Below are 56526 nucleotides of genomic sequence, written 5' to 3' on the forward strand. Positions count from 1 at the left end.
GGCTGATCGAATGGCGCGCCGGATCCGTGGTTGAGAGGCGCGACTTCTTCATTTCGGATCCCGACACCACCAACAACCGGATGGCGCTGGCTGGGGCGCTCTCGGCGCTCGACCTGCTCGGAGCGATGGACGTGCGGCCGCGGGCGCTCTTCGTGTCCGACTCGGAGTATCTGGTGAAGGGCATCCGCGAGTGGGCGCCCGGTTGGGCGGCGCGCGGCTGGCGGCGGAAGGGCGGCGCGATCGAGAATCTGGCGCTCTGGCAAGAGCTGGCTGCAGCGGCCGCGCGGCATGACGTGCAGTGGACCTGGGTGCGCGGCCACACGGGTCATCCCAAGAACGAGTATGCCAACGATCTCGCGGTGGATGCGGCGCGGCGGGGTGCGGCGAGCGGCGGGGCGGTGGCGTCGGGGTTCGCGGCGTGGCTCGCGCGGGAGCGGGAGCGCGGGCGGTACGTGGGGTACGATGCGGACGGGGCGTTTGCGGAGATAGAAGCGAGACTGGCGTCGGGCGAGCGGTGGCGGCTGGCGGAGCGGCGCTGAGCGCGCGCTTTTTCGAGCTTGCGGCTGACGTCTAGACGTCTATATTCGCGTGGTCTCCGCCCGAGCCGCCGCGATGACATCCAAGTACCGCCCGGGACAAGTTCGCGACGCGATCGTCGCCGCCCTCGCGCAGCGACCGACTGGCGCGTCGGTGCAAGAGATCGAATCTGCCATTCACCGGCGACTCGGACCGGTTCCCGCTTCATCCATTCGGTCGTATCTAAGGCTCAATACCCCCGAAGTGTTCCATCGAGCCGGTCGGGCCCAATACGTCCTGAAGGAGCATGCGATCGCGCTGAAGGAGCATGCGATCGCGCCGTACACACTCGATCTCGATTCATACCAGGACGCCCACACCTCGTTTGAGCACGGCCGAGCGACGCTCATCCGCGGCGACTGCCTCGCGTGGCTCGAGCAGCGAGAGGCGCACAGCGTTCACGCAGTCGTGACCGATCCGCCGTATGGACTCGTCGAGTATTCGTCGAAGGAGCAGGCGAAGCTGCGGGCCGGCAAAGGCGGGATCTGGCGTATCCCGCCGTCGTTCGATGGCACTAAGCGCTCCCCCCTGCCCCGATTCACCGTGCTTACGCCCGACGATTTGGCACTGCTAGCCGAGTTCTTCTATGCGTGGGCGCGGCTGCTGTCTCCGGCGCTGGTACCCGGAGCCAACGTGGTCGTTGCGAGCAATCCGCTGGTCTCGTATGTGGTCGCCGCGGCGCTCACGCGTGCCGGCCTGGAGCGCCGCGGTGAGATCGTGCGGCTGGTGATGACGATGCGTGGCGGCGACCGGCCCAAGGCGGCGCACGAGCAGTTCAGCGGCGTAAGCGTCATGCCGCGTTCGATGTGGGAGCCCTGGCTGCTCTTCCGGAAGCCCGTGCAGGGTCGGGTGCAAGACAATCTGCGGGCATGGAAGACAGGTGGATTCCGCCGCCCTTCCAAGGACCGGCCTTTCGGCGATGTGATCCGATCCGCTCCAACGCGCAAGGCGGAACGGGCCTTGGCCCCGCACCCAAGCCTCAAGCCGCAGGCATTCTTGCGTCCATTGGTGCGCGGCGTGCTGCCCCTTGCGGAAGGCGTAGTGCTTGACCCATTCGCGGGGTCCGGGTCGACGCTGGCCGCAGCGGAGGCCGTGGGTTACGAAAGTATTGGGATCGAGAAAGACCCGGTGTACTACGAGGCGGCTCGCCGGGGGATACCGAAGCTGGTGGCGCTTTGACGCGGTGGATCTACGCACGGTAGATCCAATTCCTGCGCAGGATCTCCATTCCCTCGCGATGCAATGTTGCAGTCCGGGTCCCCAGCTCGCCACGGGCATTCTTCCGAAAGTCGGCGACAGACACACGCCCGAGGTAAAGCTCGGTGAAGGCCATCGGGGCGCGAGCCCGCGCGGGCTCCGTGTTCGTATCGACCGCGTACACGAACACGCACATCCATTGATCCCTTGCACCGTGCGTGTCAACCTGGCCGCCGGACTTCCGCGTGGTCTTGACTTCTATGCCTTCGGTTCCGGCTTTCACGCGGTTGTCCGCATGCACGCCGTTGACGATCAGGTCAGGATGACCGTTGAAGTATCGGTTCTCGGTGAGCACCCGCGAATGCTTGGCGAGACTCGCCGTGAGCATGTCAGACAGCAGCGGCGTGCAGGGAGACAAGCTGAATCGTGGCGGTGACAGGACGATACCGGCGGCATTTGCGGCTGTCCACCCGGCGCCCTCCGCTTGACTCCCGGCGACGCCATCTCTAACCTGCCCTGACCCGCACCAGCGAACCACCTTTCCCGAGGGCGAGTGACCGACCTCGAGCGCTTCTTCCGGCACCTCGTGGCCACGCTGGCCGCGGCCGATCCAGCGCGGCTCGAGGCCCCGCTCTCGATCGCTGAGCTGCAGCAGAGTATCCTGCCATACCGGACTCATCGCCGCGCGCTCGGCGTCGCAAGCAGCGAAGACTACGAGGTGCTCGTGCTCCGGCTTTCCGCCGGTGAAGGGGGGTTTGCGCGCACCGAACCCGCGGAGATCCAGGCGCGCTTCAAGCTCGAGTTGACCGGCTCCAATCCCGACCTCGCGCTGCTCGAGCGGCATGGCGACGCGCTCGTATCGCTCTCCGTTGCGGCGATTCGCGGCGCGCTCTCGGCGGACCCGCACGCGGCGTACGCGCCGCCCGCACCGGTGCAGGAGCGCACGCATGCACCGGCGCACGCGCACGCTCCCCCGGTACACATCCCATCGCCCGTCGATCCCGGCCTCGAGGACGAGCGGGAGCCGGAGCTCGACATCGCCGAGCCGCTGCCGCTTGACGCCGTGCTGACCCCGGCCGCCGCGGCTCCGGCTCCGGAAACCCCGGACTCAGACGCCCCGATGTGTCTCTACTGCGGCGCCACCCTCCCGGGCGGACGTCAGGTAAATTTCTGTCCCCAGTGCGGGCAGAATCAGGCCGGCCTGCACTGCCCGTCGTGCCAGGGCGAGATCGAGCTCGGCTGGCGGCATTGCATCGTCTGCGGCGCGGCCGTGGGTGAAGGAGGGACGTCGAAATGAGCAGCATCCAATGACCAGCACCGGCGACGGTGCGCGACAGGTCGTCTTCCTCTCCGGCGTACGCACCGGATTCGGCGCGTTCGGCGGCGCGCTCCGCGACCTTACCGCCACCGACCTGGGCGCCGCCGCGGCGCGTGCGGCGATCGCCCGCTCCGGGCTCGGGGCCGAAGATGTAGACCACGTCGTGCTCGGCAACGTGCAACAGACTTCGGCGGACGCCTCCTACCTCGCGCGGCATGTGGGAATCCGGGCCGGGGTGCCGATCGAGCGCCCCGCCATCACCCTCAACCGCCTCTGCGGCTCCGGGTTCGAAGCCGTGATCGAGGGCGCGCGGCAGATTCTGCTCGGCGAGTCATCGGTGGTGCTCGCGGGCGGCACCGAGTCGATGAGCCAGGCGCCGCACGTGCTGCGCGGCGCGCGCTGGGGACTCAAGCTCGGCGCCGCCGGCGCGCTCGAGGACTCGCTCTGGGCGGGGCTCACCGACGCCGGTTGCGGTCTTCCAATGGGCGAAACCGCCGAGCGGCTGGCCGACTGCTACGGTATCACGCGCGCCGATGCCGACGCATACGCGCTCCGGAGCCAGCAGGCCGCGCACGCCGCGTGGGAAGGCGGCATGTTCGCCGGCGAGGTGACGGCCGTGCCCGTGCCCCACCCGAAGAGCCGCCGCGCCGAGGACTGGGCCGCCGACGAACACATGCGCCCCAATACGACCGCGGAGGCGCTCGCGCGGCTGGCGCCGGTCTTCCGCAAGGACGGCGTGGTGACGGCGGGCAACGCCTCCGGCATCGCGGACGGCGCGGCCGCGCTCGTGCTGGCCGACCGGGCCGCCGCCGAGGAGCGCGGCCTGGCAGCGCTCGGCCGGCTCGTCGCGTGGGCGGTGGTAGGCGTCGATCCCACAATCATGGGCATCGGACCCGCGCCCGCCGCGCGAGAGGCGCTCGCGCGCGCGGGCCTCACGCTCAATGCGATGGACCTGATCGAAGTGAACGAGGCGTTCGCCGCCCAGTACCTGGCCGTCGAGCGCGAGCTCGGTCTGCCTCGCGAGCGCACCAACGTCGACGGCGGCGCGATCGCCCTCGGCCATCCCCTCGGCGCGAGCGGCGCCCGTATCACCGCGCACCTGCTGCACGCGCTTCGGCGCCGCGGCGGGCGCTACGGCCTGGGCAGCGCCTGCATCGGCGGCGGCCAGGGCGTCGCGATCGTGGTCGAAGCCCTGTAGCACGCACCTGGAGGTTTCGTGGATCTTCTCGGCATCGGTATCGCAGTCGCGGTGGGCTATGTGTTTCTGAGCCTTCGCGTCATCCGGCAGTACGAGCGCAGCGTCGTCTTCTTCCTCGGCCGCGTCTGGGGCACGAAGGGGCCGGGGATGGTATTTCTCCCCGCCGGCTTTGTGCAGCAGAAGCGGATTTCGCTTCGGGTCATGGCGCTGGACATCCCGCCGCAGGACGTGATCACCCGCGACAACGTCTCCGTCAAGGTGACCGCCGTCCTTTACATGAAGGTCGCCGAGCCAGCCAAGGCGGTGATCGAGATCGAGGACTATCTCTACGCCACGAGCCAGTTGGCGCAGACGACGCTTCGCTCGGTCCTGGGCGAGGTGGAGCTGGACGAGCTCTTGAGCGACCGCGAGAAGATCAACGCCGTACTCAAGCGGATCATCGACACCCGCACTGAGGCATGGGGCATCGAGGCGTCCGCGGTCGAGGTGAAGGACGTAGACCTCCCCGACCAGATGAAGCGCGCGATGGCGCGACAGGCGGAAGCGGAGCGCGAGCGCCGGGCCAAGGTGATCGCCGCGCAGGGCGAGCTGCAAGCGTCCCAGACCCTCGCCGAGGCCGCGCGCACGCTGGGCGCCGAGCCAAACGCGATCCAGTTGCGCTATCTCCAGACGGTCACCGAGATCGCGACCGAGAACAATTCCACCACACTCTTCCCCATTCCGATCGAAATGTTTCGGCCGTTCATCAACGCCGCTGCCTCGGCCGCGGGCACCGGGCACCCATCGGCCGCGCAAACTCCGATGCCGGCGCCGCTGCCGCAGATCTCCGCACCCGGCGCAAGCGCGCCCGGCGCAAGCGACCTTCCGCCCGAAATCCAGAAGGTCCTCGGCCATGCGGCAACCGAGCCTGGCGGCATGCCGTCGGACCAGATCAACGACATCATCCAGCAGCTCAGGGTCGATGCGGCCAAGCGGTCGGGCCAGGGGCAGGATGGGTGAGGAGCCACCCGGCCGGCTCGACCGGGCGGCGCTCGAGCGGATCATCCGCCGGGCCGCCGAGCTGCAGACGAGCGGACGGGAGATCGGCGAGAGCCTGACGCCGGATGAAGTGATGGCGCTGGGCCGCGACGTGGGCATTCCGCGCCGCTACCTGCAACAGGCGCTGCTCGAGGAGAACGCGCGGCTGCCGGACCAGCCGGAGGCCGATGCGTGGACCAGGCTCGCGGGCCCCGGCGTCGTGCGGACCCACCGCGTGGTGCGCGGTGACCAGGCAGCGCTCGAGCAGACGCTGCTCCGCTGGATGGAACAGCAGGAGCTGTTCTGCGTGCAGCGGCAGCAGCCCGGGTGGATCACCTGGGAGCCGATCGGCGGTTTCCAAGCGGCCATCCGGCGGTCCACCGGCGCGATCGGCGGGCGGCGGCCGCTCATGCTCTCGAAGGCGAGCACGGTGAGCGCGACGTTCACCCCGCTCGAGGACGACTACCAGCACGTGGCGCTCGAGGCCGACGTGCGCCCGGTGCGCACCGCGCATCTGGGCGGCGCCGCCACCGCGGTGGGGGCGGGCGCGGCGGCGAGTGCCACGCTCGTCGCGCTGAGCGCACTGCTGCCCGTGGCATTGGTGCCGCTCCCGATCGGCGTGGCGATCGGCTGGTCGGCGGTCCGACAGTACCGGCCGGTGCCGCGGCGAGTGCTGCTCGGACTCGAGCGCGCGCTCGACCAGCTCGAGCAGGGTGGCGTGAAGCCGAGCCACCGCATTCCCCCGCGCACGGCGGGGATCATCGAGCTTCTGGCGGACGAGATCCGGCGATCGCTCAGTCGATGACGTTCTGACGGAAGGCGGCGCGCATGGCGGCTGACGCGGTCGGCGTGAAGCGGGTCGGCGTGCTCGGCTCCGGGCTCATGGGGAGCGGCATCGGTCAGGCGAGCGCGGCGGCGGGATATCCGACCGTCGTGCGCGACGTAGTGCCGGCCGCGCTCGAGCGCGGCCGCGCGGCCATCGCATCCTCGCTCACGAAGCTCTCGGAGAAGGGAAAGCTCCCGCCCGCCGGCCGGGACGCCGCGCTTGCCCGCCTTACGTTCACCACCGATCTCGCGGCACTCGCCGACTGCGACCTCGTCATCGAAGCCGTCACCGAAGACCTCGAGCTCAAGCGGGCGCTCCTCGCCGAGCTCGACCCGCGCTGCCCGCCCGCGACGATCTTCGCCTCCAACACGTCGAGCCTCACGATCGGCGCGCTCGCGGCCGGCACCTCGCGCCCTGACCGCTTCCTCGGGCTGCACTTCTTCAATCCGGTGCCGATCATGCCGCTCGTGGAGGTGGTCCGCGCCATCACCACGAGCGCGGAAACGTTCGAGCGCGGCATGGCGTTCGTGCGGAGCCTGGGCAAGGAGCCCGTCGCGGCGCGGGACACATCCGGTTTCCTGGTGAATCTGCTGCTCGTGCCCTATCTGCTCGACGCGGTGCGCGCGCTCGAGCGCCGCGTCGGCAGCGTCGCCGATCTCGATCTCGCCATGCGGCTCGGCGCCGGACACCCGATGGGACCGTTCACGCTCCTCGACTTCGTCGGCATCGATACCACGGTGCGCATCGCCGAAATCATGTTCGACGAATACAGAGAGACCCGCTACGCCGCGCCCCCGCTGCTCCGCCGCATGGCCCTGGCGGGCCTTCACGGCCGGAAGACGGGCCGCGGCTTCTACGATTACACCTCCGACCCGCCGGTGCCCGTCCCCTTCGACTGAGTGCCCGGAACGGTGTTACCGTTCACGGGTCGCGCAGGTCCCGCGGCACACGTCATCGCCCTCTTTTCCGGAGACCCGATGCTCGGCTACGACTGGCCCCGCGTGCACGGCATGCTCACCGCGCTCCCGGTCGCCCTGCTCTCGCTCGCGGTGGCACTGGAGCTCGCGGCGATCGTCTTGAAGCGCGAGCGGTTGCACGGCACCAGTCTGCTCATCCTCGTGCTCGGTGCCATCGGTGCCGGGGTGACCGTGCTCGCCGGGCTCGAAGCGGAGGACCACATAGACCACGGGCCGGCCATCCACGAAATCATGGAAGAGCACAAGGAGCTCGCGCTCATCACGCTCGGCATCTTTGCGGTGCTGCTGATCTGGCGCCTGATCCGCGAGCGGCGCATGGGAATGGCGGAGCGGTATGCCGCGCTCTTTCTCGGCTTCGTCGGCTTCGGCTTTCTCGCGGCGACAGGTCACCACGGCGGCGAGCTCGTCTTCGAGCACGCGGCCGGCGTGCCCAACGCGATGCTCAGGGCCGAGCTCGGCAACCGGGCCGAGGGGCACCATCACCACGGCGAGGACGCCGAGGGCGCCGACCACATTCACGCAGCCGAGGGCGACTCGGCACACGAGCGCGGGGCGCCGGGCACCCCGGCAGCCGACTCCGCCGCCTTGGAGCCGCCCGGACACGAGCATCCGCCGGGCACCCCGCCGCACGAGCACTGACGCGATGCGCGGGCACCGGCGCACGGCCACGCGACGAGCCGTTGCCGGCGTGCTCGGCGGCGCTCTTGCGGCCGCGTGCGTGATGTCCACCGCTCGTCCCGACATCACGCCGCTCCCCGAGGCGGTCCATGCGAGCGTTGACCTCCCAGTCCGCGACGCGACACAGCGACTCGCCGAAGGACTGCGGAGCGACTCGATTCCGGTCACGAAGATCGAGCCGCGCGACGGCTACCTCGAGACGCCATGGTTCGACGCCGAATCCGGCACGCCGACCGACCGCTCGCCGCTCGGCCCGGATGTGGTGAAGGTGCGCGCGTTCATCGATCCGGCGCGCGTGGGCCAGAGCGACCTGGACGTGGAAACGGTATTCCGGGGAGTTTCAAATCCGGCGGTGCCGAGCCGGGAGCTCGAGCAGATCGTGCCGTCGGACCACGTGGTGGTGAAGCGGGTACAGGCGGCGCTCGACGAGCTGGTCCGCCGCTACGGTGAGCCGGCGCCCGCTGCCGCCGTTGCTCCGGCGACCGGGGACACCACTCGGCCCGACTCGGTCCGCGTGGATTCGTTCCAGATCGCTCCGCCCGCCGCCGATTCCATCCGAGCCGATTCGAGCCGGATCAGACCACGTAGGCCCTGACCCACTCCTCCAGCCGGCCGAGGTCGAGCCCCGCATCCTTGCAGGGTCCCCAGGGCAGCGTCATCGTGAGCCCGAGCACCGGAACCTTGCCGGCGACGTCGTGCAGGCCGCTCACCATGTCGCGCTCGCATGCCACCGCCACCACCGCGCGCGGGCGGCGCTCGCGGATCACTCGGCGCGCGAGCTGGCCGCGGGTCGCCACGAACACCGGAACGCCGTACTTGCCGGCGATGCCGAGCACGCCGTCGAGCGTTTCCTTGGAGAGGCAGCGGGGGATGAGGAGGAGCAGCTCGCCGGTGCCGACCTTGCGGGATCGGGTGAGCGCCAGCGCGTTGTAAACCTTGACCGCCGCGTTCTCCACCCAGTCGCGCCGGCCGAAGCGATTGGCCACGCGCGACGTGAGGCGCATGAGACGGAGGAAGAGCCCCCGCTCGGCGAGCCGCTCCGGCAGGATGGCCTTGCCCCTCGCGAAGGCGATCGCAAGCAACGCCCACCAGAGGATGAGCAGCGCGCCGGCCGCCGCCCATGCAGCCCAGAGCACACGCGGGATGAGGCGATGGACGAGGGCGAGCCGGGGCCCGAGCAGATAGAGGGCGAAGGCGGAGAGAAGGCCGGCCACAGCGAGCGCCGCCGCCGACCAGGCGAAGAAGAGCACCGGCGCGGAATCGTAATTTCCGCGGTTGGGCAGCGGGGCGCCGTCCCACTCGTCCCACTCGTGCCCGAGCCGCCGGTCGACATCGATGTGGATGAGCTGCGCCCGCTGTGCGTCGGCCATGGCAAGAGATATTCTCACGGGTCGCCCGGCGCTTGGCAAGGCCGGCGGGCCACGATGCCGCAGGCGCAATGCAGGCGGCCGAGGGCCCGGCCCGGGCGGTTTAGCTTTCCGCGATGCGGCGCACTCCTCCTGTCCGAGGCCCCTTCCGAACCGACCGCCGGGCGCGGGCCGCGTACGCGGAGGGCGCCGGCATCTATCGCATCGTGCCGCGCGCCGTCTGCCTTCCCGCCGACATCGATGATCTCGTCTCGCTCGTGCGCTGGGCGGCCGACAAGCGGGTGCCGCTCGTGCCGCGCGGCGCGGGCAGCGGCATGCCGGGTGGCAACGTGGGCGACGGCATCGTGGTCGACGTTACTGGGATGGCGGGGCCGGCGCTCCGCGTGGACGCCGCCGCACGGCGCGCCGTGATGCGCGCCGGCGAATCGCTCGGTGCGCTCGAGGCCGCCGCCGCGCCGCTCGGCCTGCGCCTGCCACCGGACCCGTCGAGCTGGCGCTGGGCCACCGCGGGCGGTGTCGTGTCGACCAACGCCGCCGGCGCGCGGTCGGTGCGCTACGGCAGCATGCGTGCGTGGGTGGAGAGCGTCGAGCTCGTCACCGCCGACGGTGACATTGCGTCGCTCCGGCGCCGCGGCGAAACTCGGTCCGGGCCCGCGGCGCTCGCGCGCTTCGAGCACGACGCGGCGCCCGCCATCCGCGCCGCGGCACCGCTCATCTCGAGCCGCTTTCCCCGCGTTCGGAAGAACTCCTCCGGCTACGCGCTCGACGCCTGGCTTCGAAGCGGCGACGCGCTCGACCTCGTGGTGGGCGCCGAGGGTACCCTCGGCATCATCGCCGCGGTCGAATGGCGGCTCGATCCGGTGCCGCCCCATCGCGCAGGGCTCCGCGTGATCCTGGCGGAATACGCGGCGCTCCCCGAGGTGGTGGCCCGACTCCTCGCACTCGAGCCTTCGGCCATCGAGCTGCTCGACCGGACGTTTCTCGAGCTGGTGGCCGCCCCCGGCACCGACGCGTTCACCGGGAATCGCGGCGCCGAGGCCGTGCTGCTGGTCGAATTCGAGAATGAGGACGCGGCACGCCTCCGCGAGACCGTCGGGAGGGCGGTGGCGGCGGCGCGCCCGCTCGCCTTCGGTGTGGACGCGGCGCTCTCGCCCGCGGGCGCCGAGCGCCTCTGGCAACTCCGCCACGCGGCGAGCCCCATCCTCGCGAGTCTCCCGCCCGATCGCCGCTCGCTCCAGGTGATCGAGGATGCCTGCGTGCCGGTGCCCAAGCTTGGCGAGTACGTCGCTGCGGTGCGGCGCGCGGCGGAGGCGCGCGGGCTCCAGGTCGTCGTCTTCGGCCACGCGGGCGACGGCAACGTCCACGTCAACGTGCTGCCCGAGCTGGCACGGAGCGGTTGGGAGCAGGCGATCGCCGGTCTGCTCGACGAGGTGAGCGACGCAGTCGTGCGCATGGGCGGCGTACCCTCGGGCGAGCACGGCACCGGTCGCCTTCGCGCGAGCCTCCTCGAGCGGATCTACGGCGAGGAGATCGTCGCGCTCTTCCGCCGGGTAAAGGCGAGCTTCGATCCCCTGGGAATCCTGAATCCCGGCGTTATCCTTCCGTCCGGCGAGCCGCCGATCGGCCGGCTCAAGGCGGGGAGCTCGGCGGCGGCGCTGCCGGCGGACATCGCCGGCGCGCTGCGCGAGATCGAGCAGCATGCGGGCTACGCAACACCCCGGCTTCCACTCGCGGATCGCCGCCGTCGCCGGTAAACTCAGCAGTCCAACCCGAGACACGCCCATGGAAATCTTCCGCGAGCCCCGCGTCACCCTCGTCGCGCGCCCCGAGTTCATCGAGCCCGCGCACCTCGCGGTCGAATGGAGGGGCGCGGCTTCGGGCGGCGAGCGTCTCGCCGAGTTCGCCGGACGGCTCTGCTACATGAGCCAGCACAACCCGGCCGGCCGCACCACGGCCGAGTACCTGGAGAACATCCTGAAGCAGGGGCACGGCTCGGTCTTCGAGCACGCCGTGTACGTCCTTCTGATCGAAGGGATTTCGCGCTCGTGCAGCCACGAGCTGGTCCGGCACCGCGCTGGCTTCGGCTACTCTCAGCTCTCACAACGGTACGTCGACGAGTCTCAGGCCGCGTTCGTGATGCCGCCGGCGGTTCAAGGTGACGCCGCGCTCGAGGCGGCGTGGACGGAGCAGGTGACTTCGGCGCAGGCGGCCTACGTGACTGCCGTGGCCGACCTCATGGCGCGCTACGCGTCGGAGAGCGACCGCGTGCACCGCAGGAAGATGGCGCGCGAGGCCGCGCGGAGCGTGCTGCCCAACGCGACCGAGACGAAGATCGTCGCGAGCGCCAACGTCCGCGCCTGGCGCACCATGCTCGAACTGCGACTCGCGGAAGGCGCGGAGCTCGAGATCCGCCGCATGGCGGTGGCCTGTCTCAACGTGCTCGCGGCGGAAGCGCCCGCGCTCTTCCGTGATTTCGAGATCTACCGCGCCGCGGACGGCGCAGACGCCGGCCGAGTCGCCTATCACAAGGTGTGAGCGAGAAAAAAGTCGCGACCAATCCTGAAAAAACTATTGTGCGTCGCTCCGGCAGTTCTTAGTTTATTGGTGTGAGGTAACTCAACCCGACTCGGCTCGTCTCGTGCGGACGGCCTTTTTTGTAGAGGGTGCCTCTGCCAGTTCGAATCGGACTCGCCTTCAACGTCAAGCCAAAGGCTCCGGCCACCACCGCCGGGGCGACCGCCGAGTCTCCCGCATCACACGAGCCCATCAGCCGGGCGCTCCGCTCCGATCTCCAGCAGCCCGACCTCTACATCGAGTGGGACGAGCCCGCTACGATCGACGCGGTCGAGCGCGCGCTCGCCACGGTGGGCGACGTGATCCGCCTCGAGGCCGATCAGGATTTTCCGCAGCGGCTGCTCGACTATCGTCCGGATTTCGTCTTCAACATCGCCGAAGGCCTCGTGGGTCAGAACCGCGAGAGCCACGTCCCGGCCATCTGCGAGTTCCTCGGCGTGCCGTGCCACGCGTCTGACCCGCTCGCCCTGGCACTCGCGCTTCACAAGGGCCGCGCCAAGGAAATCTTCGAGCAGCACGGCGTGCCCACCGCGCCCTTCCGCCTCGCCCGCAGCGTGGCCGACGCGCGGAGCACGCGGCTCCCGTTTCCGCTCTTCGTGAAGCCGGCGTTCGAGGGCTCCGGCAAGGGCGTCAGCGTGCGAAGCCTCTGCCGTGATCGCGCCGAGTTGGTGGCGCAGGTGGGCGCGTTGCTCGAGACGTACCGCGAGCCGGTGCTCATCGAGACCTACCTGCCCGGCCGCGAGTTCACCGTTGCCATTCTCGGCAACGGTGAGGAGGCGCGCTGCCTCCCGATCGTGGGCATGTGCTTCGACAGTCTGCCGGCCGGCGCGCCGCCCATCTACGGCTATGAGGCCAAGTGGGTGTGGGACACGCCGGAGCGGCCGCTCGCCATCTTCGAGTGCCCCGCGCAGGTCCCCGAGGCGCTCGCCGCAGAGTTGAGATCCGTGGCGCTCGCCGCGTACGCCGCGCTCGACTGCCGCGACTGGTGCCGCGTCGATCTCCGCTGCGATGTCGCGGGCCGGCCGATGGTGGTCGAGCTGAATCCGCTCCCCGGCGTCCTCCCCGACCCGCGGGAGAACTCCTGCTTCCCCAAGGCCGCCGCCGCGGCCGGGATGTCATATGAGGAGCTGATCTGCACCGTGGCGGACATCGCCTGGCGCCGGATCAGTGGCCGTTCGCTCCTGGCGGAGGTTGCCTCGTGAGAGCCGCGGTCATCTACGACGCGGGCAGCGAGGACTGGTCGCCGCAGGACGTGGCCGCGGTGCTGAGCAACGTGCACGAAGTCCGCGCCTCGCTCCGGCGGCGGGACGTCGAGGTGGGCCTTGTGCCGGTGCGGCTCGGCGGGTTCCACTGGCTCTCGCGCGCCCGCCGGGCCGATGTGATCGTGAACCTCTGCGAGGGCATCAACGGGCACGCGCGGTTCGAGGACTACGTCGTCAACACCCTCGAGCTTACCGGGCTGCCGTTCACCGGCTGCCGCGCGTGGCCGGTGAGCGTGTGCCACCGGAAGCACGTGGCCAACACGCTGCTCGCCAACGCCGGCGTGCCGGTGCCCGCGTTCGTGCTGGCGCAGGGCGCCAATCGCATCCCGGCCGACTTCCCCCTGCCCGCCATCGTGAAGCCCGCGGCCGAAGATGCGAGCGTCGGCATCGACGCGAGCGCCGTCTGCACCAGCCGCAAGGCGCTGCGCAAGCGGGTGGCGCAGATGACGGAGCAGTTCGACGAGGTATTGGTCCAGGCGTACGTGGCGGGCCGCGAATTCAACGCCGGATTCATCGGCAAGCAGGCGCTGCCGCTCGCCGAGATCCGGTTCGACGCCATGCCGGCGGGGAGCTGGCCGATCGTCACCTATGCCGCCAAGTGGTCCAGCGGCAGCCTCGACGATCTCGGCACCATGCCCGTCTGCCCGGCTGAGGTGCCCGCCGAGCTCGGCCGCCGGATCGTGCAGACGGCGTGGCGCGCGTGGGAGCTCCTCTGCGATGCGCAGGGTTACGGACGGGTGGACCTCCGGCTCAGCGCCGACGGCGAGCCGTATGTGCTCGAGGTGAATCCCTGCCCCGACCTTTCGAGCGGCGCCGGGCTCGCCCGCATGGCCCACGCCGCCGGCTGGACCTACGACGACCTGGTGCACGCGATCGTGGACGAAGCGCTCGAGCGTTCCCGGAGCGCGCGCTTTGCCGCGGCGCTTGCGAGTGGGGTGCCCGCCGCCTGATACACACCCTGGCTGCCGCTCCGCCCCGGCTTCGTGGCCTCACGGCCGCCGATCGCGACCGCGTGGCCGCGATCACTCGCGCGGTTCGCCTCTTCCGCGAGGACGAAGTGCCGGTGGCCCTCGAGGTCTTCGACGGCGCGGTCGCGGGATCTCCGGACTATCTCGCCTTCGGTGCCGATGTGAGCGACACGCTCGCCGGCTGGATCTGCTGGGGGCCCACGCCCTGCACCCTCGGCACCTACGATCTCTACTGGATGGCGGTGGATCCGCCCTGGCAGCGCGCCGGCATCGGCAGCGCGCTTCTGGGTGAGATGGAGCGGCGGCTCCGGGGCCATGCACGGCTGGTCGTGGTCGAGACCGCCGGCCGCGCGGATTACGGCCCCACCCGGCGCTTTTACGAATCCCGCGGCTACGCACGCGCGGGGCGGATTCCGGAGTTCTATGCCCCGGGCGACGATCTCGTCGTCTACACCAAGGTTCTCACGAACGGGTGACGTCAATGGAGAGCTGGCAAGAGGTCCTGCGAAAGAACTCGATACACTCGCTCGACGCGCTCGCGGAGCGGTTCGGGCCCGAGCACTTTCCCGAGCTGGATCGGCTGCGTCAGGCCGCCGAGAACTTCGAGTTCCGGATTTCGCCGGCGATGCTGGAGCTCATCCAGTCGCCCGACGACCCGATCTGGCGGCAGTACGTGCCCACGGTCGAGGAGCTCGAGGTGGTGGACGGCATCGTCGATTCGCTGAGCGAAGATCGCGACAGCCCGGTGCCCAACATCACGCACCGCTACCCCGACCGCGCGCTCTTTCTCGTCTCCCCCGTCTGCGCCAGCTATTGCCGCTTCTGCACCCGCCGGCGCAAGGTGGGCGATCCGCAGAAGATCCCGATGTCGCAGTTCGAGAGCGCCTTCCGATATCTCGAGGAGCACAGCGAGATCCGCGACGTGATCATGAGCGGTGGCGACCCGCTCCTGCTCAACGACCGGCGGCTCGAGGCCATCCTCACCCGGCTCCGGGCCATCCCACACATTGAGATCATCCGGATCGGGAGCCGCGTTCCCTGCCATCTTCCCGAGCGGATCACGCCGGAGCTCTGCGCCATGCTGCGGCGGTTCCATCCGCTCTTCATCAACACGCACTTCAACCACCCCGACGAGCTGACACCCGCGGCCGTGCACGGGCTTGGCATGCTGGCGGACGCCGGCATTCCACTCGGCTGCCAGACGGTGCTGCTCCGCGGCGTCAACGACGATCCGCTCGTCATGCGGCGCCTCATGCAGCGGCTGCTCATGGCGCGGGTGCGGCCCTACTACATCTACCAGGCCGACCAGGTGGCCGGCGCCGAGCATTTCCGGGTGCCGATCGAGCGTGGCCTCGAGATTATGCAGGCCCTCCGCGGCTGGACCAGCGGCCTCGCGGTGCCGTACTACGTGATCGACGCGCCCGGCGGTGGCGGCAAGATCCCGCTGCTGCCGGAGTACGTCGAGCGGATCACCGAGGACGAGGTGGTGCTGCGCAACTTCCAGGGCAGGCGCTTCGTCTACAAGCAACCGCAGGAGCCGGTCGAGGTGGGCGCGGACCCGGAGTTCTTCGTGCCGCCCAAGTTTTCGCTTGAGGCGCCGCGTCGCAAGCGACAGTCGAAGATTCGGCGGAAGTCGGCGTAGCGCCGGCCCGATACCCCCGGGGGCGTGATGCTCAGTGCACTGTCCAGCGCGGGAGCGCGCTGAGCCAACTATACGGATCGATGGCCACGTCCCCCAGGCGGCGGCTCACCGCCGCCGAGTTGTCAGGCGAATAGAGAAAGATCGCGGGCGCGTCCGCATTGAGTGTGTCCATCGCCTCGCGGTAGAGGCGCGCTGCGGCTTCCGGCGCCCCCTCGCGGGTGGCCCGCGTGAAGATCGAATCGAATCGCGGGTTGGCATAGTGCCCGTAGTTGAGCGCGCCCCACCCCACCCGGGTCCACTGATCGGCCAAGCCGCGCGGACTCGGCTCGTCGAGCCAGGCGCCGATGTAGCTGTCGAACTTTCCCTGCCCCAAACGCTCCTGGAACACCGGAAAGTCCACCGCCGTCACCGTCAGCCGCGCGCCGACGGCGCGCCAGGCCTCCTGCAGCGCGATGGCGAGCTGCCGGCGCGAGGTGCTCGTGGCGGGCACCAGCACGTCAAAGGCGAGCGCGGCGCCGCCGCGGTGCCGGACGCCGTCGGAGCGCAGGCGCCAACCTGCGGCATCGAGCGCGCGCCGGGCCGCGGCGGTGTCGTACGGAATCGTCCGGATGCTGTCGCTCCAGATCCAGAGCAGGCGCGACATCGGACCCGGCGGTGCCACGGCGCGCGGCCCGAGCACCGCATGCGCCAGTGACGCCCGATCGATGGCCATCGCGAGCGCGCGCCGGGTCGCGCGATCGGTGAGCGCCAGCCGGGTTCTACCTCCGGCACCCGGCGCGGCGAGATTGAAGCCGAGGAAGCCATACGCGGCCGAGGGGTAGGAGACCACGCGAAAGGCCGTGTCGCGCTCCACGCGCGCCACGCCGGTGGGCGTCGCGGCCAACTCCATGAGATCGGCGGCGTGGCTCAGGATGAGGTTGAGCGTGGCTTCCGGATCGGGGGCAAAGCGCCAGACCAGCTCGCGGATGTTGGTCCGGGCCTCGTCGCGGGCGCCGAGCTTGAGATACTGGCCGCGCTTCCACTCGGTCACCCGATACGGGCCGCTGCCCACGAGATGCGCGAGTGCGGTGTCCGCCGCCCACTCCTTGCGCGGAATTTCCGCCCAGATGTGGGCCGGCATGATTCGGACGTGGTACGTCGCGTCGTAGAGCTGCTCGGGATACGCCTCGGTGAACGCGATCCGCACCGTGGCCGAATCCTCCGCGGTCACCGTCATGCGCCCCGCGATGTTCGGGCGCGCGGGCGAGTCGAGCACCGAGTCGGCGTACGCATCGAATGAAAACCGCACATCTTGGGCGGTAATCGGAGCGCCATCGGCCCAGCGCGCCGTCGGTGAGAGGTGGAAGCGCCACGTGCGCGCGTCGACCCGCTCCCAACCCTCGGCAAGGCGCGGGCGATACGCGGTGGAGTCGATGGTCGGCCGGCCGGGCTCGAGGTCGGCGAGTCGCTCGTAGACCATGTCGCCGATGTCGCGGGCCACCGTTTCGTCAGCGAGCGGGGGCAAAATGGTGACCGGCTCGCCCGTCGCCGCGACCACGACGGCCGCGCGACCGCGGTCCGCGCCATCGGCCCGTTCCCGGCAGCCGCTCGCCGCCACCGCCGCGCCCGCCGCCATACATATCGCCACCATCTCGCGCCACCCGTGCGGCATGACTCCCCCTGAGGCCGAGCGCGAGCGCGCGCTTATATAGCGCGCGCTTATATAATGAAAAGAACGGCACGGCCGCTGTAACGCGGCGTTACAGTCTGTATTATTGTGTGCGTGAGCCGGCAGCGCCGCGAGTCTGGCGCGTTCGGCTAAGCCAATCTACCTCAAGAGCTTACTGCGAGACAACCGGGCGGTCCCCGGTTTGCCATGGGCGGGTGCGGCAGTACTTCCACCTTCTCACGGAGCATGACCATGCAGACCTCTCGCTCGCTCGCGGCCGCCTTGCTCGCGGGCGCCCTCGTCCTCGCGGCGTGCAGCGGCGATACGACCGCGCCGGGCCCGCAGGGGCGGATGACCATGAGCCTGGCCTCTCGCGCGAGCGGCGCGCCGAGCGCGCGCCTCGCGTCTTTCGATATCACGTCGCCGACGCCGGGGACATTTTCCGATGGCACCAATACGCTGGTGCTGACCAGGGTCCAGGTTGTGCTTCGAAAGATCGAGCTCAAGCGTACCGGCGTGTCGGTGTGTGCCGACCTGCCCATGCCCGTCGAGATCAACACCGATGAGGGAAGCGGCGGGGGCAACGGGAGCGGCGAGGCCGAGCCTGGTGACGATCACGGCCACGACGGCGTGGAAGACGACTGCGAGGAAGCCGAGCTCGGCCCCATGCTGCTCGACGTGCCGGTCGCGACGGCGGGCGCCGAGCAGTCGATCTCGGTGCCGCTCGACGCGGGCACTTACGACAGGGTCGAGTTCCAGATTCACAAGCCCACCGGGTCGAACGACGCCGCGTTCCTTCAGACCGATCCCGGATTCGACGGCGTGAGCATCCACGTCGAGGGCACCTGGAATGGCGCGCCGTTCACGTTCAACAGCGCGATCACGGCCGTCGAAGAGCTGGAGCTCGAGCCCCCGGTGACGCTCGCCGCCAACGGCACTACCGACCTTACGGTGCTGGTGGACGTGAGCCAGTGGTTCTCCGACGGCGCCGGGGCGCTGATCGATCCGTCGTCGGCCAACGACGGCCAGCCCAACGAGAGCCGCGTGCAACAGAACATCCAGGCATCGTTCCATGCCTTCGAGGATGCGAACGAGGACGGGAGGGACGACCACGGGACCAACGGCTGATTCGATCTGGATCGCGCTCGTGCGCCTCTCCGAAAGCTTTCGGTCGGCCTTAACGGGACTGGCGGCCGAGATCGGGGTGGACTTGCTCGAGTGGGCGCCGGCAGGGGGCGATTCGCCTCCGGCCGGCGCCGCGCTGGTTCTCGTGCTCGCGGGCGGCGAGGAAGCTGCGGCGCTCGAGACCGTCGCCGAGCTGGCAGCCTCACCGGGCCCGGTATATCTGGTCGGCGGCGCGCCAGATCATCGCATCGCCGCATCGGCCTTGCAGCGCGGCGCGCGCGATTACTTCGCGCTGCCGGACGATCTCGACCTGCTGCGCCGCTCGCTCGAGCGCGAGCTGCGCGAGGCCCGGGGGCATCGCGATGCGGTGCGCTTTGCCGACGCCGAGCGGAGGGTCGCCGGCTTCGAGGCCATCCTGGGGCGGAGCCCGGCGCTGCACCGGACCCTCGCGCAGGCGGCGCGGGTGGCGCCGCACCCGGACGTGACCGTGTTGGTGGGCGGCGAGACGGGGACCGGCAAGGAGTTGCTGGCCCGGGCCATCCACTACAACAGCCCGCGCTCGGCGGCCCCGTTCGTCGAGATCAACTGCGCCGCGATTCCGGGGACGCTGCTCGAGAGCGAGCTCTTCGGGCACGAGAAGGGTGCGTTCACCGGGGCCATCGCCGCCAAGCCGGGGCTCTTCGAGATGGCGCACGGCGGCACGCTCTTTCTGGATGAGGTGGGCAACCTGCCCATCGAGCTGCAGCCCAAGCTGCTCCGCGCCCTCGAAGGCCGCGAGATCCGGCGGGTGGGTGGCCAGGCGGTGCGGACGGTGGACGTCCGCGTGATCGGTGCGACTCACGTGGATCTCGCGGCCGCGGTACGCAGGGGAGAGTTCCGCGAAGATCTCTTCTACCGGCTCAATGTCGTGGCACTGACGCTCCCGCCGCTGCGCGAGCGCGACGGCGACATCGAGCTCCTCGCGGAGACGTTCCTCGCGCGCCTTGCCACGAGCTACGGTCTGCCGGTGCCGCCACTCACGCCGGAGGGCCGCACGCTGCTCCGGATGCACCCCTGGCCCGGCAACGTGCGCGAGCTTCGCAACGCGATCGAGCGGGCGCTCGTGCTCTCGCCGCCGGGCACGCTGCGATCCGAAGAGTTGCAGCCGCCCTCCGCCGATCAGCGCCCCGGGCCGCGCGCGCCGGATGCGCTGCCGTTTCCGTCCGATCTCGCCGCCCTCGCGCGCGCGGCGGCGGCCCGGATGCTCGAGCTCACCGGCGGCAATAAGAGCGAGGCCGCGCGCCGGCTCGCGATTTCGCGCCCGCGGCTCCAGCGGCTGCTCGACGGCCTGAGCGACGACGCCTGACCCGAGACTTGGAGAGAATCACCAATGCGTTCGTTCCCGTTCCGATCGATTCGCCCTTTTTTCGCCAGCCTGCTCGCGGCCGCGGCCGTGGCGGCGTGCTCCGATTCGACGGCGCCGCCCACACCGCGCCCGCAGAACGAACTCCGGATCGTGACCCTCGCGCCGGACGCGCCGCCGCTGCTCGCCAACAGCGTCACGTTCAACGCCTGCAAGGGAACGAACGCCGAAGGACGGCTCTTCTTTGCCGGCATCGGCGGGACGGAGGGCGAGGAGTTCGCCCGGCTCAAGCTCGACAACGAAACGCTGCTCGCTCGGCCCGACGGAACTCCGATCGCCGACGGCGAGTGCGTCGCCGTCACGATGGGGCTCGCCGACCCGCTGTCAAAACAGCTGCTGCTCCAGCTCGAGCCGAGCGGGCTCAAGTTCGATCCGGCCCACCCGGCCGAGCTGCGGCTCGATTACGGCGAGGCCGATCTGGATTTGAACGACGATGGCAACGTCAATGCTTCGGATGCCCAGATCGAGCAGCAGCTCTCGATCTGGCGACAGGAGACGCCGGGCGATCCCTTCGTACAGTTGCCCACCACCCGCAGCGTGAGCGGGCGCACGGGCACGTCGCTGATCACCGGCTTCACCCGTTACGCGTACGCGTTCTGACACCGGAGCCCGCGCGTGCCCGACGGTTCCTCTCCCTCACCTGACCCGGCGCGCGAGCTTCGCGCGCTGATGGCCGAGGGTCGCTTTCAGGATGCGCTGGCCGCGTTCGAGCGCGCCGAGGATCCGGGCGTGCGCCGACGCCCCGAGCTGCTGCTGCTCGCCGCATCGGCGGCAACGCGGGTGGGCAACTGGCGGGCGGGGGCATCGCACGCCGAGGCGGCGCTCGACGGCTTCGAGGCGCGCGCCGACGCGGATGGCCAGATGCGCGCGCTCAACCTGCTCGGCATCCTGGCCCTGGAGCAGGGCCATCTGACCGGCGGCGTGCGCCAGCTCGATCGCGCACTGCACCTTGCACGGCAGCTCGGCGACAGCCTGATGACCGCCCGCGTCTCCAACAATCTCGCGAGCGCGGTGCACCAGCAGGGCAAGCTGGCGGCGGCGCTCAGTCTCTTCCGCGCATCGCTTCTGAGCTACCAGCGCCTGGGCGACCGCCGCGGCACCGCGGAGACCTACCACAACCTGGGCGTCGTGTTCCGGCAGCAGGAGGAGTGGTCGGAGGCGGAGGAGGCATCGTCGCAGGCGGTGCGCCACGCGGAGTTAGTGCAGGAGCGCGCGCTCGTCGCGCAGGCGATGATGGGGCGGGCCGAGATCCACCTTGACCGGCGCGAGCTGGCGGTGGCCCGGCGCGAGCTGGCGCGCGCCGCCCAGATCGCGGCGGAGGCGCACGACGAGATCGGGCTCGCCGAAGCCGCGCGCCTGCGTGCGCTCATGGCGCTCAACGAAGGCGATGCAGCGCTCGCCCTCAGCGAAGCGGAGGCGGCGCACGCGGCGGCGCTCGCCCACGGCAGCGCGCTGCAGCAGGCCGAGTGCGTGGCCGTCGCCGCGCGCGCGCTCAGGGCCGCGGGCCGCGGCCAGGAGGCGGAGGCGCGCCGCGTCGAAGCTGTCCGCCTCTTCGGCGTCCTCGGCGCCGTCAAGTGGCTGGCCGACTTTGCGGAGAAGTGGGAGGGGGACGCCTCGAGCGAGCGGTGACGACGCTGTAGATCGCGAGATTGAGCCCGACCACGAACATGCCGAGCGCCACCTGCACGCCGTGCGTGAGTCCCGCCGGATACAGCACCGGCAGGATGTAGTGACCCACGAAGTCTCCCGCGTACGCCGGCTGGCCGGACGCAAGCCGGAGCGAGTTCTCCAGCGGAGTGAGCGGACAGACGCGCCCGCTGAACTCGATCCATGCCCCCCAGGCGGCGGCTGGGAGGTGGGCCCACGCGACCCACCCCCACCGAAGCACCAGCAGCCCACCCAATACCACGAACAGCACGAACGCGACGTGAAACAGCACGACGAGATCGGCGATCACGACGCGGCCGCGTGCTCCTTCTGATTCTCCTCGGCGACTTTGGCCGCCACCTCCGGTGGCGCCTCGGCGTACCCGCGGAACGCCTGCCGATAGGTGCCGCGCCCGTGCGTGATCGAGTGCAGCGTGGTGGAGTATCGGTAGAGCTCCGCCTCGGGCAGGATCGCCCGCACCTTGGTGAGCCGCCCATCCTGCTCGGTGCCGAGGATCTGCCCGCGGCGTGAGCTCAGGTCGCCCATCACGTCGCCCAGCACGTCTTCCGGCGCCCACACCTCGACGTCGGAAAGCGGCTCGAGCAGCACGGGGCGCGCCTTCGGCGCCACCATCCGGAACGCGAGGATGCCGGCCATCTTGAACGACATCTCGTTGGAGTCGACGTCGTGGTACGATCCGTCGAAGCACTCGGCGGTGAAATCCACCAGCGGATAGCCGGCGATGACGCCGCGCTCGGCCGCTTCCTGGATGCCGCGGTCCACCGCCGGGATGTACTTGCTGGGAATGACGCCGCCCACGATGCTGTCGACGAACTCGTAACCCGAGCCGCGCGCCTGCGGCGCGAGCCGGATCCAGCAGTCGCCGTACTGCCCGCGGCCGCCGGTTTGCTTTTTGTGCTTGCCCTGGCCCTCCGCGCGCCCCTTGAGCGTTTCGCGGTAGGCCACCTTGGGCCGCACCAGGTCCGCGTGCACGCCGAACTTGCGCGCCAGCCGGCCGAGAATGGTCTCGAAGTGACGCTCGCCCATCCCGTGAATCAGCGTCTGGCCCAGCTCCGAGCTGTACTCGAAATGGAAGGTGGGGTCCTCCTCGTGCAGCTTGTGCAGACCCGCCGCGAGCTTGTCCTCCTCGCCGCGCTGCTTCACGATCACGGCCGACGTCGCCACCGCCGCGGGGAACGGGATCGGCGGGAGCCGCACCGGGTGATCGCGGCGGCAGAAGGTGTCGCCGGTATGCGTGTTCTTGAGTTTGGCGACCGATCCGATGTCGCCGGCCGAGAGCCGTTCCACCTCGATGCGCTCCTTGCCCTGCTGCACCGACAGGTGATTCAGCTTTTCCGACACCTCGTGCTCCGCATTCCAGACCTCGTCGCCGTTCTTGAGCTCGCCGGCGTAGAGCCGGAAGAAGCTCACGTCGCCCACGTGCGGCTCGGAGACGGTCTTGAACACGCGGCCCAGGAGCGGCGCGTCCTTGGGCGCGCCCTCGGGCAGCGGCGCCTCGAGCGGCGAGGGGAACAGCTCCACCATCTTCTTGAGCAGCGCGCGCACGCCGTAGGTCAGCTCGGCGCTCCCGCAGAAGAGCGGGACGATGGCGCCCTCGCGCATGCCGCGGTGCATTGCCTGGATCACCTCGTCGCGCGCGATCGGCTCGCCGCCCAGATAGCGCTCGATCAGCGTGTCGTCGGTCGAGGCGACCGTCTCCGTGAGCTGCTCGGTGTACTGGTCGAAGCGCGCCTGGTACTCCGGCGGCACCGGCACCACGTCGTACTCGCCCGTCTTGGTGCCGTGCTTGTAGAAGTGGCAGTGCCCGGAGAAGAGATTGATGATGCCGTGAAAGTCGTGCCCGTCGCCGATGGGAATCTCGACCGGGACGACCTTGGGCGTGAGGTGCGTCTTCACGTCCTGGAAGACGCGCTCGAAGTCGGCGTGCTCCTTGTCCATCGCGGAGACGAACAGGATGCGGGCCAGGTGCAGCTGATCGCACACCTCGTACGCCTTCTCGGTGCCGACCTCGACGCCGGCGGTGCCGTTCACGACCACGACCGCCGCATCCGCCGCGTGAAGGCCGGTGACCACTTCGCCGAAATAGTCGAGATAGCCCGGGGTGTCGATCAGGTTGATCTTCGTATCCAGCCACTCGGCGTACGCGAGACTCAGGCTGATGGAGTGCTGGCGTTCGATTTCGTCGGGGGAGTAGTCGGTGAGCGCGGTGCCGTCCTTGACCGAGCCGTGTCTGCGGCTCGCACCGGAGACGAAGGCCAGGGCATCCACCAGCGAGCTCTTGCCGCTGCCTCCATGGCCGACCAGCGCGACGTTCCTGATGGCGTTCGAGCCATAGACCTTCATGGCCGCCACCTCCTCGGGTATGGTGAATTTCCATTTTGCGGTGCGGGCCCGCCGATGTCAAATCAGGCGCAGCGTGATGGCGGTCACGTTGCCGGCGCCGCGCGGCGAGCACCTTGCTGTGACACGCGTGAGGGAGTCGTGCCATGGAATCAGCCGGCGATGCGGGTGCCTTGCTGCACCTGAGCGACACCGATCTTGCCCTGGAGAACCCGGTCTGGGACGTCCGGGGCCGTAAGGTCCTCGATGCGGACGGCGAGGAGATCGGCGAGGTGGACGATCTGTTGATCGACGCCGCCGAGCGGCGGGTGCGGTTTCTTCAAGTGTCGTCGGGTGGATTTCTTGGGCTGGGTGAGACCCGGTTCCTGATCCCGAGCGGAGCGGTGGACGAGGTAACGCCGGAGCACGTGCGGGTCGGACGGCACCGCGAGCACGTGGCCGCCGCACCGCGGTACGACCCGACGGTGGTGGACGAGCATTACCTGGCGGATCTCCACGGCTACTACCAGATGCCGCCCTACTGGGGGCCGGCGTATATGCGGGGGCCGTATTTCTAGGCGCGACATCGCGCCGGAGCCGCCCCGGACGCGGCGCTATCGATACCCCGCCGCCTGCAGCGAAAACAGCTCCGCGTAGAGGCCACCCTCCGCCACCAGCGCCTCGTGCGTCCCCTGCTCGACGATTTCCCCGTCCCGGAGCACCAGAATCCGGTCCGCCATGCGCACGGTCGAAAACCGGTGCGAGATGAGCACCGCCATCTTCCCCGCCGTGAGCTCCGAGAACCTGAGAAACACTTCGTATTCCGCCCGTGCATCGAGCGCCGCGGTGGGCTCGTCGAGAATGAGCAGTTGCGCTTCGCGCAGGTACGCCCGCGCAAGCGCCACCTTCTGCCATTCGCCCCCCGAGAGATCGACCCCGCCCTCGAACCGCCGCCCCAGCATCTGGTCGTAGCGATCGGCCAGGCGCCGCGCCACCGAGTCGGCGAGGCTACGCTCGGCCGCGCCTTCGATCGCGGGCTCGTCCTCGCGGCGTTCTATGTTGCCGACCGCGATGTTCTCCCGCAGGATGAGATCGTAGCGCACGAAGTCCTGAAAGATCACTCCGACGTTGCGCCGGAGGCTGTCCACGTCGTACTCCCGCAGGTCCACGCCGTCGAGCAGGATACGCCCTTCGGTCGGGTCGTAGAGCCGGGCGAGGAGCTTCACCAGCGTGGTCTTGCCGGCGCCGTTCTCCCCCACCAGCGCGAGCCGCTCGCCCGGGGCCAGCGAAAAGTCGAGCCCGCGCACCGCCCAGTGCTCGGAGCCCGGATAGGCAAAACCCACCCGCTCGAAGACGAAGCCCTGCCGGATCGGCACCGGGACCTTGCGCGCTCCCGGATTCGCACGGATGCGGGGCTCGACCGCGAAGAAGCTGAACAGGTCGTCGAGGTAAAGGCTCTGCTCGTACACCTGCGAGAGCGAGAGCAGCACGCGTTGAATGAGATCTCGGCTCTGGCGGAACGAGCCGGCGAGAAAGGTGAGCACGCCGATGGTGAAGAGCCCGGCGGGTCCGCGATGGCCGATCACGGTGAGATAGATGATGACGACATATGCCGCGTAGTAGCCGAGCGTACCGACCACCGCGAGCGCGGACGACACGACGCTCCGGCGCACGGCGAGCGCCTTGTTCGCATCGTAGAACTCCTGGCTCAGCCGGTCGTAGCGCCCCACGAGAAAATCCGAGAGCCCGAAGAGCTTCACCTCCTTGGCCGAGATGTCGCTCGCGCCGACGTAGCGGAGGTAGTCGAGCTGGCGCCGCTCCGGCGTCCACGAATAGAGGAGCGAGTAGCCAAGCGAGGCAAAGTGGGTTTCGCCGAGGAGCGACGGCAGCACCGCGAGCACGAGCAGCACGAGCAGCCACGGCACGTAGGCCACGAGCGCCGCGGCGAGTGAGAACAGCGTGATTGCGTCCTGCAGCGAGCTCAGCAGCAGCGTGAAGAGCCCGATGCGCCCCACCGTCTGCCGCCGTGCGCGCTCCAGCCGGTCGTACAGCTCGGCGTCCTCGAACTGCTCCAGGTCGAGTATCGCGGCGTGGCGCATCAAATCCACGCTCGTGCGGTTGGCGAAGAGGTCGCCGAGCAGGCTCTCGAGCAGCGCGGAGAGGCGGCTCAGCCCTTCGCCCGTCACCGCGATGGCGAACTCGGTCCCGAGCAGCATGCCAAGCCGGCGCCAGTCGGCGTGGCCCCCGTTCCGGGTCACCGCGTCCACCACCTCGTCCACGATGAGCTTCCCGATCCAGAGCACGCCGAGCGGCACCGCCGCGCGCACGATCCGGAGCACGAGGATGCCGGCGACGTAGCGCGGCTCGGTGTGCCACACGAGGCGCAGCAGGCGCGGGAGGTGCCGCATGGCGCGCAGGCGTTCGCGCCAGGTGGGGGGCGCGGCGGCCGGCTTACGCGGACCGTGATTCCGGCGTACGATCGGGGGCACCGCGGGGAAGGTCATGGCGGAATTTAGGCGCACGGGCGGACAGGCGGACGGACGGACAGATGGACAGGAGCTCCGAGTACCACCGATGTTTCTGACGGCCTGTCCCGCCGTCCGCCTGTCCGCCTGAGAGGAGCTCTCGATGATCAACGCGTTCTGGCCGACCCTGTGGCACAACCTGGTCCACTTCGGCGCGCCGAGCACGCCGGTCTCGCTAGTCGAGAAGGTGGTTCGGCCCGTGGTGGTGTACGTGGCGCTGGTGGTCTGGCTCAAGCGGTGGGGCAAGCGCATCCTCGCCCAGCTCAATCCGTTCGATTTCGTGCTGCTGCTCATGCTGTCGAACACGGTGCAGAACGCGATCATCGGCAACGACACCTCGCTCACCGGCGGGCTGCTGGGCGCGGCCGCGCTGCTCACCGTGAACTGGGTACTGGTGTGGTACTACTATCGCGGCCCGTCGATCGATCGGCTCTTTCGCGAGGACGGTGACATGTGCCTCATCGACGGCGGCCGGGTCGAGGAATCGGATCTGGCGCGCCTCCACATCAGCCGCGGCGAGCTCATCGCGAAGGCGCACGAGCGCGGCTTCGATGACCTGGATGAAATCGATCACGCGGTCCTCTATCCCAATGGCACCATCTATTTCCGCGGCCGCCGTCCCGACGAGGCCGAGCGCCGCCACCGCGAGCTGATGGAGGGGATCGAGCACATCCAGCGGGAGCTGGCGGGGAGGAGATAGGCGGCCCGCCGCCAGTCCGCCCGACTATCTTCCCGCATGCCCATCTGTCTCGTCACCGGTGCCACCGAAGGCATTGGTCGCGCCACCGCATTCGCCCTTGGTTACGGCGGCTGGCAGGTGGGCGTGTGCGCCCGCACGCGGGCCAAGATGGATGCACTCGTCGAGGAGCTGGGCGCCGCCGGCATCCGCGCGGCCGGACACGCGGGCGATGTGGCCTGCGAGGCCGATGCGCACGCGATCGTCTCCACCGTCACCACGGCACTCGGTTGCGTCGATGCGCTCATCAACAACGCCGGCGTCGCCATCGTCAAGCGGTTCGAGGAGTTGACGCTCGCCGACTGGGACGCCACGATGGCCACCAACCTGCGCGGGCTCTATCTCATGACGCGTGAGGTGCTGCCCGGCATGCGGGAGCGCCGCCACGGTGCCATCGTGAACGTGGCCAGCCTCGCGGGGCGCCATGGTTTCGTCGGCGGCTCGGCCTATGCCGCGTCCAAGCACGGCGTGCTCGGCTTCAGTCGGGCCCTCATGCTCGAGGTGCGGAAGGAGAACGTGCGCGTGATCGCCGTCTGCCCGGGCTCGGTCGACACCGCAATGATTCGCGGGCATCCCCTTCTCAAGTCCGACCCCAGCCGGATTCTCCAACCCGAGGACGTCGCCGCCACGATCGCCCACGCGCTGGCGCTCCCCGAGCGCGCGCTGGTGAGCGAGCTGGACATCCGGCCGACCAATCCATAGCTCCACTGCACGTGTCCATCACCGTCTCGAAGTGCATCTGCCGGGATATGCCGTTCGCGCGGCTGCTCCCGCTCGCGCGGCGCGCCGGGTGGGATCTCGAGGCGCTGATGCGGGAGACCGGCTGCGGCGCACAGTGCGGGCTCTGCCGCCCCTACCTGCGCCGCATGTTCGAGACCGGCGAAACCGCATTCCACGAACTACTGTGACCGCTTTACCTTGTATCTCCAGAATCGTTGCGCTGGCGCTCGGCGCCGGCCTGGCGGTGGCTGCCGCCGGCTGCAAGCCGGAGGATCCACGTCTTTCCCCCGGCGGCCTCTACGGCACCGAGCTGATCCCACCGCGGGTGAAGCCCGACTTCACTCTGACCGCTACCGACGGCATCCGATTTCCTTTTCGCGCCCGCACCGACGGCTATCTCACGCTGCTCTTTTTCGGCTACACCAACTGCCCCGACATCTGTCCGGTGCACATGGCCAATATCGCGGCCGTGATGAAGAAGCTCCCGGCGCGGGTGACCGAGCGCATGCGCGTCGTCTTCGTGACCACCGATCCCGCGCGCGACACGCCGGAGCACCTGCGCCGCTGGCTCGACGGGTTCGACCCCACGTTCATCGGGCTCACCGGCACCGACGACGATATCCGGCGCGCCGAGGATGCCGCGGGCGTGCCGCCGGCCGCGCGCGAGGTGCCGGGCGCCGACTCCGCGGATGCCGCGCCGGCGAGCACGGTCGCGGCCACCGGCACCGCCGGTACCGGTGACTCCGCCGAATACACCGTCGGGCATGCGGCGTACGTGATCGCTTACGCCCCTGACAATCGCGCGCACGCCATGTATCCCTTCGGCACCCGACAATCGGACTGGGCGCACGACCTGCCCAAGCTGGCCAACGTGACCGCATCCGCCTCATCGAGCGCCGCGTCTCCCGCCGGACCTCTGGTGGACGTGACCGGCGCGCGCGTGCTGGCCACCCCGGGCGCCGACGTCGCGGCCGGGTACTTCCGGGTACGGAACGCCGGCACCGTGCCGCTTACGCTCGTCTCGGTGTCGGCCGTCGGCGCGCGACAGGTCTCGTTGCACCAGGAGCGCCGCGCCGGCAACGTCATGCGCATGGTGCCCGCGGGGCCGTTCACGATCGAGCCGGGGAAATCGCTGGTGCTTTCACCGGGCGCGGCGCATCTCATGTTGAGTGGCCTCGCTCGGCCGCTCGCGCCGGGCGACACGGTGCAGCTCACGCTCACGTTCGAGGGGGCGGGCTCGCTCACCGTCGAGGCCCCGGTGCACCCATACGGAGAGGACGACTGACGCGATGAAGTGGTGGTGCTCGGCGAGTGCGACGCCATGGGAGTGGATCTGGCGACCCTACCCCGGCGTGTGGCTCCTCATCGCGGTCGTGCTCTGGCGCTACGTCCGGCTACGCCGGGCGGACGCGCGGGCCGGCGCGGCCGGCGGCGAACGCAATGCCGAGCCGGGCGCGGCCAACGGCTGGAACACTGTGGCGTTTGCGCTGGGTCTCGCGACGCTCTGGGCCGCGCTCGACTGGCCCCTGGGTCCGCTCGGCGCCGGATACCTGGTGAGCGTGCACACCGTGCAGTACCTGCTGCTCAACTTCGTCGCCGCGCCGCTGCTTCTACTCGGCGTGCCGCCCGCGTCGTGGCGCCGGCTTGCCCGGAGCGGCGCCATCGGCGCCGTGCTCCGATTCGCCGTGCGGCCTCTCGTGGCGCTCATCGGCTACGACGTCATCATCGTCGTCACCCACGTTCCGAGCCTGGTGGACGGGCTCATGGCTCAGCAATTGGGCAACATGGTGATCGACCTCGCCTGGCTCGCGTCGGGGCTTCTCCTCTGGTGGCCCGTCGTAGCACCCGACGACGTGAGCCGGCTCGCCCCGCTCCTCAAGATGGGCTACCTGTTCGCGACCACGATCATTCCGACCGCGCCGGCCGCGTTCCTCACCTTCTCGGACTATCCCGCGTACTCGATCTTCGAGCTGGCGCCAAGGGTCTATGGCATCGGCGCGCTGCAAGACCAGCAGACCGCGGGCATCCTGATGAAGCTCGCGGCCGACCCATTCATCTGGCTGGCGATGGGGATAGTGTTTTTCCGGTGGAGCGGCGAAGCGGAACGGGAGGAGGAGGCGCGCCGACTGGCCGTCAGCCGACCCGCTTCCACCCGGGTATGAACGGCGCCGGCAGCATCGCCGTCCGCCGCATCAGCTCGACGTAGGGTGCCACGAGATCGGCGACCTGCTGGGCGTGCGGCACATCCCCGCGGCCGATCGCGCCCCGTCCCCGCGCGGCGAGCACGAGGGCGCCGAGCACGCGCCCCGCCGCGCGCATGGGCACCATCACGACAGTTTCCGTGCTGCTCTCCGTCATGGCGTCCGCAAGGTCGCCCCTAAGTAGTTCTCCGAGTGGTGTTCCCGCAATCGGCACGAGCGGCAGGTCCGCGAGATGCCTCGTCTCCCCCGGCGGCACCATCACCACCCGATCTCCCTCGCTCAAGCGGATCGCGAACGCGAGTCCATCGCAGGGAAACATCGCCCGCACCTCCTCGGAGAGCCGCTGCGTCGCCTCCGCGAAGCGAGGTGTGGTCGCGAGCATGTCCGCGATGCGGGCGAGGTGCTCCGGCGCGCTTCGAAGCGCCCCGAGCTGCTTGCGCAGCGTGTAGAGCTGGGAGCTCAGCACGTACCCTTCGAGCCGAGGCGCCACCAGCCGCGCCACCTCGGAGAGAGCCACGAGATCCTCCGCCTGGTACAGCCCCGGAGCGGCGCCGCCGGCCAGGAGATGCGCTATTAGCCGCCCGCCCGACCACACGCGCACCACGAGCAGCGATCGGATCGTCTGCCCTTCGGGCAACTCCTCGGCGAGAAATCCCTCGGGCCACCGCGCGGCGCCATCGGACACCGCGGGACGGGGTACCGCGAGGTCGGCGACGACCGCCTGCCCTTCGGGGCCCGCCAGCACCGCCAAGTCGAGCGTCTCCCGCGGCACGATGAGCGACGGCTCCGCCCAGGGCGGCCCGCCTGCATGTGAGCCGAGCCGATACTGCTGCCCGGGCGCCGGGCCGGGGATCAACACCTCGAGCCGGTCGTGCAGCACGATGCGCTGCACCGCGCGCGAGAGCAGCGAAACGAAGTCCTTCGGCGAGCGCGCCTCGGTCCATCCCGCCGTCACGTCGCCCACCACCTCGTCCAGCAACGCGGGCTCAGCCTCCGCCTGTACGGCGCCCGGCGGCGTCCACTGAAACGCCGCGCGGCTCAAGGTCGGCGCGATCGCCTCGGCGAGCCGTCCCACGAGCGCATGTTCCGCGTCGCCGAAGCGCCCCGGCTGGAGCGCGGCCACGAGCAACAGCCCCACGTCGGCCGAGCTGAACGACACCGGCACGCACACGACCGAGGGATACGCGCGCCGCACGACATCGGCCAGCTCGTCGGCAGCAGCCTGCGTGAGCCGCGGCCGGGGCAGCGGGACGTCGAGATGATCCTGCGCCAGCGCCTCGGGACCCAGCAGCACCACGCCGCCGGACGCGGGGTAGAGCCAGAGGGCCAGAAGGTCGTGCGGGAGTTCCTGGGAGACCGAATCCGCGAGCGCCTCGTGCCAGGTCGCGAGCACGACCGGGTCGGCCACGGCTTCGCCGGGCCGGAGCAGCGGAATGAGTGGGATCGACTCGGCGGGTTGTGCGTCGCGGGGCATGTCTCGCGGTCGAGCAGGAGGCATGCCGAGGCGGAGCCGGCTCTAACCCACTGGCTGAAAGAGCTTTCGGACGAGGAGGGCGAATCGCGCCGTGCGGTTCGCGGGGTCTGCTGTGCGTACTGCCGGCATGTCAGGCCGGCTCGACCGGACCGGCCTGGGATCGCTCTTCCGATCTGTTGACATACCCCTACCCCCTATGCTAGACTCGGGACCGGTGAATGCTAACCCCAGCGATCGAGGCACACGATGACCAGTCTCACACTCCATCCCGAAGGCATGAGCTGCGGCCACTGTGTGGAGGCCGTCCGACGCACGCTTTCCGCGCTCCCCGGAGTCGAGGTCGATTCAGTCGACATCGGGCGCGCCAAGCTCCGCTACGACGAGTCGGTGATCCAGGAAGGTCGGATCGAGGTCGCACTCGCGGAAGCCGGTTATCCCCCGGCCGCAGAATGAGCGCACTCGGAGGACAGCATGACGACAGCAGAGCTCGTAGTCACCTTCGCCGGCCTCGCCGCCATTCTCTGGGTCAACTGGTATTTTCTCCTCGCAGGTGAAGCTGCTGCAGCGGGTTCCGCAGCCGGTCCGCAGCGCTTCCGGATCGAGGTGAACAACTCGTACTCGCCTTCGGCCATCCGGGTCCGCGCGGGCGAGCCGGTGCAGCTCGATTTCCATCGAACTGACCGATCCTCCTGCACCGAAGAAGTGGTGCTGCCCGAGTTCGGGATCCGGCGCTTTCTCCCCACCGGCCAGACCACGAGCGTCGAGTTCACCCCGCGCGCGCCCGGGAGCTACGGCTTCGAGTGCGGCATGGGGATGGTGCGAGGAAAGATCATCGCGGAGGAGGCGGAGAGCTGAGCATGGCGGAAACGTGCGAGATCCCCGTCGGCGGGATGACGTGCGCGGCGTGCAGCGCCCGGGTGCAGCGCACCCTCGAAAAGACGCCGGGCGTCGAGCGCGCGGCCGTCAACCTGATGACGGGCACGGCGCGGGTGGACTACGACCCCAGGGCGGTGTCGCCCGAGCGGTTGGTCGAGACGATTCGGGGCACCGGCTACGGCGCCGAGCTGCCCCGCCCCGAGGCGAGCATCGAGTCGCTCATGGAAGCGCAGGATGCGGAGCGCGCCGGGGAGACGGCCGACCTCAGACTCAAGTTCTGGGTCACGATCGCCATCGCCGTGCTGGCGGCCGGCATGGGCATGCCCCTCATGGAAAACCAGAGCGGGCCCTCGGCCGAGCTGGGCCGCTGGTTCCTCCTGGCGCTCACGCTGCCCGTGGTGTTCTGGAGCGGCCGGCACTTCTACACCCGTGCGTGGGCGGCGTTCCGGCACCACAGCGCGGACATGAACACGCTCATTGCGGTCGGGACCGGAGCCGCGTTCGTCTTCAGCGTCTTCATGACGGTGGGGGCGGAGTGGGTGCGCGCCCGCGGGCTCGTGCCTCACGTGTACTTCGAGGTCGTGATGTGGGTGGTGGCGCTCATTCTCCTGGGCAACCTGCTCGAGGCGCGCGCCAAGGGCCGCACCTCGGATGCGATCCGGCGGCTCATCGGACTCCGGCCCGATACCGCGCGGGTGGTGCGCGGCGGCGCCGAGCTGGAGGTGCCGCTGGCCGACGTGCGGGTTGGAGATGAGCTCCTGGTCCGGCCCGGCGAGCGGATCCCGACGGACGGCGTCGTGCTCGACGGCACCAGCACGGTGGATGAATCGATGCTCACCGGCGAGCCGCTGCCGGTGGCGAAGTCCGCCGGGAGCGAGGTCACCGGGGCCACGATCAACCGGAACGGGGCGCTCCGCATCCGCGCATCTCGCGTGGGCGCCGACACGGTGCTGTCGCGCATCATCCGCCTCGTGCGCGAGGCGCAGGGCTCCAAGGCCCCCATCCAGCGCCTCGCCGACCGGATCTCGGCGGTGTTCGTCCCCGTGGTGATCTCGATCGCGATTGCCACGTTCGTCATCTGGTTCGACTTGGGCCCGGCACCTCGGCACCTGCACGCGCTCGTTGCGGCGGTCACGGTGCTCATCATCGCCTGCCCATGCGCCATGGGGCTCGCGACACCGACCGCGGTGATGGTCTCCACCGGCCGAGGCGCCGAGCTCGGCGTGCTCATCCGCGGCGGCGAAGCGCTGCAGCGCACTGGGGACGTCGACCTGGTGGTGCTGGACAAGACCGGCACGATTACGGAAGGCGGGCCGGCGGTGACCCGAATCGAGCTGGACGACGAAGGGCTCCGGCTCGCGGCGTCGCTGGAGCAATTGAGCGAGCACCCGCTGGCTGAAGCAATCGTCGCCGCGGCGCGCAAACGCGGGCTCGCCCTGGAGGACCCGGAGCGGTTTGCGGCCGAGCCGGGGCGAGGGGTTGTGGGACGGGTTGCGGGGCACGATGTGGTGCTGGGCAACCGGTCGCTTGCGGAGGAGCACGCGAAGGCCGCGCGGTCGATCGAGGAGACGGCCGCGGAGCTGACCCCGCTCGACGTGCACGCCGCCGCGATGGCGGAGGATGGAGCGACACCGGTCTACGTCGCGGTGGATGGCCGGCTGGCGGGAGTCGTGGCGATCGCGGACCCGATCCGGCCCACGAGCCGCGATGCCGTGGCGCGGCTTCGCGGCATGGGGCTCGCCGTGGTCATGCTCACCGGCGACGACCGCCGCACTGCCGACGCCGTCGCCCGCCAGGTCGGTATCGACCGGGTCGTGGCCGAGGTGCTGCCGGACCGGAAGCTGGCGGAGGTGGAGCGGCTCCGCGCCAAAGGCAACGTCGTGGCGATGGTGGGCGACGGGCTCAACGACGCCCCGGCACTCGCGGGCGCGGACGTGGGCATCGCCATCGGCACGGGGACCGATGTCGCGATGGAGACCAGCGCCGTCACGCTCATGCGCGGCGATCTGGGCGGCGTGGCGGATGCGGTGGCGCTCTCGCGCCGGACTCTGCGGGTGATGAAGCAGAATCTTTTCTGGGCGTTCATCTACAACGTGATCGGCATTCCGATCGCGGCGGGCGTGCTATACCCGGCCTTCGGCGTACAGCTCACGCCGGCGTTCGCGGCCGCGGCGATGGCGGTGAGCAGCGTGAGTGTCGTGACCAACAGCCTGAGACTGAGGAGCTGAGCGATGTCGGACTCGACGATCCCGGCGTGTCCCTGCGCGGCGGACCTCCGCCCGGGCGATGGCACGCACGCCGTGGCACTCGATCCGGACGTGAAGCAGTCGGTGCTCACTCGGCTGCGCCGGATCGAGGGGCAGGTGCGTGGGCTCCAGCGGATGGTGGAGGAGGAGCGCTACTGCGCCGACGTGTTGACCCAGGTGTCGAGCGTGCAGGAGGCGCTCCGCGGCGCCGGCCGCGCGCTCCTGCACAATCACCTGCGCCACTGCGCGAGCACGGCCATCCGCTCGGGCGAGCCGGAACGCGCGGAGGCAATGTACGAGGAGTTGCTGGATCTGGTGTATCGGAACGCGCGGTAGGGCGGCTGCACGTGTAGACCGGCGGACAGCACAGCGCTGGCGCCGCTTCCGGTGCGTCTTGGATGGGGTCGAATAGCGGCGGAGCAGGCCGGCCCGGAAAGCTACAGGCCTGTGAGGTGAGACGCGAGGGCGTGGTCGAGCTCGAGCGCGACGGCCAGAGCCGTAGCACCTATCGCCAGATCGTGCAGATCTCTGCATAGAGCGGCGCCAAGCACTGGGCCGAGCAGACCTTCGAGCGTCTCGCGCGTGACCACGTATCCGTAGCGGCGCACGCGCGAGATCGCGACCCGAGAGGTCACGAGTTATCTGCAAGGTCTCTGACAATGAGTTGCAAGCGGACGGCCGGACGATCACGTCCCCGGCCTCACGCTGCAGAACTGGACGGCGGACTCGGCCTGAGCACCCGGCCGCTCGTCGCTTCCTCCTGCGCCCGCGCGCGCCGCATGTCCGATCCCACCGTACGCGCGGCGGCGAGCATCAGGATCCCGCCCACCACCGCCACCGCCGGCAGCAGGAACACCGCCCGCTCGATCCCGAATCGATCCGAGAGCGCGCCAATGAGCGGAAACGAAATCGTGTCGCCCGCGAGGTGAATGAACAGAAGATACGCCCCCACAACGGTCGCGCTGATCCGCGCCGGCACCACGTCGAAAATGACGGCGGTGATCGGCCCGTTGAACCACGTGAGGAAGAAGAACGCCGCGCAGAAGACCGGCACGAACACGTCGAGGTCGCGGATCCCGAGCAGCCAGAGTGCGAGCGGTCCGCCGATCAGCAAGCCTATCGACACGGTGAGCGCGCGGCCCCGGTCGGTGTATCGCCGCATCCAGTCGGCCAGCAGGCCGCCGGCGATCGAGCCCAGAATGCCCGCCGCGAGTCCGGGCACGCCCAGCAGGTCGGCAAAGGCGCCGGCCGTGAGCCCGAACACGCGCGCCACGAGCGAGGGTGCCCAGGCGAGCAGTCCGTTGAGCCCGAACGAGACCAGCGCGCCCGCGATGAACACGTAGACCAGCGTCGGCGTGCGGAGCACCGCCTGCGCGGCGCGCATGAGGTCGCCCAGCGGGCCGGGGCCGCCGGCCGCGGTGCCCAACATCGCCGGGACATATGATTCGCCCGATTGCACCGGCACGAGCTTGCCCGCGCGCGCCGCGGCCCGGCTCTGCTTCACCCACGAGCGGATGTTGAGCGCGAGCCCGATTCCCACTGCGGCGCCGAGTGCCGCGACGTCCGCCTTGGACGTGGCGCCGTAGACCCGATCGAGGACCACGGCGGCCACGGTGCCGATCGCAACGCCGACCGCGAGCGGGATGCACTGGCTGAGCACGGCCGACGCGCCGACGCCCAGGCTCCGCAGGTACTCGCGCAGCGGCATTGCGGCCGGAGGCCGCACCGGCTCCGCAAGCCGCGCCGCCAGCACCGCGCCGGCGAACCCCGGCAGCCCGACCGCCATCAGCGCGGCGCGCCAGCCATAGATCACCTCGAGATGGCCGCCGAGCCAATACGCCAGGCCGCCGCCAAGTGCAAGGCCCGCGGCCAGCACGCCCATGGCGAGCGCGCGGCCCTTGCCGGGGAAGTAGTCGGCCGCGAGTGAGGTAGCGGCTGTAAGAAAAGCGGCCCCGCCGATGCCCACCGCAGCGCGGCAAACGAAGAGCTGGCCGAATCCCTCCACCAACCCGCTCAGCACCGTCGCGGTGCTCCAGAGCGCCACGCCGCCTACCACCACCGCGCGGCGCGACCGGAGGTCGCTTACCACGCCGAACGGCAACACCGCTATCGAGAACACCAGCACGTACGCCGACGCGAGCCAGCCGAGTTGTGTATCGGTGAGCGCCAAGTCGCGCTTGATCGGCTCGAAGAGCGCGAAGAGGATGTTGCGGCTTACGTAATTGAGGATGTTGAGGACGGAGAGGAGCCCGAGCGCGTACCACCGGTACCAGGTCACGGGTGTTCCCCCGCTGCTGCCTCCGCATCCGCCATCGACTCGTCGGCGCGCCGGTCACGAAACGCGAGCGCCGCCCGATATTCCTCGATCAACCGCGCGAGCATCGCGTCCCGCCGGCCGTAGAGCCGTTTGAGCTGTCTCGGCTCGTGCCGGTTGAGCGCGTACGCGGTGAGAAGCGGGAGCGCGACCGAGTTGTCGACATAGACCACCACCGTGCCCGGAAGTTGATCGGGATCGATCTTCCCCCAGCTCACCGCCTCGGCCGGCGTGGCGCCGGAAAGTCCGCCCGTATCGGGGCGCGCATCGGTCATCTGCAGGAAGTAGTCGTGGCCCCGCTCGTCAATGCCGAGCACTTCCTGGATTTGCGGCTCAGTCTGGAGCATGAAGTTCTTGGGGCTGCCGCCACCTACGATGAGGCAGCCGCTCTTGCCGCCGCTCCGCTTGGCCTCGAGCACGATGGCCGCCGTCTCGTTCACGTCGGCGCTCACGTCGAACCGGAGCTTGCTGCCCGCCAGCGCCTGCTCGGCCACGTTCATGCCGATGGAGCTGTCGCCGGGGGAGCTGGTGTAGATCGGAACGCCCAGATCATGCGCGGCGGCGAGCACCGAGCGGCGCGCCGCGGCCACCGCGCGCTCGCGCTCCAGCAGGTAGCCGCCGAGCATCCAGTGATATTCGGCCGTGCCCATCGGACGCTGGAACTCCTCGCGCGCTGATACCTCGCGCACGAACTTGTCGGTCGAGAGCAGCACCGAGTAGTCGAAGAAGATGTCGTAGATCCGCACCACGCCGTGGTCGCGCAGCTCCACGTCGTCCGCGTGGGGCGTGCCGCGGTGCATCGCGAGGCCCAGCGCGAAGTGGGCGTCGTGATACAGATTGGCGCCAGTCGAGATGATCCAATCGACGAACCCCGCCTCCATGAGCGGCACCAGGCAGCTCATGCCGAGGCCGGCCGGCGTCATCGCGCCGGTGAGGCTCATGCCGACGGTGGCGTCCGGTGCCAGCATGCGCTCGACGAAGAGCTGGCAGCCCTCGCGCAGCCGCCCCGCGTTGTACGCGAGGAACGCGTTGTCGATGAGGTCGGCCGCCGTCTCGGTGCCCGTCACCGCGCGGGGCTCGATCCGCTGGCCGCGGAGGTACTGCGCGGATGGGCGGGTCACGATCGCATCCTCAATCCTTGGCGGCGCGCGCCCGGGTCACGATTCGCAGCACTTCGGCGGGATCGTCGGTGACGTGGAAGAGTTCGAGGTCGCCGATATTGATCTTCCGCTCCGCCGCCACGGTGTGGTTCAGCCAGTTGACCAACGCGCTCCAGTACGTACGGCCGAAGAGCACGACCGGAAAGTGCTTGACTCTCCCGGTCTGGATGAGCGTCAATGCCTCGAACAGCTCGTCGAGCGTCCCGTAGCCCCCGGGAAAGACCACGAACGCGGTCGAGTACTTCACGAACATCATCTTCCGGACGAAGAAGAAACGAAAGTTGATCGCACGCGTGACGTAGGCATTGGTCCCCTGCTCGAACGGCAGCTCGATGTTGCAGCCGATCGACAGCCCCCCACCCTCGATCGCGCCCCGGTTGGCCGCCTCCATGATCCCGGGGCCGCCGCCAGTGATGATGGGGATGCCCTCCTGAGCCAGGAGCCGCGCGGTCTCGACCGCGGCGCCGTAATGCGGGTCGGCCGGCAGCGTGCGCGCCGAGCCGAAGATGGTCACACCGTCCTGCACGTCGCCAAGGCTGTCGAACCCCTCGACGAACTCGCCCATGATGCGGAGCACCCGCCACGGATCGGTCTTCCGGAGCGCGTCCGGCCGCTCGGCGGGCTGGCGGCTGTCGAGCAGCTCCTCGTCCTCGGTCGGACGCCGGTTATCGCCGCTCGCGCGGAACGGCGTGTTGGTCATCTTGTTCGCGGTCATGACGTGAGCAGCTCCAGCAGCGCGAGATGGTCGTCGCGCACGTTGTAGAAGTACGGCGAGACCCGGACGTGGCGGGGCCGCGCGTCGGCCACGATGCCAGCCTCGGCCAGGCGCCGCACGTCGGCGGCGGGATCGACGCGCGGCAGCATCACGATGGCGGAGCGCGCCGCGGCGCTCGCCGCCACCTTCGGCGCGAGGCCCGCCGCGCGCGCCTGCTCAACCAGATCGTCGGTCAGCTCGCCGGTGATCCGGCGCACCTCATCCGGTCCCGCGTCCTCGAGCACTTCGAGCCCGCCGAGCTGCGCGTACACCGACGCGACCGCCGGCGTGCCCGCCTCGAAGCGGCGGGCGTCGTCGTGCGGGTGCAACGCGCGCGAATCGAAGCGGAACTGGTCCCGGTCGCCGAACCAGCCGGCAGCCCGAGGCGCGAACTCCTGCACGAGATCGGGCCGTACGTACAAAAACGCGATCCCCGACCCGCCGAGCAGCCATTTGAGTCCGCCGGCGCAGTAGAAGTCGACGCCTGCCGCCGCCACGTCGACCGGCACCTGCCCGACGGCCTGGTAGCCATCCACCAGCAGCAGCGCGCCGCGACGGTGCGCGATGCGGGCGAGCGCGGCGACATCCTGGACTGCGCCCGAGGTGAAGAAGACGTGGCTCGTGGCGACGAGCGCGGTGCGCCCATCGACCGCGCGCTCGATCGCGTCGAGCGGCACCTCGTTGCCGTCCGGGCTCTCCACCACCACCACGTCCACACCCTCGCTCCGCTTGGCGAGCCACTGATAGCTGATCGTGGGGAAGTCGAGGCTCGTCACCACGACTCGCGGGCGAAGTCGGTAGTCGAGCGATTCGGCGACGGCGGTGAGCGTGGACGAAATGTTCGGGTGCAGCGCCACGTCCGCCGCACGGGCGCCGACCATGCGGGCGTAGCCCCCCCGGAGATCGGCGAGCGCCGACCACCAGATCTCGTACCATGCCGCGGCGCCGTGCCGCTCCCAGAGGTCGAGGTAGTCGGTTACCCGCTCGCGCGACCGGCGCGAGAGCGCGCCGAGCGAGCAACTGTTGAGATAGACCGAGTGGCGGAAGATCGGGAAGTCGTCCCGGTACTGCCGCCGCCGGGGCGCATGCAGCGGAGCGGCAACCATAGGGTGCGGAATATACCCCACGCGACGGGATTATCTTAAGGCCATGAGAGCGTCCTGGACCGCGCTCACGCTGCGCCTGGCCGGGCATGCGGCCATCCGGCCGAGGCTGGCGGCGGATCTGCTCAAGACGGCGTGGGCTTTCCGGCGGCGAGACTGGTGGGAGCGCGCGCCATGGCTTCCGCTGCCGGACCGGACGTACCTGCGGTGGCGCATGCACACCGCTTACGGAGATGACAATGCGGTGCCGCCGGCGGACGACGTCATCCGCTTTGCCCGCTGGCGCCGGGAGACGATGGGTCTGTGAGGCTCATAGGGGCGAGTGATGGAGCGCGGAGCCGTATATCGAGCGGCACGCTTGCGCGGGGTTCGATCGACAGCCGGCCGCACGTCGTCATTCTGGGCGGCGGGTTCGCCGGACTGTACGCCGCGAAGGGGCTCAAGGGCGCGCCGGTGCGTGTCACCGTGGTGGACCGGCGCAATCACCATCTGTTCCAGCCCATGCTCTACCAGGTGGCCACTGCGGCGCTCAACCCGAGCGACATCGCGAATCCGATCCGTTCGGTGCTCCGGCGGCAGCGCAACGCCGAGGTGATGCTGGGTGACGTGGTCTCGATCGACGCCGCGGCGCGTGAAGTGTTGCTCGGGAACGGCACCAGCCTCGACTACGACTACCTCATCGTCGCCACCGGCGCTCGGCACTCGTACTTCGGGCACGACGAATGGGAGCCGCTCGCTCCCGGCCTCAAGAGCATCGAGGACGCGCTCGAGATCCGGAAGCGAGTGCTGCTCGCCTTCGAGCAGGCGGAGCGCGAAGCCGTGCCGGCGCTCCGGCAGGCGTATCTCACCTTCGTGATCGTGGGCGGCGGCCCCACCGGCGTGGAGATGGCGGGCGCAGTGGCGGAGGTGCGCAATTTCGCCCTGCGGCGCGACTTCCGGCATATCAATCCCCCCGACGCGCACGTCGTGCTGGTCGAGGCCGGACCGCGGCTCCTCGCGAGCTACCCCCCGAGGCTGAGCGAGCGCGCGCTGGCCGAGCTTCGCCGGCTGCGGGTCGACGTGCGGCTCGGCACCATGGTGCGCGACGTCGAGCCCTGGTCCGTGCGCGCCGGCGACGAGGTCATCCCCACCCGCACGGTCATCTGGGCCGCCGGTAACATGGCGAGTCCGCTGCTCAAGACGCTCGGCACGCCGCTCGACCGCCAGGGCCGCGCCATCGTCGAAGCCGATTGCAGCATTCCGGGCCATCCCGAGGTCTTCGTCCTCGGCGACGCCGCCCACTTCCAGCACGATACGCCGGAACCGCTGCCGGGCATCTCGCCCGTCGCAATCCAGATGGGCCAGTACGTGGCGAAGCTGATCCGGCGCGAGACACGCGGCACGGCTGGTCGCCCGCCGTTCCACTACTTCAACAAGGGCCAGCTCGCCGTGATCGGGCGCGGGCACGCGGTAGCGGATATCTGGAAGCTCGGATTCGGCGGCTTCGTCGCGTGGCTCCTCTGGATTTTCGTCCACATCTTCTTCCTGATCGGGTTCCGCAATCGGGTGCTCGTCATGCTGGAGTGGGCATGGTCGTACCTCACCTACCGGCGCGGCGCTCGGCTCATCACGGGCGAGCTCGGGGGCGGCACGCCGACCGAGCCGCTCCGCGAGCTCTCGATGACGCCCCGCGAGCTCACGCGCAGCGCTCCGTGAGGCTGGCGCCGGAGCGCGTGAAGGCCCGCGCGCTCGAGCTCGGCTTCATCGCGTGCGGCGTGACCGACCTCGCACCCAGCGCACGCGGCGACGCGCTCGACCGCTGGCTCGCCAACGGCTACGCCGGCACGATGCGCTACATGCATCGGCAGGCCGCCCGGCGAAAGGCGCCGCAGCGCATCGCGCCCGCGGCGAGGTCCGTGGTCGTGGTGCTGGATAACTACTACTCGGCCGATCGCCCGTCCGATGCGCGGGCGCCGCGCATCGCGCGGTACGCGCGCGGCACCGATTACCACCGGGCTACGGTGCGCCGGCTCGAGCTGCTGGCGGAATACCTCCGCGAGCACGGCGCCGGGTTCACCCGCTGCTTTGCCGATGCCGGCCCCGTGCCCGAGCGCGAGCTGGCGCAGCGTGCCGGGCTCGGCTGGATTGGCAAGAACACGATGCTCATCCGGTCGGACGCCGGCTCGTTCTTCTTCATCGGCTCGGTATGCACCGACCTCCCGCTCGAGCCGGATCTTCCCTATGAGATGGACCGCTGCGGCAGCTGTACGCGCTGCCTCGATGCGTGCCCGACGAACGCGCTTGCCGAGCCGCGCGTGCTCGATGCGACGCGGTGTATCTCCTATCTCACGATCGAGCAGAAGGGCCCCATTCCGGCCGGCCTGACCGGGCGGCTCTCGGGGTGGGCGTTCGGCTGCGACATCTGCAACGACGTATGTCCCTGGAACGAGCGGTTCGCGACGGAGACCGGCGTGGCCGAATTCCGTCCGCGTATCGCCGCGAGCGAGCTCGATCCGGACATATTCGAGCGGATGGACGAGTCAGAGTTCGCCGAGCGCTTCGGCGACACGCCGCTCGAGCGGGCCGGACTCGCTGGGATGCGGCGCAACGTCCGCGCGGCGCTCGAGAGCGTGGCGTCCACGCCGGTGATCCGCGCGGCCGAACCGACCGACGCGCAACGTCTCGCCGAGTTCGGCGCGCGCACGTTTGTCGAGACGTACGCGGCCGACATGCCCGGGGTGAATGTCGACGGCTACGTCGCCCAGAACTACGGCGAGCGCCAGCAGGCAGCCGAGCTGGCCGATCCGCGGAACAGCTGTCTCCTCGTCGAATTGGGCGGCGCGCTCGCGGGCTTCGCCCTGCTGCGCGACGGGTGCGCGCCGCCGGTCGCATTGCCCTCACGCACATCGCCTGCGCTGCCCTCGCCCGCATGGCCGTCGCCCGGGCCGGCTCTTGCGCCCGGCGCCCCGGTTCAGCTCGCACGCTTCTACGTGGACCGCCCGTGGCACGGGCGCGGCATCGCGCAGGCGCTCATGCGGGCGACCGTCGAGCACGCGGCCGCGCGCGGCGGCGCCCTGCTCTGGCTCACCGTCTGGCAACAGAACGCGCGCGCGATTGCGTTCTACGGCAAATCGAGCTTCTCCATCGCCGGCAGCGTCAAGTTCCGCATCGGCGACGAGGAGCAGGACGACCATTTGATGGTGCGCCACCTCCCCGCCGGCCCGGCGCCGGCCGCATCGTCCTCCGCATAGTGCCCGAGCCTGCCGAAGCGCCCCCCGCGCTCGGCGCCCCCGAGCTGCGTCGATACCAGCGCCTCGAGCGCGCAAGCTGGCTGCTCGACAACGCCGTCCGCATCCCCTTCACCCGCTTCCGCATCGGCCTCGATCCGCTGCTCGGCCTCGTGCCGGGCGTAGGCGACGCGATCGGCGCGGCGATCTCGGGCTGGATCGTGGTCGAGGCCGCGCGCTTCGGCGTTTCGCGCAGCATGCTCCTCAGGATGCTCGGCAACATCGCGATGGATACCATCGTGGGCTCGGTGCCCGGCATCGGTGATCTCTTCGACTTCGCATGGAAGTCCGACGCGATGAACCTGGCGCTCCTGCGCCGGCATCTGGGCCAGCCCGAGAAGGCGCGCGCGCCGAGCCGCCGGCTCGTGGCCGCGGTGCTCATTGCGGTGCTGCTGCTCGCCGTCGCGGCCGTGGTGGGCGCGGCCTTCCTGGTCAGGTATCTTGCGGGACTCTCTCACATTCTTTGAGCGACCATGCGATTCGAGACGCTCGCCGTGCACGCCGGGCAGCGCGCCGATCCGGCAACCGGGGCCGTGACGCTCCCGATCCACCTCTCGACCACGTTCGAGCGCGCCGCCGACGGTTCCTACCCCGGCGGCTACGTGTACGCGCGCGATGCCAATCCCAACCGGCACTCGCTCGAGGAGTGCCTTTGCCGGCTCGAGGCGGGCGCCGCGGCCGCCGCGTTCTCCTCCGGCATGGCGGCGACCATGGCCGTCTTCCAGGCCCTCGCTCCCGGCGACCACGTGCTGGTGCCGCAGGACGTCTATTACGGCACGCTCAAGCTGCTGGAGGATCTCTTCGCGCGGTGGGGGCTCGAGCACACCGAAGTCGACATGACCGACCCGGCTGCGCTGGCGCGCGCCGCGCGTCCCACGACGCGCCTCGTGTGGCTCGAGACGCCGTCGAATCCGCTCATGCGCATCACCGATGTCGCGGCCATCGCCGATGTGGCGCACCGGGCCGGCGCGCGCGTTGCGTGCGACAACACCTGGGCCACGCCGCTCCTCACCCGGCCGCTCGAGCTCGGCGCCGATCTCGTGATGCACGCGACGACCAAGTACCTGGGCGGTCACAGCGACGTGCTGGGCGGCGCGCTCGTCGCCCGGGAAAACGACGCGTTCTTTGAGCGGATCCGGCTGGTCCAGACCAAGGGTGGCGCGGTCGCATCGCCTTTTGACTGTTGGCTCGTGCTGCGCGGCATCCGTTCGCTGCCATGGCGCATGCGGGCGCACTCGGCCAACGCGCTCGCGGTGGCGCGCTGCCTCGCGGCGCATCCGGCGGTGGCGGCCGTGCACTACCCGGGGCTCGACGCTGATCCGGGCCACGCCGTTGCGAGGCGACAGATGACCGGCGGCTTCGGCGGAATGCTCTCGTTCGAGGTGCGCGGCGGCCGTGCCGAGGCGATGGCGCTCACCGGCCGCCTCCGCCTGTTCACCCGCGCGACCAGTCTCGGCGGCCCTGAAAGCCTGATCGAGCACCGCGCGTCCGTCGAGGGCCCGCGCACCCGCGCACCCGAAGGGCTCCTGCGCGTTTCGGTCGGGCTCGAGCATGCCGACGATCTGGTCGAGGATCTGGCCGCCGCACTGGGCCCACCCCGATGATCCGCGCCATGCACAGCGTGGCCGTGTTCGTGCACGACATTGACCGCGCCATCAAATTCTACGAGGAGGACCTGGGGCTCACCCTCGCTCGCCGCGGTGCGTTCGGCGCCGAGTTTCTCGACGAGGAGCCGCACCTGGGCGTGCACCCGGCCGTGCACGCGGACGCCAAGGCGCTCGTGGGGCGACATACCGGCGTCACCTTCCATGTACCGGAGCTGGTCGAGCTCTGTGAGCGGCTGCACGCGCGCGGCGTGCGCTTCATCGCCGAGCCGACTCAGCAGGAGTTCGGCATTATGGCCATGATCGCCGATCCCGACGGCAACATCTTCGCTCTCTGGGACGCGCGTACTCCGGCGTGAAGGACTTCGCGTCCGACAACACCGCGGGCGTGCATCCGCTCGTGCTCGACGCGCTTTCCCGCGCCAACGCCGGCCGCGCGCCCGCCTACGGCGACGATGAGGTCACCGCGCGGGCCGCGGCGCGCGTACGCGAGCAGTTCGGGCCAGAGGTCGAGGTGTTCTTCGTCTGGGGCGGCACCGCCGCGAACGTCCTCGGCCTCTCGACCATGCTCGCGCCATACCAGGGGGTGATCTGCACCGACATCGCCCATATCGAAGAGGACGAGTGCGCCGCGCCCGAGCGCTTCACCGGCAGCAAGCTGCTTCCGGTGCGCTCACGCGGCGGCAAGCTCACCGGCGAGGACGTGGCCGCCCGCGTGCAGGGCGTCAACTATCCGCACCAGGTGATGCCGCGCGTCGTCTCCGTCACCCAAGCCACCGAGTATGGCACGGTGTACACGCCGGCCGAGCTGCGCGCCATCAGCGACGCGGCGCGGGCACACGGGCTTCGGGTGCACATGGATGGCGCCCGGCTTGCGAACGCCGCGGCGGGTCTCGGGCTGCCGCTCCGCGCGCTCACGGCGGACGTCGGTGTTGACGTGCTCTCGTTCGGCGGGACCAAGAACGGCGGGCTCGCGGCCGAAGCGGTGGTGCTCTTCGACCCGGCGCTGGCGCGCGACTTTCCCGCCCTCCGAAAGCAGGGAATGCAGCTCGCGTCGAAGATGCGCTTCGTCTCGGCGCAGGTCGAGGCGCTGCTCACGGACGACCTCTGGCTCCGCAACGCGCGCTGTGCCAACGCCATGGCGCGGCGGCTCGCGGAGCGTGCGTCGGCCGTCGAGGACATCACCATCACGCAGCCGGTCGAGGCCAACGCCGTCTTCGCCATCGTGCCGGCGGCGGCCGTGCAGCTGCTGCAGCAGACGTTCAGGTTCTACGTGTGGAACGAGCGCACGTCGGAGGTCCGCTGGATGACGTCGTTCGATACCTCGGAGCCGGACGTCGATGCGTTCGCCGACGCGATCGGCTCGGCGGTGCGGGCGGCCCGCGTCTCAGGCGGCCGGTAGGGCGACAGCTCGCGCGCCAGCGGATCGCCGCGGAAGCAATCCTCCACGATCTGTCCCTGCTGCTCCATCCCGTATGTCTCGAACGGCCGCGGGCCATGCGCCGCGCAATCCCCGGCGTAGTCGTACGGGCTCGGGCCCCGGCCGAGGCGGTGGCGGACCTCGCGCGCGCGATCGGCGAGCGCGCGGGCGAAGTAGCGAAGCGGCCCCCACGCGTGGTACTGCGCGCAGTGCGTGAGCTCGTGCGCGAGCACCGGGAGCGAGCGGCAGCACGCGTCGGACAGGAAGACGTCGTTGCCGAGTGCGATGGCGCGGCCGCCGCTCGCACCCAGAACAGCGCGCCGCAGCGCGCGGCGCAGGCGTCCGCCCTCGCCGCGGTGCAGCCGCACCCTGGCGCAAACGACCCGGTCGGCGAGCGTGCCCAGCGCCCGCAATTCTTCGTCGGTCACGCGGCAGCGTTCATCCGCCATCGACAATCCGTGGCCCATTTACCGTCATCTGCCGAGAAACTCCCCGATCGGCGCGAGCGTCTCGATGTGATCGCAGAAGATCTTGAGTGTCGCGAGTAGCGGCACCGCGATGAACGCGCCGGGCACGCCCCAGATCCACCACCAGAATGCGAGCCCGATGAAGATCGCCACCGGATTGAGCGTGAGCCGCTGCCCCATGATGAGCGGCGAGACCAGATTCGACTGCACGAAATTCACCACGAGGTACGCGCCCGGCACGAGCAGCGCGTGCCCCAGCGTATCGAACGTGGTAAGCCCGGCGGCCGCCAGAACGAGCAGCAATACCGTGGGCCCGATATAAGGAATGAACTCCACGAGCCCGGCCAGCACGCCCCAGAGCAGCGGGTTCGGCACGCCCACGAGGTACATCGCGCCGGTCACGGCGAGGGCCTCGCCCACGTTGAGCAGTGTGAGCGTCACGAGATAGGTCGAGATCGACGCCTCCGTTTCCCGCGCGATCTCCACCGCACGCCGCTTGTCCCCAAAGCTCGGCAGCACGTTGATCATCTTCTGGAGAAAGAGATCGCCGGCGGCGAGCAGGAAATAGAGCAGGATAAGCACTTCGATCGCGCCGATGACGATGGTCTGCGTCGTGCCGAAGAGACGCTCCGCGGCGGTCGGCCCCTTGACGACGACCTCCGCTGGCCCGGATTCCGACGCCGGGGCCCTCGCCGCCTTCTCCACCTGCTCGGCGGCCCGGCTCACTTCCTGCACGGGGCGGCGGATGAGGCGGAGCTTGCCCCGGATCTGTTCCATGCTGGCGGGCGCCCGCGACACCCAGCTGCGGGCCGGCTGGGCCAGCGAGTACGCACCCGCACCCACGAAGCCAAGCAGGCCGAGGATCACGAGCGCCGCTCCCACCGGCTCCGGAATCCGCCCGCGCTTGAGGATGCGGAGGACGGGACTGAACAGGAAGTCGAGCAGGATCGCGAACACGACCGGCAGGAAGAACGCACGAGCGAAGTAGAGCGTGTAGAACGCCGCGAGCACGAAGAGTCCCGTGATCGCGAGCGAGCGCACCTCGACCCGGTCGCGCAGCGCGGTGCTGAGCTTGTGCAGATTCGGCTCCGGCCCGGTGGGCGTCGGGCCGGCCTCGACCGGCGGTTCGAGCGACGAGCGCGGCATCGATTCCACGGCGTACCCTTGTCTCTGAGCGAGGAGCCGCGGTAAGGTTACGCCGCGGCCGCCGCGCGGACTGTGCGCTGGCGCACCCGGCCGCGCCGCCGGCCCTTGCGCGTATGAACCTGCCGCCCGCCGGCCACCCCGCAGCCGAGACCTCGCATGGCGCGCGTCTGGCAATCCATATTCTCCGTCTGGGCGTGGCTCGTGCTGGGCACCTGCGTCGTGCTCTGGCTGCCGCTCATGGCCGCGGTCCGCCTGATCACCGCGCGCTCCGATCCGGGGCGGTACACGGTCGGCCTGCTCTTCCGAAAGATCGGCGTCATCATGGCGACGCTCAATCCGCTCTGGCGGTTCCGCTGCTCCGGCACGCCGCCCGCCGATCCGCGCCGCCCCTACGTCGTCGTCTCCAATCACGAATCCTTCGCCGACATCCTGCTCATCAGTCACCTGCCATGGGAAATGAAGTGGCTGTCGAAGGCGGAAATGTTCCGGTGGCCGGTGCTGGGCTGGCTCATGCGCGTCGCGGGAGACATCCCGGTGCGCCGCGGCGAAGGACGGAGCGCTCTCGAGGCGCTGCACAACGCCCGCGGCGTGCTCAAGAACCGCGTCTCGGTGATGATCTTTCCCGAAGGCACCCGGTCGACGGACGGCGAGATGCTGCCCTTCAAGGACGGCGCATTCCGGCTCGCGATCAGCGCCAAGGTTCCCATCCTGCCGCTCGCCCTCTCCGGCACCGGCACCGCGTTGCCGAAAAAGGATTGGCGCCTCGGCCGCTCCGTGGCGGAAGTGCGCGTGCTTCCGCCGGTCGAGACCGAGGGGCTGGCCAACCGCGACGTGCCGGCGCTCAAGGCGCGGGTGCAGGCGATGATCTCCGCTGCGCGCGACGAGCTCAGGGCCGAGGCCGCCCGCGCACGCTGACCGGGTGCCGCGCGGCGCGCTGCTCAATCCATCGCGAGATCCCGCCCCAGATCGACCGGCGCCCGCGCCCGCCCCACCGCGCCCGCAAGCGCGAAGAGCGTGAGCAGGTACGGCAGCGTGAGGAAGAGCTGATAGGGCACGTTGAGCCCGAGCGCCTGAAGCACGAACTGCAGCGCGGTCGCCGCGCCGAAGAGGAGAGCCGCCACCGCCACCCCAACCGGATGCCAGCGGCCGAGCACCACGATGGCGATCGCGACATAACCTCGGCCCGCCGTCATGTTCTCAGCGAACGTCCCCACCTGTGCCAGCACCAGGCTCGCTCCCGCAACGCCCGCGAGCGCACTCCCGAAGACCGTCGCCCAGAAACGGATCGCGCGCACCCGCACCCCGGCCGCTCGCGCATCGCCCGGCGCCTCCCCCACGGCCCTGAGTGCCAGGCCCGGACGCGTGCGGTAGAGGAACCACGCGATGACCGGCACCGCGACGAAGGCCAAATACGTCGTCGCCGGCTGCGCAAAGATGCTCGGGCCCACGAGGGGAATCCGCGAGAGCAGCGGCACCGGCCACGCCACGAGCGTCGGCAGCGAGAGCCCGGCTCCGGCGCTGCCGTACGCCTGCCGATAGATCGTGCCGGTGAGCCCCACGCAGCCGAGCGTCACGGCGGCGCCGGCGATGATCTGGTTGGCTCCCGCGTACACCACGACGGCCGCGAACACGACGCCCACTGCGATTCCGGCCGCTGCGGCCGCCGCCACACCCGCCCACGCCCCGCCGGTGCCGCCGAGCGCCGACGCCCCGAGCGCGGAAGCGAGTGCGCCGGCGAGCATCGCGCCCTCGACCCCCAGATTGATCACGCCGGCCCGTTCGGTCACCGTCTCGCCCACGGCCGCGAGCAGGAGCGGCGTCGCGACCCGCACGGTGGCGGCGAGAAACCCGGTCAGCGCCCCGGAACTCGCGAGCTCCGCGCTCATGCCGCCCTCGCCTCGGCCGCCGCGGCGTCATCCGCCTCGGCGACCCTGCCCGCGGCCCGTCGCGCCCATGCTTCCGCCAACAGGACCACGATGATGATCACCGCCTCGACCACGTACACGGCCACCGCCGGAATCCCCGCCTCGCGTTGCATGGCGCCGGCGCCCGTCTCGAGCGCGCCGAAAAGGATGCCGGTCGCGAGCACGCCGAGCGGCCGGAGCCTGGCCAGCAATGCCACGGCAATGCCCGTGAACCCGTATCCGGGCGAGAGATTCTGATAGAGTGCGTACGACACGCCGCCCACCTCGACCCCGCCGGCCAGGCCCGCCAGCGCGCCCGACGCCACCAGCGCCACCGCCGCCACGACCTTGGGTGAGATGCGGCCCGAGATCTCCGCCGCGCGCGGCCCAGTGCCGACCGCGAGCAACTTGAACCCCCACACCGTCCGTGCGAGCACGTACCAGCTGAGCACCGCCGCGAGCACCGCCAGCAGGAATCCCAGGTGCAAGCGCGTTCCCGGCAGCACCGGCAGCCGCGCCGCCTCGCTGATCGGATCGCTCTCGGGATAGATTCGCGTCGCCTCCTGAAGCGGACCCTGCACCATCCAGCTCACCAGCGATTCCGCGACGAAGTTGAGCAACAGTGTGCTGATCACCTCCAGCACGCCGAAACGGAAGGTGAGCCAGGCCGGCAGCGCGGACCACGCCGCGCCCGCGAGCGTCGCCGCGGCGAGCACGGCGGCGACGGCGAGCGGCGCGGGCCAGCCACCGGTATGAAGTCCCACCCAGGTGGCCGCGATGGCGCCCGCGTAGAACTGCCCTTCCGCGCCGATGTTGAACGCGGCAGCGCGGAAGGCGACGCAGATGCCGAGCCCGATGAGGATGAGCGGCACCGACCGCACGAGTGTCGCCGAGCCGATGGCGTACCATGAACCGAATGCCCCGCGCCAGAGCGCGCCGAGCGCGGCGACGGCATCGTACCCGCCGGCCCAGAGGCCGAGCATCAGCACGACCAGCCCGGCGATGACCGCGAGTGCGCCGGTGCGAAGGCTCGCGATGTTCATCGCCCCGGGTCCGCGCGAAGCAGCCCGCCACCCGCGAGCATGAGCGCTCCCACCTCATCCCGCCGCGCTTGCGGCGGCGCGGCGCGCAGCACACCGCCCGCCATGACGAGCACCCGATCCGCCTGCGAGAGCACCTCGTCGAGGTCGCTCGCGTACACCAGCACGGCCGCGCCGGCCGCGGCGGCCGCGCGGAGCCGCTGCCACACTGCGTGCGTCGCCCGCACATCGAGCCCACGGCTCGGATTCTCGGCGGCCAGCACCTTGGGCGCGAGCTCGAGCGCCCGCGCAATCACCAGCCGTTGCTGGTTACCGCCGCTCAGCGCGCTCGCCGGGGCGTCGGGCCCTGGTGCGCGGATCTCGAACTCGCGCAGGACCTCCGCCGTACGCCGGCGTGCGGCGCGCCAGTCGAGTTGCGCTCCACACACCCACGGTGCCGAGTCGCCGAGCCCGAGCGCAAAATTTTCCGTGAGCGACAGCTCCGGTATCAAGCCCTCGGTGGTCCGGTCCTCGGGAACAAATGCGACGGGCGACGCCACCTCGAGCTTGCCGCCCCCTATCGGCAGCAACCCCACAATCGCGCGGAGCAGCTCGCGCTGGCCGCTGCCCTCGACGGCGGCGACGCCGACGACTTCGCCCGCCCGCAGCTCGAAGCTGGCTTTCCGCACCGCGAGACGAGAGGCGCCAGCCCTGGCGCCCGCCGTTGCCGGCCAGTCATGAGCTACGTCGAGGTGGTCCGCCTTGACGAGCAACGGGGCGCGCACCGCCGATGTCGCTCGCTCACGCGCACTCGCCTCGCGCGCACCAGGCCGCGCATCTGCTGCGATTACCGCGTCTCCGCCGGAAATCGCCGCCGCGTCCGCGCCGATCATTGCCGCTGCGAGCGACCCCGCTGTCTCCCCCGCCGCCGTCCCGCTCAACCTCACCCGCCCGGCGCGCAGCACCGTTACCCGATCCGCTGCGCTCAGCGCTTCAGCGAGGCGGTGGGTGATGAGCACCGCCGAGCCGCCCCGCGCCGCGAAGTCGCGCACCACGCTCAAGAGATCATTCGCCTCTGGGGGTGTAAGCGCGGCGGTCGGCTCGTCGAGCAGCAGGATGCGTGTGTTGGCGGCGAGCGCCTTCAAGATCTCCAGCCGCTGCTTGAGCGCCACGCCGAGCGCATCGGCCGTCATGTCGGGTTCGAGCGGGAGACCGGCTCGCTCCATCAGCTCCCGGACGCGCGCGAGCAACTCTCGCCGCCCTACCGGCCACCCAGCCGCGAGCGCCAGATTCTCCGCCACCGTGAGCGCTGGAATCGATGTGAAGTGCTGGTGCACCATGCCGATGCCCAGGCGCCGGGCATCCCGTGGCGTCCGGGGCTTCGCCACCCGACCGTCCACCAGCATGACGCCTGCGTCGGCACGCACGAGCCCCGCCGCCACCCGCATGAGCGTCGTCTTGCCCGCGCCGTTCTCGCCCAGGAGCGCATGCACCTCGCCCGAGCGCAGCGTGAAATCGGCCCCGCGCAGCGCGTGCACGGGGCCGAATCGCTTCTCGATGCCGCGAAGCTCGAGTGCCGGTGCGCCGGTGCTCACAGTCCGGTGGGATGCCGGTGGAACTCCCAGGGCAGGCCGAATCGGTCGGAGAGGTGCTGCGCCAGCGCCTGCACGCCCACCTGCTCGGTGGCGTAATGCCCCGCGTATACCGCGTTGACGCCCAACTCCATCGCGTCGAAGTAGGTGTGGTGTGCCCCCTCGCCGGTCACGAGCGTGTCGAGCCCCGCATCGCGCGCCTCCGCGATCGCGCTGCCGCCCGCCCCGGTGAGCACGCCGACCCGGGCCGTGCGCTGCGGCCCGCCCGGAATGAGCCGTGCGCTCGTGCCGAGGAGCCGGTTGAGCTCGGCCACGAGCCGATCGCGGTCGTCGAGCGCGGCGGGTGGCCGACCCCATACGCCGATCGGGATGCCGCCGTGCTCACCCCACCAGCCCTCGATTCCGATTCCGAGCTGCGAGGCGAGCACCACGTTGTTGCCCACGTCCGGGTGGACGTCGAGCGGGATGTGGGCGGAGTAGAGCGCCATGTCGCGCTCGAGCAGCGCGCGCACCCGCCGCAACCGGCGCCCGGTGAGTGGAATGCTTCCATTCCAGAAGAGCCCATGGTGCACGATCAGGAGCGTGGGCCCGGTGGCGTTTTCCGCGCCCTCGATCGCCTCGAGCGATGCGTCGACCGCGGCTACGATGCGGGCTACGCGCCCGCCATTTTCCACCTGCAGCCCGTTCAGCGCGTTGGGCGAATCGGGTACCTCATCGACGCGGAGATACCCGTCCAAATATCCCGCGATCTCGGCCAGCGCGACGCCGGCATCGCCGTCGGCGGTCCGGTTAGCGGCGGTGCCGCCGCGCGAGCCGCTCACCGCGCCGCCTCGGCCATCGGCGCGGGCGGCGCAGGCACCAGCGTTCCCGCGGAAATCGACTCCGCCGCCGCCCTGACCCGCGCCGTGAGCGCGGCCGGCACCAGACTGTCGAGCGCCGGATTTGCCTCGTAACGCACCACGCCGCTCGCGAGCCCGAACGACTCGACCTTGGGCCGGAACCGCCCCTCCTCCACCTCGCGGCCGACGAGCAGGAACGCCCTCGGCAGATCGATCACGGCGGAGCCGAGCACGTGCTTGGGCGCGAGGTGGGTCTGGTCGGCGTTGGCGCCGAACGCGTAGACCCCCGGACTCTCCTTCACAGCCTGAAAGAGCCCGAGCGCCGCCGCGTCCGCGTTGTGGTGGAACATGTCGGCGCCGGCCCGGATCAAGGCGATCGTCGCCTCCCGGCCCGCCGCCGCATCATCGAAGTTATTGAGGTAGACCTGACGCGACTGCACCTTGGGATTCACCGCCCGCGCACCCCGCACCCATCCGCGATATGCCGCCTCGATCGGTGGCAGCCGGATCCCGCCGACAAAACCGATCACGTTGGTGCGGGTCATCCCGCCGGCCACCATGCCGGCGAGATAGCTGGCCTCCTCGAGCCGGAAGATGAGCGGCGCCACGTTGCCCTGCGCGCGCTCGCCCGACGTCACGATGATGATGGTCTCCGGATACTGCGCCGACACCCGCTCAGCCAGCCGCTGAAACTCGAAGCCGTGGGCAAACACCAGCCGGTAGCCCTGCGCCGCGTAGGTCCGGAGCGCCTCCTCCTGCTCCGCAGGGGTGCGCGCTTCCACCTGCGAAATCCTGGCGTGCAGCGAATCGCGGAGCTCGACGAGTCCAGCGTACGCTCCGGAGTTCCATGCCGCATCGGCGATCGAGCCGGGCGTGATCAGGCCGACCCGCATTCCGTCCCCGCCGCCATCTGCCTCCCCACGATGCGAAGGGCCGCCACGCGTGCAGGCGCCGGCGGCCAGCATTACGACTACAAACCAGCAGCTTCGGCTCACCGCGCTATGTGCCGCTGGTGACCACCGCGTCGGCATGCGCGTCCTGAATCCGCACTTCGCCGCTTACCCGCCCGCCTTCGAGCACCGCGATCCGGGGGGTCACGATGTTTCCCGTCACCGACGCGGTCGCCTGAAGCTCCACCCGATCGGTCGCGTGGATCGAGCCCGTCACCTCGCCGCCGATCACCGCCTCCTTGGTGTGCAGATCGCCCTCCACCCTCGCGCCCTGCCCGACGAGCACCTGCGCCGCCGCGCGCACCGTCCCTCGGATCTGGCCCTCGATGCGCACCACGCCCTCGGTCTCCAGGTCCCCCACGATCGTCATGTCCTTGGCAACGATCGAGAACGGCATCTGGTCCGAGCGGCGCCGGCGCAGCTCGTTTCCCTGCTCGTCCCGCGCCGGCGAATTCGCGAAGATGCTCATGGCCTGGCCTCCTTGACCATCGTCAGTGGGTCGAGCGAGACACCCTGGCGGCGGATCTCGAAGTGAAGGTGCGGTGCCGTGGACCGGCCGCTGTTGCCGGTGAGCGCGATGACCTGCCCTGCTTGCACGGTGTCGCCCTGTGCGACGAGGCGCCGGGAAAGGTGACCGTACATTGATTGGTAGCCGTCAGGATGCTGGATCAGGACGAACCATCCGTACTGGGGGTCCTCGCCGCTCTCCGCCACCACCCCGCCCCCTGCCGCGCGCACCATGCTGCCGACTGGCACGGCAATGTCGATGCCGGGATGCGGCTCGTCCCTGGCGTTCTGATTGACCTGGCCGCGGGTGACGAAGCCGGCGTCGTCGAGCGGCCAGTAGCGCGGCGGCTCGGCCCCCGCCGCGTAGCGCGGCGAACCGCCGGCCGGGTATGCGCGGATGGCCGGCGCGATCGGCAACGTAGTCATGGCCCGCACCGGGTCCGGCACGATGTCAGCGCCGATCATCTTCCGTACCTGGGCGTAGCGTTGCTCCAGGCTGTCGACCGCCGCGCTCAGCTCGATGATGCGCGCGTTGTCAGCCTTGAGCCGGGCGACCTGGCGCTCGAGCCCCGGCACCCGGGCGGCGGAGCGCACGATCGGCGCGTAGCCGACCACGCCCGCCGCCACGAGCACCACCAGACCGGCCGACGCCCAGCTCCCCGCGCGCAATACCCAGCGTGGCACCCGGTAGGTGCGCGATTCCAGCGCGCCGTCGCGCTGCACCATGATGGTGTAGGCGCGGCCCGGTTTCATCCCGCGTACGCTTCGCCCAGCATGAGCTCGAGCAGGCGCGCGAGGTCGTCGTTGGAGTAGTAGTTGATCGTGAGGAACCCTCGGCCCCTGCGCCGAGGGTGGATCCTGACGTCGGTGCCAAGGCGCTTGCGCAGCACGTCCTCGACGCGGCGCGCATCGGGGGAGAGCATGCGCCCGTCGCGCCTGCGGCCACTCGCGTGCCCTCCGCCAGCCTTCACGCCGTCCGGGGCTTCTTCTGCCGGCAAGTCATCGCCGCGCCGCACCCGCTCCTCGGTGTCGCGAACCGACCACCCCTCGTCGGCCGCCTGGCGCGCCATGCGCAGCAAACGCGTTTCGTCTTCGATCGTAAGCAGGGCGCGGGCATGGCCTTCCGACAGCCGACCCTCGTGCACGAGCGCCTGCACCTCTGCGGGCAGCCGCAGCAGCCGGAGCAGGTTCGCGACGGTCGAGCGATTCCGCCCGACGCGGCGCGCCACCTCCGCTTGCGCCACCTCGAACTCTTGCATCAAGCGCCGATAGCCGAGCGCTTCATCGATGGCCGAGAGGTCGTTGCGCTGAAGGTTCTCGATCAGCGCGAGCGTGAGCAGCGTCTGGTCGTCGGCTTCTTTGACCACGGCGGGTACGGTCGCCCAGCCGAGCCGCTGCACCGCACGCCACCGCCGCTCTCCGGCGATCAGCTCGTAACCGGCGCCCGCAGCGCGCACGAGCACGGGCTGCAAGAGCCCTGATGCTTCGATCGACGCCGTGAGCTCGGCGAGCGCCTGCTCGTCGATGCGGGTGCGAGGCTGGAACGGGTTTGGCCGCACCGACGCGACCGTCAGCTCGCGCAGCGCACCGGAAGCCTCGGCCTGCTCGCGGGAAATCGGGCCAAGCAATGCACCGAGCCCGCGTCCGAGTCGCTTGGTTTCGGTCATGAGGTCACCTCGGGCGTCTCCTCGACGATGGGTTCGGGCGGCGCGGGCGTCGCTTCGATCGGCCCGCCTTCGATTCGATGGATCAACTCCTGCGCGACGGCGAGATAGCTCTTGGCGCCAACCGACTGCACGTCGTACAGAAGAATCGGCTTGCCGAAGCTCGGCGCTTCCGCCAGACGCACGTTCCGCGGCACCGGCGTGCGGAACACCTTCGAGTCGAAATACTCCTTTGCGTCCTCGGCCACCTGACGGCAAAGGTTGAGGCGCGAATCGT

At 70.1% G+C, this 56526-nt stretch carries 58 protein-coding genes and 1 pseudogene (1 of these 59 only partly in view); 37 read left to right on the forward strand and 22 right to left on the reverse strand.

Annotated elements, in window-relative coordinates:
• The coding region (locus VFW66_10615) for a ribonuclease H (GenBank protein ID HEX5387144.1) at positions 1 to 539 on the forward strand (539 nt) is incomplete at its 5' end.
• 49 nt (positions 540 to 588) lie between these two features.
• Entirely contained in the window at positions 589 to 1755 is a 1167-nt protein-coding gene (locus VFW66_10620; protein HEX5387145.1) for a DNA methyltransferase, read from the forward strand.
• A gap of 10 nt (positions 1756 to 1765) precedes the next feature.
• Here the strand turns inward: VFW66_10620 and VFW66_10625 are convergent, their stop codons facing one another.
• The gene (locus VFW66_10625) at positions 1766 to 2128 is read right to left on the reverse strand and encodes a hypothetical protein (GenBank protein HEX5387146.1); all 363 of its coding nucleotides are present in this window, start codon (positions 2126 to 2128) and stop codon (positions 1766 to 1768) included.
• A 198-nt stretch (positions 2129 to 2326) separates the two neighbouring features.
• Between VFW66_10625 and VFW66_10630 the strand changes: the two genes are divergently transcribed.
• From VFW66_10630 to VFW66_10660, 7 genes are all read left to right on the forward strand, one after another.
• Positions 2327 to 3070 carry a zinc ribbon domain-containing protein gene (locus VFW66_10630; protein ID HEX5387147.1) on the forward strand — a complete coding sequence of 248 codons (744 nt, stop codon included), beginning with the start codon at positions 2327 to 2329 and terminating at the stop codon, positions 3068 to 3070.
• A 10-nt stretch (positions 3071 to 3080) separates the two neighbouring features.
• Positions 3081 to 4289: an acetyl-CoA C-acyltransferase gene (locus tag VFW66_10635; protein HEX5387148.1), complete on the forward strand. Its 1209-nt coding sequence runs from the start codon at positions 3081 to 3083 to the stop codon at positions 4287 to 4289.
• 18 nt (positions 4290 to 4307) lie between these two features.
• Entirely contained in the window at positions 4308 to 5288 is a 981-nt protein-coding gene (locus VFW66_10640; protein HEX5387149.1) for a slipin family protein, read from the forward strand.
• Positions 5281 to 6111 (forward strand): hypothetical protein, encoded by an 831-nt coding sequence (locus VFW66_10645; GenBank protein ID HEX5387150.1) that lies wholly within the window; start codon positions 5281 to 5283, stop codon positions 6109 to 6111. The genes VFW66_10640 and VFW66_10645 overlap by 8 nt, the downstream gene beginning before the upstream one ends.
• Positions 6112 to 6134: 23 nt before the next feature.
• Complete coding sequence (locus VFW66_10650; GenBank protein HEX5387151.1) at positions 6135 to 7031, forward strand: 3-hydroxyacyl-CoA dehydrogenase family protein; 897 nt, start codon at positions 6135 to 6137, stop codon at positions 7029 to 7031.
• Positions 7032 to 7109: 78 nt separating this feature from the next.
• Positions 7110 to 7748 carry a DUF2231 domain-containing protein gene (locus VFW66_10655; GenBank protein ID HEX5387152.1) on the forward strand — a complete coding sequence of 213 codons (639 nt, stop codon included), beginning with the start codon at positions 7110 to 7112 and terminating at the stop codon, positions 7746 to 7748.
• 4 nt (positions 7749 to 7752) lie between these two features.
• A complete protein-coding gene (locus VFW66_10660) occupies positions 7753 to 8382 on the forward strand; it encodes a hypothetical protein (GenBank protein ID HEX5387153.1) in 630 nt (209 codons plus the stop codon).
• Here the strand turns inward: VFW66_10660 and VFW66_10665 are convergent.
• Positions 8363 to 9157: a DUF116 domain-containing protein gene (locus VFW66_10665; protein HEX5387154.1), complete on the reverse strand. Its 795-nt coding sequence runs from the start codon at positions 9155 to 9157 to the stop codon at positions 8363 to 8365. The two genes, VFW66_10660 and VFW66_10665, sit on opposite strands and share 20 nt — an antisense overlap.
• Before the next feature lie 113 nt (positions 9158 to 9270).
• Here VFW66_10665 and VFW66_10670 point away from each other — a divergent pair, with 113 nt between their 5' ends.
• The 6 genes from VFW66_10670 (at position 9271) to VFW66_10695 (ending at position 15600) form a co-directional block, all read left to right on the forward strand.
• Positions 9271 to 10908 (forward strand): FAD-binding oxidoreductase, encoded by a 1638-nt coding sequence (locus tag VFW66_10670; GenBank protein HEX5387155.1) that lies wholly within the window; start codon positions 9271 to 9273, stop codon positions 10906 to 10908.
• A 28-nt stretch (positions 10909 to 10936) separates the two neighbouring features.
• Positions 10937 to 11689 (forward strand): FAD-dependent thymidylate synthase, encoded by a 753-nt coding sequence (thyX, locus tag VFW66_10675; protein HEX5387156.1) that lies wholly within the window; start codon positions 10937 to 10939, stop codon positions 11687 to 11689.
• Positions 11690 to 11817: 128 nt separating this feature from the next.
• Positions 11818 to 12930 (forward strand): hypothetical protein, encoded by a 1113-nt coding sequence (locus VFW66_10680; protein HEX5387157.1) that lies wholly within the window; start codon positions 11818 to 11820, stop codon positions 12928 to 12930.
• Positions 12927 to 13940, forward strand: coding sequence for an ATP-grasp domain-containing protein (locus VFW66_10685; GenBank protein HEX5387158.1), 1014 nt, complete (start codon positions 12927 to 12929; stop codon positions 13938 to 13940). Before VFW66_10680 ends, VFW66_10685 begins: the two co-directional genes overlap by 4 nt.
• 62 nt (positions 13941 to 14002) lie before the next feature.
• On the forward strand, positions 14003 to 14434 hold the full coding sequence (locus tag VFW66_10690) for a GNAT family N-acetyltransferase (protein HEX5387159.1): 432 nt from the start codon (positions 14003 to 14005) through the stop codon (positions 14432 to 14434).
• Between the two features lie 5 nt (positions 14435 to 14439).
• Positions 14440 to 15600: a KamA family radical SAM protein gene (locus VFW66_10695; protein HEX5387160.1), complete on the forward strand. Its 1161-nt coding sequence runs from the start codon at positions 14440 to 14442 to the stop codon at positions 15598 to 15600.
• A 31-nt stretch (positions 15601 to 15631) separates the two neighbouring features.
• Here the strand turns inward: VFW66_10695 and VFW66_10700 are convergent, their stop codons facing one another.
• Entirely contained in the window at positions 15632 to 17251 is a 1620-nt protein-coding gene (locus VFW66_10700; GenBank protein HEX5387161.1) for a peptide ABC transporter substrate-binding protein, read from the reverse strand.
• Between the two features lie 249 nt (positions 17252 to 17500).
• On the opposite strand from VFW66_10700, the gene VFW66_10705 reads away from it, so the two are divergent.
• The 4 genes from VFW66_10705 (at position 17501) to VFW66_10720 (ending at position 21404) form a co-directional block, all read left to right on the forward strand.
• Positions 17501 to 18376: a hypothetical protein gene (locus VFW66_10705; GenBank protein HEX5387162.1), complete on the forward strand. Its 876-nt coding sequence runs from the start codon at positions 17501 to 17503 to the stop codon at positions 18374 to 18376.
• A gap of 76 nt (positions 18377 to 18452) precedes the next feature.
• Positions 18453 to 19718: a sigma 54-interacting transcriptional regulator gene (locus tag VFW66_10710; GenBank protein ID HEX5387163.1), complete on the forward strand. Its 1266-nt coding sequence runs from the start codon at positions 18453 to 18455 to the stop codon at positions 19716 to 19718.
• Between the two features lie 24 nt (positions 19719 to 19742).
• Positions 19743 to 20375: a hypothetical protein gene (locus VFW66_10715; GenBank protein ID HEX5387164.1), complete on the forward strand. Its 633-nt coding sequence runs from the start codon at positions 19743 to 19745 to the stop codon at positions 20373 to 20375.
• Positions 20376 to 20390: 15 nt separating this feature from the next.
• Positions 20391 to 21404, forward strand: a complete 1014-nt coding sequence (locus VFW66_10720; GenBank protein HEX5387165.1) for a tetratricopeptide repeat protein — start codon at positions 20391 to 20393, stop codon at positions 21402 to 21404.
• Here the strand turns inward: VFW66_10720 and VFW66_10725 are convergent.
• Both VFW66_10725 and VFW66_10730 read right to left on the reverse strand, forming a co-directional pair.
• Entirely contained in the window at positions 21346 to 21732 is a 387-nt protein-coding gene (locus VFW66_10725) for a DUF2784 domain-containing protein (protein ID HEX5387166.1), read from the reverse strand. The genes VFW66_10720 and VFW66_10725 overlap by 59 nt on opposite strands.
• A complete protein-coding gene (locus VFW66_10730) occupies positions 21729 to 23786 on the reverse strand; it encodes an elongation factor G (protein ID HEX5387167.1) in 2058 nt (685 codons plus the stop codon). The genes VFW66_10725 and VFW66_10730 overlap by 4 nt, the downstream gene beginning before the upstream one ends.
• 143 nt (positions 23787 to 23929) lie before the next feature.
• Between VFW66_10730 and VFW66_10735 the strand changes: the two genes are divergently transcribed.
• Positions 23930 to 24340 carry a PRC-barrel domain-containing protein gene (locus tag VFW66_10735; GenBank protein HEX5387168.1) on the forward strand — a complete coding sequence of 137 codons (411 nt, stop codon included), beginning with the start codon at positions 23930 to 23932 and terminating at the stop codon, positions 24338 to 24340.
• Between the two features lie 36 nt (positions 24341 to 24376).
• On the opposite strand, the gene VFW66_10740 is transcribed toward VFW66_10735, so the two are convergent.
• On the reverse strand, positions 24377 to 26266 hold the full coding sequence (locus tag VFW66_10740; protein ID HEX5387169.1) for an ABC transporter ATP-binding protein: 1890 nt from the start codon (positions 26264 to 26266) through the stop codon (positions 24377 to 24379).
• Between the two features lie 124 nt (positions 26267 to 26390).
• Here VFW66_10740 and VFW66_10745 point away from each other — a divergent pair, with 124 nt between their 5' ends.
• The 5 genes from VFW66_10745 to VFW66_10765 are packed head-to-tail and all read left to right on the forward strand — an operon-like array spanning position 26391 to position 29905.
• On the forward strand, positions 26391 to 26987 hold the full coding sequence (locus VFW66_10745; GenBank protein HEX5387170.1) for a YetF domain-containing protein: 597 nt from the start codon (positions 26391 to 26393) through the stop codon (positions 26985 to 26987).
• A gap of 36 nt (positions 26988 to 27023) precedes the next feature.
• Positions 27024 to 27725 carry an SDR family NAD(P)-dependent oxidoreductase gene (locus tag VFW66_10750; protein ID HEX5387171.1) on the forward strand — a complete coding sequence of 234 codons (702 nt, stop codon included), beginning with the start codon at positions 27024 to 27026 and terminating at the stop codon, positions 27723 to 27725.
• 11 nt (positions 27726 to 27736) lie between these two features.
• Positions 27737 to 27931, forward strand: a complete 195-nt coding sequence (locus VFW66_10755) for a hypothetical protein (GenBank protein ID HEX5387172.1) — start codon at positions 27737 to 27739, stop codon at positions 27929 to 27931.
• Between the two features lie 56 nt (positions 27932 to 27987).
• Entirely contained in the window at positions 27988 to 29028 is a 1041-nt protein-coding gene (locus VFW66_10760; GenBank protein HEX5387173.1) for a copper chaperone PCu(A)C, read from the forward strand.
• A 4-nt stretch (positions 29029 to 29032) separates the two neighbouring features.
• Entirely contained in the window at positions 29033 to 29905 is an 873-nt protein-coding gene (locus VFW66_10765) for a cytochrome c oxidase assembly protein (GenBank protein ID HEX5387174.1), read from the forward strand.
• Here VFW66_10765 and VFW66_10770 read toward each other — a convergent pair.
• Positions 29877 to 31418 (reverse strand): hypothetical protein, encoded by a 1542-nt coding sequence (locus VFW66_10770; protein ID HEX5387175.1) that lies wholly within the window; start codon positions 31416 to 31418, stop codon positions 29877 to 29879. The two genes, VFW66_10765 and VFW66_10770, sit on opposite strands and share 29 nt — an antisense overlap.
• 246 nt (positions 31419 to 31664) lie before the next feature.
• Here VFW66_10770 and VFW66_10775 point away from each other — a divergent pair, with 246 nt between their 5' ends.
• The 4 genes from VFW66_10775 to VFW66_10790 are packed head-to-tail and all read left to right on the forward strand — an operon-like array spanning position 31665 to position 34876.
• The gene (locus VFW66_10775) at positions 31665 to 31871 is read left to right on the forward strand and encodes a cation transporter (protein HEX5387176.1); all 207 of its coding nucleotides are present in this window, start codon (positions 31665 to 31667) and stop codon (positions 31869 to 31871) included.
• A gap of 18 nt (positions 31872 to 31889) precedes the next feature.
• Positions 31890 to 32273 (forward strand): cupredoxin domain-containing protein, encoded by a 384-nt coding sequence (locus VFW66_10780; protein ID HEX5387177.1) that lies wholly within the window; start codon positions 31890 to 31892, stop codon positions 32271 to 32273.
• 2 nt (positions 32274 to 32275) lie between these two features.
• Positions 32276 to 34522, forward strand: a complete 2247-nt coding sequence (locus VFW66_10785; GenBank protein HEX5387178.1) for a heavy metal translocating P-type ATPase — start codon at positions 32276 to 32278, stop codon at positions 34520 to 34522.
• Between the two features lie 3 nt (positions 34523 to 34525).
• A complete protein-coding gene (locus VFW66_10790; protein HEX5387179.1) occupies positions 34526 to 34876 on the forward strand; it encodes a metal-sensitive transcriptional regulator in 351 nt (116 codons plus the stop codon).
• Positions 34877 to 35240: 364 nt separating this feature from the next.
• Here the strand turns inward: VFW66_10790 and VFW66_10795 are convergent, their stop codons facing one another.
• Genes VFW66_10795 through VFW66_10810 form a run of 4 tightly spaced genes read right to left on the reverse strand, consistent with a single transcriptional unit; the run spans position 35241 to position 39874 of the window.
• Positions 35241 to 36818: an MFS transporter gene (locus tag VFW66_10795; GenBank protein ID HEX5387180.1), complete on the reverse strand. Its 1578-nt coding sequence runs from the start codon at positions 36816 to 36818 to the stop codon at positions 35241 to 35243.
• Positions 36815 to 37975 (reverse strand): deoxyhypusine synthase, encoded by a 1161-nt coding sequence (gene speY / locus VFW66_10800; protein ID HEX5387181.1) that lies wholly within the window; start codon positions 37973 to 37975, stop codon positions 36815 to 36817. Before speY ends, VFW66_10795 begins: the two co-directional genes overlap by 4 nt.
• A gap of 10 nt (positions 37976 to 37985) precedes the next feature.
• A complete protein-coding gene (locus tag VFW66_10805) occupies positions 37986 to 38729 on the reverse strand; it encodes a TIGR00730 family Rossman fold protein (GenBank protein ID HEX5387182.1) in 744 nt (247 codons plus the stop codon).
• A complete protein-coding gene (locus VFW66_10810) occupies positions 38726 to 39874 on the reverse strand; it encodes an aminotransferase class V-fold PLP-dependent enzyme (protein ID HEX5387183.1) in 1149 nt (382 codons plus the stop codon). Before VFW66_10810 ends, VFW66_10805 begins: the two co-directional genes overlap by 4 nt.
• Positions 39875 to 39917: 43 nt before the next feature.
• On the opposite strand from VFW66_10810, the gene VFW66_10815 reads away from it, so the two are divergent.
• The 7 genes from VFW66_10815 to VFW66_10845 are packed head-to-tail and all read left to right on the forward strand — an operon-like array spanning position 39918 to position 46143.
• Positions 39918 to 40178, forward strand: a complete 261-nt coding sequence (locus VFW66_10815; GenBank protein HEX5387184.1) for a hypothetical protein — start codon at positions 39918 to 39920, stop codon at positions 40176 to 40178.
• Positions 40175 to 41566 carry an NAD(P)/FAD-dependent oxidoreductase gene (locus VFW66_10820; GenBank protein ID HEX5387185.1) on the forward strand — a complete coding sequence of 464 codons (1392 nt, stop codon included), beginning with the start codon at positions 40175 to 40177 and terminating at the stop codon, positions 41564 to 41566. The genes VFW66_10815 and VFW66_10820 overlap by 4 nt, the downstream gene beginning before the upstream one ends.
• Positions 41563 to 43101 (forward strand): tRNA epoxyqueuosine(34) reductase QueG, encoded by a 1539-nt coding sequence (gene queG / locus VFW66_10825; protein ID HEX5387186.1) that lies wholly within the window; start codon positions 41563 to 41565, stop codon positions 43099 to 43101. Before VFW66_10820 ends, queG begins: the two co-directional genes overlap by 4 nt.
• On the forward strand, positions 43101 to 43604 hold the full coding sequence (locus tag VFW66_10830) for a DUF4112 domain-containing protein (protein ID HEX5387187.1): 504 nt from the start codon (positions 43101 to 43103) through the stop codon (positions 43602 to 43604). The genes queG and VFW66_10830 overlap by 1 nt, the downstream gene beginning before the upstream one ends.
• Before the next feature lie 6 nt (positions 43605 to 43610).
• Positions 43611 to 44741 carry a PLP-dependent transferase gene (locus VFW66_10835; protein HEX5387188.1) on the forward strand — a complete coding sequence of 377 codons (1131 nt, stop codon included), beginning with the start codon at positions 43611 to 43613 and terminating at the stop codon, positions 44739 to 44741.
• On the forward strand, positions 44738 to 45100 hold the full coding sequence (locus VFW66_10840; GenBank protein ID HEX5387189.1) for a VOC family protein: 363 nt from the start codon (positions 44738 to 44740) through the stop codon (positions 45098 to 45100). The genes VFW66_10835 and VFW66_10840 overlap by 4 nt, the downstream gene beginning before the upstream one ends.
• The gene (locus VFW66_10845) at positions 45097 to 46143 is read left to right on the forward strand and encodes a low specificity L-threonine aldolase (protein ID HEX5387190.1); all 1047 of its coding nucleotides are present in this window, start codon (positions 45097 to 45099) and stop codon (positions 46141 to 46143) included. The genes VFW66_10840 and VFW66_10845 overlap by 4 nt, the downstream gene beginning before the upstream one ends.
• Positions 46144 to 46364: 221 nt before the next feature.
• Here the strand turns inward: VFW66_10845 and VFW66_10850 are convergent.
• Together VFW66_10850 and VFW66_10855 are read right to left on the reverse strand one after the other, a co-directional pair.
• Positions 46365 to 46628 (reverse strand): annotated as a pseudogene (locus VFW66_10850) (hypothetical protein).
• A gap of 6 nt (positions 46629 to 46634) precedes the next feature.
• On the reverse strand, positions 46635 to 47774 hold the full coding sequence (locus VFW66_10855) for an AI-2E family transporter (GenBank protein ID HEX5387191.1): 1140 nt from the start codon (positions 47772 to 47774) through the stop codon (positions 46635 to 46637).
• A gap of 156 nt (positions 47775 to 47930) precedes the next feature.
• Here VFW66_10855 and VFW66_10860 point away from each other — a divergent pair, with 156 nt between their 5' ends.
• A complete protein-coding gene (locus tag VFW66_10860) occupies positions 47931 to 48689 on the forward strand; it encodes a lysophospholipid acyltransferase family protein (GenBank protein ID HEX5387192.1) in 759 nt (252 codons plus the stop codon).
• A gap of 23 nt (positions 48690 to 48712) precedes the next feature.
• Here the strand turns inward: VFW66_10860 and VFW66_10865 are convergent, their stop codons facing one another.
• The 9 genes from VFW66_10865 to VFW66_10905 form a co-directional block, all read right to left on the reverse strand.
• Positions 48713 to 49660 carry an ABC transporter permease gene (locus VFW66_10865; GenBank protein HEX5387193.1) on the reverse strand — a complete coding sequence of 316 codons (948 nt, stop codon included), beginning with the start codon at positions 49658 to 49660 and terminating at the stop codon, positions 48713 to 48715.
• Complete coding sequence (locus tag VFW66_10870; protein ID HEX5387194.1) at positions 49657 to 50721, reverse strand: ABC transporter permease; 1065 nt, start codon at positions 50719 to 50721, stop codon at positions 49657 to 49659. Before VFW66_10870 ends, VFW66_10865 begins: the two co-directional genes overlap by 4 nt.
• Complete coding sequence (locus tag VFW66_10875; protein ID HEX5387195.1) at positions 50718 to 52292, reverse strand: ATP-binding cassette domain-containing protein; 1575 nt, start codon at positions 52290 to 52292, stop codon at positions 50718 to 50720. The genes VFW66_10870 and VFW66_10875 overlap by 4 nt, the downstream gene beginning before the upstream one ends.
• Positions 52289 to 53110, reverse strand: a complete 822-nt coding sequence (locus VFW66_10880; GenBank protein HEX5387196.1) for a Nif3-like dinuclear metal center hexameric protein — start codon at positions 53108 to 53110, stop codon at positions 52289 to 52291. Before VFW66_10880 ends, VFW66_10875 begins: the two co-directional genes overlap by 4 nt.
• Positions 53107 to 54021: a BMP family protein gene (locus VFW66_10885; protein ID HEX5387197.1), complete on the reverse strand. Its 915-nt coding sequence runs from the start codon at positions 54019 to 54021 to the stop codon at positions 53107 to 53109. The genes VFW66_10880 and VFW66_10885 overlap by 4 nt, the downstream gene beginning before the upstream one ends.
• 106 nt (positions 54022 to 54127) lie before the next feature.
• On the reverse strand, positions 54128 to 54547 hold the full coding sequence (locus VFW66_10890; GenBank protein HEX5387198.1) for a polymer-forming cytoskeletal protein: 420 nt from the start codon (positions 54545 to 54547) through the stop codon (positions 54128 to 54130).
• Positions 54544 to 55338 (reverse strand): M23 family metallopeptidase, encoded by a 795-nt coding sequence (locus VFW66_10895; protein ID HEX5387199.1) that lies wholly within the window; start codon positions 55336 to 55338, stop codon positions 54544 to 54546. The genes VFW66_10890 and VFW66_10895 overlap by 4 nt, the downstream gene beginning before the upstream one ends.
• The gene (locus tag VFW66_10900; protein HEX5387200.1) at positions 55335 to 56252 is read right to left on the reverse strand and encodes a ParB/RepB/Spo0J family partition protein; all 918 of its coding nucleotides are present in this window, start codon (positions 56250 to 56252) and stop codon (positions 55335 to 55337) included. The genes VFW66_10895 and VFW66_10900 overlap by 4 nt, the downstream gene beginning before the upstream one ends.
• A protein-coding gene (locus VFW66_10905) for a ParA family protein (protein HEX5387201.1) crosses the window boundary here: on the reverse strand, positions 56249 to 56526 show its final stretch. Its footprint extends 604 nt past the window's final position; only the last 278 of its 882 coding nucleotides appear in the window; its start codon lies off the right edge, out of view; its stop codon occupies positions 56249 to 56251. Before VFW66_10905 ends, VFW66_10900 begins: the two co-directional genes overlap by 4 nt.

It is taken from the genome of Gemmatimonadales bacterium (assembly GCA_036279355.1).
Lineage (GTDB): Bacteria > Gemmatimonadota > Gemmatimonadetes > Gemmatimonadales > GWC2-71-9 > DASQPE01.

Coding starts and splice junctions, on each gene's coding strand:
- VFW66_10660 (HEX5387153.1), top strand. CDS start 7,753: ATGCGCGGGCACCGGCGCACGGCCACGCGACGAGCCGTTGCCGGCGTG.
- VFW66_10695 (HEX5387160.1), top strand. CDS start 14,440: ATGGAGAGCTGGCAAGAGGTCCTGCGAAAGAACTCGATACACTCGCTC.
- VFW66_10745 (HEX5387170.1), top strand. CDS start 26,391: ATGATCAACGCGTTCTGGCCGACCCTGTGGCACAACCTGGTCCACTTC.
- VFW66_10735 (HEX5387168.1), top strand. CDS start 23,930: ATGGAATCAGCCGGCGATGCGGGTGCCTTGCTGCACCTGAGCGACACC.
- VFW66_10815 (HEX5387184.1), top strand. CDS start 39,918: ATGAGAGCGTCCTGGACCGCGCTCACGCTGCGCCTGGCCGGGCATGCG.
- VFW66_10870 (HEX5387194.1), bottom strand. CDS start 50,721: ATGAACATCGCGAGCCTTCGCACCGGCGCACTCGCGGTCATCGCCGGG.
- VFW66_10835 (HEX5387188.1), top strand. CDS start 43,611: ATGCGATTCGAGACGCTCGCCGTGCACGCCGGGCAGCGCGCCGATCCG.
- VFW66_10860 (HEX5387192.1), top strand. CDS start 47,931: ATGGCGCGCGTCTGGCAATCCATATTCTCCGTCTGGGCGTGGCTCGTG.
- VFW66_10645 (HEX5387150.1), top strand. CDS start 5,281: ATGGGTGAGGAGCCACCCGGCCGGCTCGACCGGGCGGCGCTCGAGCGG.
- VFW66_10775 (HEX5387176.1), top strand. CDS start 31,665: ATGACCAGTCTCACACTCCATCCCGAAGGCATGAGCTGCGGCCACTGT.
- VFW66_10730 (HEX5387167.1), bottom strand. CDS start 23,786: ATGAAGGTCTATGGCTCGAACGCCATCAGGAACGTCGCGCTGGTCGGC.
- VFW66_10740 (HEX5387169.1), bottom strand. CDS start 26,266: ATGACCTTCCCCGCGGTGCCCCCGATCGTACGCCGGAATCACGGTCCG.
- VFW66_10885 (HEX5387197.1), bottom strand. CDS start 54,021: ATGCGGGTCGGCCTGATCACGCCCGGCTCGATCGCCGATGCGGCATGG.
- VFW66_10635 (HEX5387148.1), top strand. CDS start 3,081: ATGACCAGCACCGGCGACGGTGCGCGACAGGTCGTCTTCCTCTCCGGC.
- VFW66_10855 (HEX5387191.1), bottom strand. CDS start 47,774: ATGCCGCGCTCGTCGCTCGAACCGCCGGTCGAGGCCGGCCCGACGCCC.
- VFW66_10705 (HEX5387162.1), top strand. CDS start 17,501: ATGCAGACCTCTCGCTCGCTCGCGGCCGCCTTGCTCGCGGGCGCCCTC.
- VFW66_10765 (HEX5387174.1), top strand. CDS start 29,033: ATGAAGTGGTGGTGCTCGGCGAGTGCGACGCCATGGGAGTGGATCTGG.
- VFW66_10840 (HEX5387189.1), top strand. CDS start 44,738: ATGATCCGCGCCATGCACAGCGTGGCCGTGTTCGTGCACGACATTGAC.
- thyX (HEX5387156.1), top strand. CDS start 10,937: ATGGAAATCTTCCGCGAGCCCCGCGTCACCCTCGTCGCGCGCCCCGAG.
- VFW66_10670 (HEX5387155.1), top strand. CDS start 9,271: ATGCGGCGCACTCCTCCTGTCCGAGGCCCCTTCCGAACCGACCGCCGG.
- VFW66_10900 (HEX5387200.1), bottom strand. CDS start 56,252: ATGACCGAAACCAAGCGACTCGGACGCGGGCTCGGTGCATTGCTTGGC.
- VFW66_10700 (HEX5387161.1), bottom strand. CDS start 17,251: ATGCCGCACGGGTGGCGCGAGATGGTGGCGATATGTATGGCGGCGGGC.
- VFW66_10770 (HEX5387175.1), bottom strand. CDS start 31,418: ATGCCCCGCGACGCACAACCCGCCGAGTCGATCCCACTCATTCCGCTG.
- VFW66_10810 (HEX5387183.1), bottom strand. CDS start 39,874: ATGGTTGCCGCTCCGCTGCATGCGCCCCGGCGGCGGCAGTACCGGGAC.
- VFW66_10790 (HEX5387179.1), top strand. CDS start 34,526: ATGTCGGACTCGACGATCCCGGCGTGTCCCTGCGCGGCGGACCTCCGC.
- VFW66_10750 (HEX5387171.1), top strand. CDS start 27,024: ATGCCCATCTGTCTCGTCACCGGTGCCACCGAAGGCATTGGTCGCGCC.
- VFW66_10780 (HEX5387177.1), top strand. CDS start 31,890: ATGACGACAGCAGAGCTCGTAGTCACCTTCGCCGGCCTCGCCGCCATT.
- VFW66_10805 (HEX5387182.1), bottom strand. CDS start 38,729: ATGACCGCGAACAAGATGACCAACACGCCGTTCCGCGCGAGCGGCGAT.
- VFW66_10650 (HEX5387151.1), top strand. CDS start 6,135: ATGGCGGCTGACGCGGTCGGCGTGAAGCGGGTCGGCGTGCTCGGCTCC.
- VFW66_10865 (HEX5387193.1), bottom strand. CDS start 49,660: ATGAGCGCGGAGCTCGCGAGTTCCGGGGCGCTGACCGGGTTTCTCGCC.
- VFW66_10895 (HEX5387199.1), bottom strand. CDS start 55,338: ATGAAACCGGGCCGCGCCTACACCATCATGGTGCAGCGCGACGGCGCG.
- VFW66_10890 (HEX5387198.1), bottom strand. CDS start 54,547: ATGAGCATCTTCGCGAATTCGCCGGCGCGGGACGAGCAGGGAAACGAG.
- VFW66_10715 (HEX5387164.1), top strand. CDS start 19,743: ATGCGTTCGTTCCCGTTCCGATCGATTCGCCCTTTTTTCGCCAGCCTG.
- VFW66_10655 (HEX5387152.1), top strand. CDS start 7,110: ATGCTCGGCTACGACTGGCCCCGCGTGCACGGCATGCTCACCGCGCTC.
- VFW66_10665 (HEX5387154.1), bottom strand. CDS start 9,157: ATGGCCGACGCACAGCGGGCGCAGCTCATCCACATCGATGTCGACCGG.
- VFW66_10785 (HEX5387178.1), top strand. CDS start 32,276: ATGGCGGAAACGTGCGAGATCCCCGTCGGCGGGATGACGTGCGCGGCG.